Below are 56,416 nucleotides of genomic sequence, written 5' to 3'. Positions count from 1 at the left end.
CGCCGTTTTCGAGATTTCTTTTTATCCTTCCGTTCCTGCAGCATATCTCCCGTCCAGCCTTTCTTCTTCAAATATAGGTAGATTAGGACTGTAGAAGTGATAATCAATAAGAGAGAAAAGACATAACCGTATTTCCAATTCAGCTCAGGCATCACGGAAAAGTTCATCCCCCAGAGGGCACCGAGTGCTGTAACCGGCGTAAACAGCGTCGTGAAAATGGTCAGCGCTTTGAATATTTCATTTCCCCTGTGAGAGGTAATGACTTCCTCTGAATGCAACAGACTATTAAGCTCCCCTTCAAATTCGCTGATGTATGTAAACCCCCTGTCAATTTTGAGTTGTATCCGCTGATAAACCTTTTTACTATCATTTTGGAGCAAAAAGGTTTCTTTCAATGCCATTTCAATTTTTTTAGTGCTTAGGATTAAGTTTTTCCAGACCATCAGCTCATGGTGCAGGAGATGAACACGGTTTAAAATGCTTTTGCTATTGTCGTCTTTGATTTGCCATCTGAGCTTTCTCAGCTTTACTTCAAATTCATCTACACCGATTAGATACGCATTCATTAACTCGCCGAGAAGGATCAAAAATCCCTCCATGGTACTATCCGCTCTCTCCATTTGCTGGACAACTTGTTTTCCCTTAATCCCCTCCAAAATCGAAAAATCAAAGTTAATTGTGAAAAAATATTGCCTAGTAATATAGAAATGAAAAACGGTATGGTCTTTTTCCTCGCCAAGCCCCTGATCATATACGATCGAGCCAAATACCGCTTCATTCTCAGCTTCTGTTGTATCCACGCGCAAAAAGTTAATATGATGATTATTTTCAAACCACTTTTCACATTGCGGCCAATGAGAAAAATGGATCAGATCTCTTGCCTTATCTCTTTCCTGAGGCCCCATTTGGTACCAAAACCAATCCCCACCTGTATGTACCTTCATGTTACGATCCTCCAGACTTTTATTCTTTTGTTCTTTAATTGCCCAAGGAGAAGCATTCCTAAACCATTTAGGCACTTCATCACATGTTTTGTGAGCTTTTGCCGGTGGTATGGAATGTAGAAAGACATCGGAAAGGGAGGTGCATGCCTTCCTTGGAGAAGGCAGTTTATTTTGGAATTTATCAATTTATTAGCAGTCGCGTTTTTAATTTTGTTAACGGGATTTTTTGTCGCCGTAGAATTTTCGATCGTAAAAGTCAGGCGATCCAGAATTGATCAGCTTGTCGCAAAGGGCAAAAAAGGCGCTAAAGCGGCAAAACATGTGGTCACACATCTTGACGAATATTTATCAGCCTGCCAGCTGGGCATCACGGTCGCAGCTTTAGGACTCGGCTGGCTGGGTGAACCGACTGTACAGACTCTGCTTCGTCCGCTCTTTCATAAGGCAGGTTTAAACGAGTCGCTTACCCATCTTCTTTCCCTTATTATCGCCTTTTTAGTGGTAACGTATTTAAATGTCGTCATCGGGGAACTGGCACCGAAGAGCTTCGCGATTCAAAAAGCAGAAAGCATTACGCTGATGCTCGCGAAACCATTAATCTGGTTTTATAAAATCATGTTTCCGTTCATTTGGCTCCTTAACCAGTCTGCCAGAATGATCACAGGACTTTTTGGGCTGAAGCCGGCATCAGAGCATGAACTGGCTTATACGGAGGAAGAGCTTAGAGTACTGTTGACCGAAAGCTATAAAAGCGGAGAAATCAGAAAAAGCGAATTAAAATATATGAATAATATCTTTACATTTGATAAACGAATGGCAAAGGAGATCATGGTCCCGCGAAACGAAATGGTCAGTTTGTCTATTGAGGATGACTCGATTCCAAGCATGCGGGAAACGGTTAAGCAGACCAAATATACCCGTTACCCGGTTGTAAAAGAAGATAAAGATAACGTCATCGGCGTGATCAATATGAAAGAAGTGCTGTTTTCATTGCTGACGAAAGATTTTTCTTTTCAGAAGCACAAAATTGAACCCTTCATACAGCCCGTCATTCATGTCATTGAGACCATTCCGATTTACAAATTACTCATCAAAATGCAAAAGGAACGCACTCATATGGCGATTCTTATTGATGAGTATGGCGGAACTTCAGGATTGATCACCGTCGAGGATATTATTGAAGAAATTGTAGGAGAAATACGTGATGAATTCGATGCAGATGAAGTGCCTCATGTTCGTGAGCTGGGAAAAGATCATTATTTATTAAATGCGAAGTTATTAATCAGTGACGTGAATAACCTGCTAGGAACTGATTTATCAGATGCTGAAGTCGATACGCTCGGAGGCTGGTTTCTCACACAAAACATAGACGCCGAGCCTGAAAGTGTCATTGAATATGACGGCTACTCATTCAAGGTAAAAGACATCGACAGTCACCATATTTTGTTTATCGAAGTAAAAAAAGCTGAATAGCCCTAGCACAGGCTGTTCAGCTGTTGCTTCTCTTCATTGTTGAACGTGCTTCAAAAAAATACATCCCTTAAGGGACATCTTAAGATTCTTCTATCTTAAATCCTTTGTTGGCTAAAGCTTTAGCAAGACTTTGCTCTGTTTTCACATTCGAAAAATCTAATCCGAGCTTCACAACAGTCTGGGCGATTTCAGGCCTGATTCCTGAAATAATCGTCTCAATGCCCAGCAGTTTGGTGCTGTCAATCACTTTAAAGATTTGATAGGCAACCATCGTATCGACGATGGGAACACCGGATATATCTAAAAATAAATATGAAAGCTTTAACGCCGAGCATTGGGCCAAAACGGATTCCAAAATGGTTCTCGCTCTGTACGTGTCAATTTCACCAACAAGGGGAAGAATCCCAATCTCTTTAGAAATCGGCATAATCGGTGCGCTCAATTCATTGATCATTTCTTTTTGCGCATTTAATTGGATCACCGTGACCTGATGATATTCTTCTGTAAATACCTCGATAATCTCATCAATCGTTTGATTCAAAATCTTGCTCCACTCAAATATCTCCTGGATGCCGATTTCTTGGGAAGAAGCGGCTTCGCTGAAGTCTTGAATCCATTGCCACATGATGTGCCTGAAAGCGTTAAACTGACTGACACTTTCCGTCACGGTCACTTCATGAACAGCACGGTCTCTGGCACATTGAAGTGACCATTGGTTAAGCTGATCCTTCACCTCTTCTTTTCTAATGGATTTTGCTACAATGGCTACCAATGATTCATGCTGCTCTTTTAATTTCCGTTCTAATTTTTGCTGATCTTTTGCAGAATACAGCAAACTTCCTTTTAACGTGCATGTTTCCAGCCATTGGAGTGTAATGTCTTCTTTGTGCTCTGTTAAATACTGATCTAGAGCTTTCATTTCAATCGGTTACCTCCTGTGATGTTTATCTTTCAAAAAGTGTATGATTGATATGTATAACTTGTCTCACGTTACACATACTATTTTTATATTCAATGGGCTATAGCCAAGCGGTAAGGCAATGGACTTTGACTCCGTGATCGTTGGTTCGAATCCAGCTAGCCCAGTTTCTGAACCGTGAAAAACCGAAGATAAGCTGATTCAAGCAAATCAGCGGATCTTCGGTTTTTCATCATGCAGATTGATGAACCGTTTTCTTCTTCGATAACTTTAACAGTTCTCCCGGATTGTATCCGATAACAAGCTTCCTGTTGTCCACGAGAATCGGACGGCGCAAAAGCTTCGGTTTCTCAATTAAAAGTTCCAGCACTTCGTTTACAGTCATATCTTCAATGTTTAAATTTAAATTTTTGAAGGTTTGGCTTCTTGTTGCTAAAATTTCGTCAATTCCTTCTGTCGTTAAAGATAAAATATACTTTAATTCATCCATCGTTGGAGTTTCTCTGAATAAGTGCCGTTCGTTAAATTCAATCTGGTGCGCTTTGAGCCAATGTTTTGTTTTTCGGCATGACGTGCAGCTTGGGTATGAGTAAAAAGTTAATTGTTCCATTATGTTTTTTCCTCCTCCAGTTAACCATCTCTTTGTAGAATAACTACCCGTATCAATTTTTCTTTAAACCATTTATTGAACTTTTTTTCGGGTTATTTCTAAAAAACCGTACATATAATAGAAAGCGCAATCAAAGGGTTAAATACCATTTTTCATATTAATAATGAAAATGTTTACATTTTTGTCCGTGATCTATTATAATAACAGTCAGAGGGACTCTCGGGAGGGGATAAAAAATGAATCGCATGTTCCGGGTGTTAGGATTTTGGACAGGAATATTTGCAGTCATGTTTTATTTAGGTGATATGAAAGATGCTTCCCTTTTATTTTTTGGACAGACGATCTTATTTGTGTTTCTATCGTATTTGAATTTAACAGAACGGATGTACATTTATATCTTTGGCGCTTATTTAACCATCTTCTTCGCCGGCTTCACATACTATTCCATTTTTATTATGGTACCAGGCGGCGGACATTAAAGGCAAAAAGAGACAAACCTCATCGGTTTGTCTCTTTTTCTATAATGAAAAACCATTTAAAAACGGATTTTGATCCTGCTCAGTCTGCACGTCAGTTTCTGGGCCATGTCCGCTTAACACCAATGTGTGCTCCGGCAGCGTAAGCAATTTTTCATGGATAGACGTCAGCAGCGTTTCTTGGTCGCCTCCATGTAAATCTGTACGGCCTATCCCGCCTTGAAACAGGACATCACCGGAAATCACCAGGTCGGCATCCTTCACGTAATATGAAACGCTTCCTGGGGAATGTCCCGGTGTAAATAGCGTCTCCAGATGGAAAGGCCCAATATTCAGCTCACCGTCCCCTTCAATCAAATGATCTGCCGGCTTAGCTGTCACTTCTATCCCTCTCAGCATTCCTGAGCCGTTTAATGAGGCATCTGTAAGCCAATTCTTTTCATTTTGATGCAGATAGACAGGAATATCCCATCTGTCTCTCACGTCATCCAGCGCCCCAATATGGTCAAAATGGGCGTGTGTCAGTAAAATGGCTAAAGGCGTTAATCCTTTTTCTTTTATGTATTGATTGATTTTATCTCCTTCGCCGCCCGGATCAAAAATCAGGCATTGATCATCACTGATTAAAAAATATGCATTCGCTTGAATCGGTCCTACAGGCATTCTTCTCCATTTCACTTTTCTCACCTCTTTCCTTTTTATGCTCCTATTATGAGGGTTTTTGAAAAAAGATTCAAACAATCGCTATGAAAACGCTATCGACAAACACACAGAAAACGGGTAGAATAAAAATGGAAAGAATTGCAGGTTTTTCAATGTAAAGGGGGCTGCGTAATGTTACTTGTCGTGATTTTCGGCCTTGTCGCTCTTTTCGCTTTATGGGGAGTCTTGCGTTCTGTGAAAAACAAAAATATACTTGGATTTTTATTAGCCGGAGCCACCTTGTGTGTGTTTGGCTGGTTTACAGTGATGACGGTGATAAACAGCGGTTATCCTACTGCACATTAAAACCTGTATCCAATGGGATACAGGTTTATTTTTTATTGCTGTAAATGTTTATTCACGCTTTCTATTTTACTTTCAAGCGTCGTTTTTTTGTCCCGTCTGTCATCGATGCGAATGTTGGTCGCCACTCTGTGAAGCCCTTTTTGGAACGGCGCTTCGTGAATCGCCTGAATCACAGTAAAAAGGTCGCTGAGTTCGCCTTCAATCAGTGTGTTCATTGGTGTCAGCTGATATTTGATTTTCCCTTCTGCCTTGTAGCCCTCTAAAATTTTCTGCACATCCGCCACGTAGGCGCTCACACTAGGTGTTTCTGTTCCGATTGGGATAATGGTTACATCTGCGATAGCCATTAATTATTCCATCTCCTTTTTATCAATGATGATTGGCTTCATTTCATGTGATATTAATGAAATTATGCGCTCAAAATGAAAACCGTACAACGCATATTTTCCATTCGGGGATATTTGAATCGGCTCCATTTCAGGCAAAGTAAGAATATCCTGCGCCTTTCCCGATTTCATATCGATCGCTGACAGCTTATATGCGTCCCCGCTTTCTTTAAACGTGTAAAACAGACCGCCAGCCTCATCAAAATCATACTCCATCGGAGCCAGACTTGTATATTTGGTTTGGAGCGGCCATTCTGCTGTAACTGCTTCACCATTCAATTGCGGTGATATAAATTTATACAAGCCGTTCTCTCCGGAATCTGCTTTGACGGTAAAGTTCATATTATGAAAAGAATCAAAGTAAAGGACATCCTCCTCCAGCTTTTTCTCCTTTTCAGAAGCAATATCATACGTATACAAAGGGCCTTCTTTATCGTTTCTTCCCTCTTTTAGATAGTCAAATGTGTCTTTTGAGGTCCAATGGACAAACGGTACCTGTATTCGACTTAACGCAGACTTGTCTTTTTTGGCATCCACATGATATGTATTGAAGTCCCAGTTTTCAGTGAATACCGTGACCATCATTTGATACGGATCATACTGATTCCATGCTGCCTCCAGCTCATACGTTTCGTATTCTTTCTGGTACAGCGTCTCCCCTTTTTGATTCAGCAAAACTACTGCTGTCTGTTGGCTATGCGTGATCTGCAGCAGAATCATCTGTTTCTTGGGATTGATTTGAACATCAACGATTTGACCATCCGTCTGATAGAGCTTTTTCGTTTTGCCATTAAAGATTTGATATGCAAGAAGCTCTGTTTTTGTCGGATCTGAGGCTGTATACAGAATGGTGTTGTTATTGAGCCAGCCTTCCGCTCCATCCGCTTTTCCTGCTGGCAGCGGTACAATCTCTTTTTCCTCACTTTTTGTCGTCGCTGCCTGTTTTTGCTGCTGATGAGATGGTTCGCATGCCGATAAACAAACTAGCAATGCTGACAGCAGAATCAAACAAACTGATCTCATCAGCCTCCCCCTCCGATCATATTTATTGTCCCATATTTGATACGGCACGAAAAAGAAAAAGTTTCAGTTATTCAGGAAAAAATAACGACCTCCATAAGATCCCGCTTGTCGCCTTGTAAATATGTGAAAACTGCTCAAACGGCAAGGGATTTCGGCCTTTTCCAAGTTCCACCGTATAACCTTCCTTAAAATAGTGATGAATAAACCAGTCGCGGAATCCCGCATAGCTGTCAATATCCTTGACTCCTTTATAAATGTTTCCGCTTATCGTCTCAAAATCCTTTATTACCGCAGCCGATTCTTCGGGCTCAAGGCCTTTATATCCCCAATAGATTTCTTCTCCTTGAGTGTGAAGGGCCACCAGCCTGTCAGGCGGATCCGCTGTTATCAGTTGCTGCATCGCAATGGATTCCGGCTCCGTGAGCGGAGAAGTTCCGGGAAAATCTCGGTAGCTGGGCGTTTTTGGTTTGCGGTATTTTTCAATTTCCCATAAAGACGGAAATTGTTTATTTAAATCAACTCCGTTAATATTTGCTTTCCATTCATTAAAATTCGGACGATGGCAGTTTAGTCTTTCAAGTTCATCTCTCCTGTCTCCCATGCCCGCTGATCCGTGTAAGACAAGATCAACGCCATCCGGATTCACAAGAGGAACAAGAGACAGAGAGGTTCGGCTGAACAGCTCCAAAGGAGTAAAACCAAAGAAATTCGTATTATGACATAAAGAAAGGCAATATTCCTTCAGCCACTTCAGCAATACAGACGTGGTAATCCACTCATTTGCATGAAACGATGCATTCATGTGAACTTTTTTGGAGGTATGCTCTCCCCCAACCACCAGCTCCCAGATCGGCCTGCCCAAAACGGAACGTCCGATTTCCCGGCATGAAACAAACGGAAACACATTGATTATTTTTTTTATTTCCTCCTCGACAGCAAGAAAGTCATAGATTTTTTCTTGCTGCAGCCAGTCATCAGCAGGCTGCAGCTGCAGCGGGTGTAAAAAGCGCTTTACTTCCTGAATGGATTGAAGCTCCTTATCGGTGCTTTCTTCAATCTTATAACCCGGACAGTACAATTGATGTTTCTGTGCTGTTTGATTGGCACTTCTAAGCAATGTCTCATCTATCTTCAGTTCTCTTGCCAATAAAGCCAAATTGTATTTGATCTCAGGTTTTATCGTAATAAACGCCATCATCATCCCCCTTTTTGTTACTATATGACGGCGTTTTTTAAAAAAGAAAGCCTCCCGCATTTTTTGATACGGGAGACTTTGTGATCATGAGGCCTGATCAAGAATTTGTTTTTCTTTTCTTTTTGACGAATTGTTCAGTCTTTCCTGATCATAAAATCGTAATAAATCTCCGTAAATGATTTCATCAGAAAGTGAAAGCTCCTGCTTCGCTTTATCTGCAAATGTTTCACATTGCTTTGCCTCTTTCAAAGGCTTTCCGGTCGCTTTGTCATAACATAGACCGTCAGTATACACGATCTGGTCTGTGATAAAGCTTCCGTCCCGCAGCACTGTAAAGTCCAGTTTATCGTCAGAAAGCAGATCGTTGCCGAATTGAATGAAGTTCTTTGTATCAATACCTAACAGATTCATCAGCGTCGGCCGGATATCGATTTGTCCTCCTACCTTATCAATCGTTTTCGGCTTCTTGTCTGTAATTCCAGGAATATGAACGACAAACGGCACTTTTTGGAGCTGCACTTCTTCAAATGGTGTAATTTCTTTCCCTAAAAACTGCCCCATCGCTTCATTATGGTTTTCCGATATCCCGTAATGGTCACCGTATAAAACAATAATGGAGTTATCATATAACCCGTCTTCCTTCAGCTTTTCGATAAATCGTTTCAGCGCCTCATCCTGATAGCGAACAGTTGGGAAATACTTGTTTAACGTTTGGCTGCTTGAATCATATTCCTCAATCAATTTGTCCTCTTCATCAAGGTCAAACGGAAAGTGGTTCGTGAGTGTGATCAGCCTGGAGTAAAACGGCTGAGGCAGGTTTTTCATCAGCTCTGAAGACTGTTCAAAAAATTCTTTATCCTTCAGCCCCCAGCCGACTGAATTATCGTCATTGACATCATACGATTCAATATCAAAAAATGAATCATACCCAAATGAATCGTACATTAAGTCGCGATTCCAAAAGCTTTTATTATTGGCATGGAGCACCGCTGAATAATATCCGTTATTTTTGAGAATCTCAGGGGCGGCCATGTATTGATTGCCCGCATTTGTAAAGAACACAGCGCCCCGTCCAAGCGGATAAAGTGAATTGTCAACGATAAATTCAGAATCAGAGGTTTTCCCCTGCCCGGTTTGGTGGTAAACATTACTAAAGTTATAGCTTTCTTTTATAAAATCATTCAAAAACGGGGTGATTTCTTTTCCGTTGACCTTTTCATTGATCACAAAGCTTTGTGTCGACTCTAGAGATACGAGTATGACGTTTCTGCCTTTTGCGGCGCCAAATAAGTTCTTATTGGCATCTTTCGCATTGGCTGTGACATAGTTTTCAATTTCTGTAAGACTGTTGCTGTCAGCCAGCGCTCTTTGTGCGGATTGCTTTGACTGAAGTACTCCGTCATAAATATGAAAATTAAACAGGCTGATATTTTTAACGAGCATTTCTCTGTCAAATGAGCGTGTCAATAGCTGCGGCCGTTCTGCCTCAGACAGACCTAAGTTGAAGAAATAAACGGAAGCCACAAACAAAAAATATGCCGCCCGTTCATTTTTCGTGGAGGGGATGTCTGATTGAAAGGCTTTTTGACGCATATGAAGCCATATTAAAATCACGATATCTACAGCCAATAGGAGGTCTGTCGGCTCAAGAAGCGTTCCGATGCTGCTTCCCAGATCACCCATATTGCTTGTTTGAAAAAGAACCGGAATCGTTAGGAAATCATTGTAAAAACGATAAAAAACCATATTCGCCAGCAAAACAAATGTGACAATACAACTCATGGCAATAATGTAACGATTTCTGTTTCTTCCCTTTAAAAACAGGCTGAAGCCAAAAATAAGCAGCAAAAAGCTCAATGGGTTGATAAACAGAATAAATTCCTGCGTAAGATTGTCAATTTTAATATGAAAACTGGTTTTGTAAACAACATACGTTTTCAGCCACATCATTAAAATGGCAATCAGCATAAATGAAATCATCGAAAAAAACGTTTTTCGCATTTCAACCTCCTATGCAAGCACGCTCAAAAAATCAGTCTATTCACAACATTCTCATTAACACATCAAATTAAATCTTAACCTGAACATAACAAAAAATCAATTTCATTTTCACAAATTTAACAATTTTGGTGTTTCAGCCATTCATTCTTAGCAATCCAAGCCCCTCCGATAACGCCCGCATCATTTCCAAGCGCCGCAATAGATATATCAGCCGCTTCCGCAGCGCGCGGAAAGGCACATACACGGAATGTTTTCTCGACTTTGGATCTCAGCAATTCTCCGGCTCTTGAAACGCCGCCGCCGAGAACAATTTTTGACGGATTAAGCGAGCTGGCCAGATTGCCAAGCACCAGGCCGAGATGCTTAGCTACATAATCGACAACTTCAAGAGCTAATTCATCATTTTCATTTGCTGCTTCAAATACATCTCGTGCCGTTAAATGATCAGATGCTTTTAATTGAGTCGGCTTTTTAGCTTTTGCAATTTTCTCTTTTGCAATTCTAACAATGCCAGTTGCTGACGCGATGGTTTCAATACAGCCTGTTTTACCGCAGTTGCACGGCGCCCCGCCTTCAGGGATGCTGCAAATATGGCCGATTTCTCCGCCAGCGCCATTTATTCCGTGCACAATCTCCCCATTCACAATAATACCGCCGCCAACTCCTGTGCCTAGCGTAACGAGAATGACGTCTTTTGCGCCATCACCCGCACCCTTCCACATTTCTCCGAGCGCGGCAATATTCGCATCATTTTCTATAACCGCAGGGATGCCTGTTTCCGTTTCCAGATGATTTTTTAAAGCATAGTTTTTCCAGCCCAGATTTACCGTTTCATAAACGACCCCAGTTGCCATATCTACTGGCCCCGGTGCGCCCATTCCTATATATTTGACGATGTGCTTCTGTTTATGAAGCTCATCCAGCTTGCTGTCAATCGCTTTTGCTATTGTCACGGTAATGGTGTCACCGGACTTATCGGTCGGCACTTCCCATTTATGCTGAATCTCTCCATATTGATTAATAAATGCGAGTTTTATCGTCGTTCCTCCAAGATCGATTCCCGCAAACCATATCTCGTCCATTTTTATCACCTTAACCTTTACGTAAATCTCTTCCGTTTTTTTGTCTGTTCCAGCTCTTTATGAAGGACAGCTGCCGCTTTAGCCCACTGCTCCTTCTCAATCATATGATTTATATATAGTTCCTTTAATTCATCAAGCATAAACTCAATTTCAAGCTCTCTGTCACCAAAGTAAACAATGTGTCCAAATGTTTTTAACAGCTGCTGTACATCATAAAATGTATTCATATTCCTCACCATTCTTGATCTTAACTATAAATAGCGTAGTCATAAAGAACCGGCCAGTCAAGAAGAAAACGCTGACAAAAATACCCGGGATTCATTCCTTGGCAAATTCAACGTTTTCTCATCCAGTCATTTATTCTTTATAATTTTCAATTTGCTGCTGCAGTTCTATGTAACGCTTCTCCTTCGGCTTCAGCTTTACAGCGGTCCTGATTGCCTCGTCAGCTTGACCAAGTTTATTTTTTTCCGCATACAGCAATGCCAAATTGTAATAGGACGCATGGTCTTTAGGCTCTTTTTGCACTGCTCTTTCCAAAAGAGAAATCGCCTGATCATATTCGCCGATTTGAATATCAGAAACGGCCAGGACTTTCAGAAGATCAGCTGAAGCGTCTTTCTGCTCTGCTTCACCGTTCAGCAATTCGGTTACTTCTTTATATTTTCCTTCCTGGTAAAGCTCATTTGCCTGCCGGATCAGCGCTGTCTCCTGATGGGACGGTGAATGCAATCCGTAATAGAGAAACCCGCCGGCCAAGGCAGCCAACAGAATCGCTGACACCATTTTTTTGCCCCAGTCTTTTGCTTTTGGCAAACCAAGTGCTGCCGCAGCAAGAAAACCGCCGGCCAAGCCGCCAATATGCCCGGAATTATCAATATTTGAGACCGCAAAGCCAAAACCCAGGTTTATCAGGATAATAACAATAATATTTGTGCCTATCGTTTTTAGAAACATTTTTCGGTTTGACACAGCTACATACAGCAATGCGCCTAAGCATCCGAATATGGCGCCTGAAGCACCGGCTGAAGGATACGGACTGAACACGAAGCTGGCGATCGATCCCGTGATACCCGCCGCCAAATAAATCTGCAAAAATCTGCCTGATCCATACATGCGCTCAACAGCGGTTCCAACCGACCATAAAGCCAGCGTGTTAAAGGCTAAATGCGCAAGGCCGATATGAAGCACAATCGGCGTCAGCAGGCGCCACCATTCTCCGGCTGCAATCAGGCCGTTTTCCTTAGCGCCGAAAGCAACAAGCGTCTCCGTATTGGTGCTGCCTCCGTTTATTTCGAGCAGGAAAAACATCACGAGCTGCAGCGCGATGAACAAATATGTAAAGATCGGTTTTCCATTCTGGAAAAACGCCGCTTCTTTTTTTCGCTGTTCTTCTTGTTTCTGCACTAGTGAAAAAAAGTGTTCTTTCGCCATTTGGACGTGTTCCAATGAGTCTCGGTCTTCCGTCCATTCAACAGCATCAAGTGAGGGAAAAACTGCCTGCAGATCTTCATGAAGCGAAGTGCCAGTCACAAGTGCCGTTTCAACGGATACCTGTCCCTTTTCAAAAGGCTTTTCAGCGATTTCCTCCCAGTCATCGACAGGGGCTTCCGCTGAAATCAGCACATTCAGCAGCATCAAATGCCGCTTGCCGATAGACTTCCTGACATGCTCTACTCGCTCCGCCTGCACTTCTATGTCCCTTGCAATTTCTTGGCGAAAATCAATATTCTGTTTAAAGAGGCGAATCAGATCATGAGAGGATTTATCCGGTGCTTCCAGCCATATTTCATCAGATTCACCGGATTGTATGACGCCATATCCTCTTCTTACTAAATGCGCCGCGACCTTCCAATATGTATACTCCAACAAATACATGTTTACCGCTCCAATGGTTTTTTTTCATTATAACAGCTGGTGCTCTTGACGCCTACTAAAAGCAAAAAATCCCATGAAAACGGGATTTTTAAAAAGCTTGCTGTATAAACTTATTGCGGATAAACGGGATTCTTAAAAAAAGATGAATAAAGGACCGCCTGATCCCGGGCTGGCTGAGCACGGTATTCATGAGACGGTAACGGTTTTGGTAAAACATCACGGCAGAAACAGCACAAATGGCATAGATCATAAATTTCTTCATTATATCCCTCCTGCCATTAGGATTTGTTATTCTTTCTTATTTATTCTTGACGGAGGGACGAGAAAGCTATGAAAAGCAAGAAATGATTCGATCCTCAGTAACCAGCATTTGAACCGGGATATCATGTGACAGATGCGGCACGTGATCATACAGCTGGCATTCTAAAAGCAAAGAAACTGTGTTCCCTTTATAATCACTTAAATAACGATCATAATAACCGCCGCCAAAGCCAATCCTATAGCCGTTGGCATCGAAACATACGCCAGGCACGATCATCAAATCAATCTGTGATTGGATCACTTCATTCGTTTTCTCAATCATCGGCTCCTGAAGTCCGGCGTAAACCGTTTCAAGCTGATCATCCGCTTGGAATGTGCGGAACTGCATTCTTTTCGTGTCGGGATCACACTTTGGAATACAAACTTCTTTCCCTTCGCCCCAGGCTTTTTCGATGATCGGCCGTGTCGGTACCTCCAGCCCTCTTGAAATGGTGACGGCTATGGTGCAGGCATTTTGCCACTCTTGGAGTGAAAATAAATGCTTGTTGATACGCGCAGTTTTCTTAGACAGTTCTTCACTCGATATCGCTGATAACGTTTCTATTGTTTCTTTTCTTAATTGTGATTTCATTTCCATCCCCCTCGGAATAGAAAAAAGCCAGAACCTTTTTCAAAGCTCTGGCTTTTTTCTTACACCTCAAACAGCTACGCTGTTATTTTGTTTCACGGTGTAACGTAGATTTTTTATCACGTGGGCAATATTTTTTAAATTCAACGCGGTCTGGATTGTTGCGTTTGTTCTTTTTAGAAATATAGTTACGCTCACCACATTCTGTGCAAGCCAAAGTAATATTAACGCGCATTGTTTTCCCTCCAAACTAAATATCATTTACTTATTCAGACTTATATATAATACCACTATAATGCACGGAATGCTAGGATGTTTTTCAATGAAATGATGATTTATTGGATAGACGCTGATAAAGCTGCAAATATGATGCTGTGATGATCCGTGGATGATGCAGTTTCATCACTTGTTCTCTGCCCGCTTCTTTTATCCGGCGGGCCTTTTCTTCATCTATTAATATGTTGTGAAGCCTATCGGCTGCCTCCCGTTCTTGCGAAAAATCAGCAGCAATTGCAGTTTTGTCATGAACGGCAAAGTCACAAAAACCGCCTGACTGTGAAACAGCTGTCAGCACGCCTTGTTCCATGCTTTCTTGTGCAGCGAGCCCAAAGGGTTCATAAAAGCTTGGGAAAACAGCCATTTCACATTGAGACAGTAACGTCACGATCTCTCTTCTATTTAAAAAAGGATAAAACATTACACTTTCCTTTATGCTCAATTGCTCAGCCAGTTTCTTATAGGCAGCCAGAAACGGCCCTTGTCCAGCTAGCACCAACTGAAGGTCAGGCCGGCATTTGTTCAGAATAGAAAATACCTTCAACAGCTGTGAAAACCCTTTTTCCGGTACAAACCTTCCAAACGAAAACAAGTATCTTTTATGAATGATCCTTTCAGCTAGGCCGCTTTTTGCCTGCAGAGACAGAGGGCTTGGGATGACGGTTATTTTTTCACGAAACGGATACGCCTTATTCATCGATCTCTTCATAAAACTGCTTAACACAATCAGTTCGTCGGAAATGTCGAGGAGGAGCCTCTCCGTCAGCAGCCTGTACGGATGAGGTGTTTCTTTGCATGCACGCTTCCTTCTGCTTTCAAGCCCGTGGATCGTTGCAGCAAGCGGAATGCCAAGCTGCTTTTTCAAATAATGAGCGGCAGGGGCCGTCATATCATCATGGGCATGAATCAGATCAAAGCGTTCATTGCATGACAACACTTGTTGAACCATTCTAACATTGACATCAGCTATAAAGTCTTCAACATTCGCATAGGAACATAGCTTACCGCTTGGAACGCATATCGTTATTTTGATATGCGGATTTAAATAGGAAATAAGACGACTCAAATGAACGCCAAGCCCGCTTTTCGGTTTATTAGGATGCTCGAATGAAAGCATAAGGATGTTCATTTCCCTCTTCCCTCACTGCAATAGCAGGTATAAGCAGAAAATTGCTCCTCCCACCTGGTATGTATTTCTGCATTGCAGAAACTGTTTATGTCGCTGACACCGTTTTCTGCAAGAAAGATGTCCTCTGTTTCAGCTAGTTTGAGAGAAACATTTATCGAATTCAGTATTCTGCATTCAGCGCGATATAAAGCATTACCAGGCACCTGAACAATGCTCCATTTCCCTTTATCCCGTTTTATGCGTTTCGTCCTGACAGCTTCTATACCGTTTCTTTTCACGAAAATACGGATTTCTTTTATCATGTCCGGCGTTTTTTCGAAAAGCACGGTTTCCGCCAGTTTCATCGTCTCAACTGAAAGATTCCATCGGACTGTCAATGTGTGAGAGTTTTGGATGTTCATGTCGAATATGTCCCTAAAAAAAGGAATCCCGCTTCGAATGTTATGGGGAAATGAGTGTTTGTCCATAGGCTTCTCACATTCTCCTTTCCTTCCATTGGCTCGGTGATCCTATTAAACCATTACCCATAAAGGAAGAAAAGAAAGATTTCTCGACAAAAACTCGTTTTTTTCGCGAATTCCTTTAGAATCCACTTGTTTTATGGTATAAAAAAGAAGGATAAAAAAAGAATAGAAGGTGATGAAACGTGGAAATTGCTATTATTGCGTTGTTTATCGTCAGTATAGCGCTAATTGCATTCTCATATTCTCAACGAGATCCGATGAAAGATGTCGAGCAGGAGCTTGAAACATTGCAGCTTTCTGCTATGCAGGAAATTTATAAGCTCAAAAAGAAAATGACAGTGCTTGAGGAAGAATTACTTGAAACAAACCTTGTGATCCGCAAAGCAAAGAACAGCGGCATCAATCAAAAGATCGCCAAACAAATACTTTCTAAATATAATAACGGCATGTCAGCTGAAGCAATTGCTAAAGCTGAGCATGTATCAGTAGAAGACGTGAATACGATTATAAAAGATAATGAGAAGGTGCTCGTATGACAAAACGAGGCATTCAGGCATTTGCCGGCGGTATCATATTAGCGACAGCCGTTCTCGCAAGTGTTTTTTATCTGACAGATGAAGATCAAGCCGCTGCTGTAAAAGAACAAAAAACAGTAACCGAGCAGGACGTGAACAATTATCTCGATTCTAAAAAAATGGTTTCTGTTAACCGTGATGAATATCAAAAGCTTCTCGACTCAAAAGAGAAATCTCTGAGCGATGACAGCAGCTCAGACTCGAAAAACAAAGTAAAAACGTACAAGCTCATCATTAAAGACGGCATGAGCACCGCAGATGTATCAGCTATTCTTGAAAAAGAAGGCATTATTTCTTCAGCTAAGGACTTTAATGACTACGTGATCGACGCTGGGTATCACAAGGAGATCCGTGCCGGAGAATTTAAAGTAAAATCAGATATGAGCTTCAAAAAGATCGTTAAAACATTAACACGATAAAAAAACAGGCTATGTAACAGCCTGTTTTTTTTATCCGAATTTCCCTGTAATATAATCGAGTGTTCTTTGATCTCTCGGCTGAGAGAACATTTTATTTGTATTATCGCATTCAACAAGCTCACCCATGTAGAAAAATGCAGTTTGATCAGAAACCCTCGCTGCCTGCTGCATGTTGTGCGTCACGATAACGATGGTGTATTTATTTTTCAGCTGAAGAATGAGCTCTTCAATTTTTCTCGTCGAAATTGGATCTAGCGCAGATGTCGGCTCATCCATCAGCAAAATATCAGGATTTGTCGCAAGAGCTCTGGCGATACAGAGACGCTGCTGCTGGCCGCCTGATAATGAGAGTGCAGATGAATGCAAACGATCCTTCACCTCATCCCACAGCGCCACGTCTTTTAATGACTTTTCTACAATGTCTTGCAGCTTCTTTTTATTTTTGATGCCGTGAACTCTCGGTCCGTAAGCGACATTATCAAAAATTGATTGCGGAAACGGGTTTCCTTTCTGAAATACCATGCCGATATTTTTGCGTAAATCTACGATATCCACTTTATCCTTTAAAATGTTGCTGCCATTATAGTTCAGCTCACCCGCAAGCTTTACATTCGGCGTCATCTGAATCATTAAATTCAATGTTTTAATAAATGTCGATTTGCCGCATCCTGACGGCCCGATAATCGCCGTGACTTCGTTTTGATTAATATTCAAATTGATATTTTTCAAGGCATGGTTTTCCCCATACCATAAATTCATTCCGTTGACTTGATATACTTCCTGTTTCTTTACAGCTTCGGTAGCAATACTCATTGCCAGCCTCCTATCCGAATTTCCCGTTAATGTAATCCTCTGTTTTTTGCTGCTTCGGACTTGTGAAAATTTGTTCGGTCTGTCCGTATTCAACGATCTCGCCGTTTAAAAAGAAAGCCGTCCGGTCAGACACCCGCAGAGCCTGCTGCATATTGTGAGTGACAATAATAATTGAGTATTCGCTTTTCAATTCCGTAATCAATTCTTCTATTTTCGCATTCGAAATCGGATCTAGCGCTGAAGCAGGTTCATCAAGAAGAAGAACGGCCGGCTTCATCGCGAGTGTTCTGGCAATACATAAACGCTGCTGCTGACCGCCTGATAACGAGAGTGCAGATGAATGCAAACGGTCCTTTACTTCATCCCAGAGCGCCGCTTTTGTTAAGCTTTCTTCCACGATGTCGTCGAGCACTGATTTGTTCCGCTCTCCGGCATATTTTAATGCATGCGTGATATTATGGTAGATCGATTTTGGAAATGGATTCGGCTTTTGGAAGACCATGCCGATTTCTCTTCTTAAGCTGACAACGTTAATATTGCTTCCCAGTATATTTAATCCTTCATACAAAATTTCACCTTCGCTTCTTGCAGAAGGAATTAAGTCATTCATGCGGTTAATATTTCTAAGAAAAGTAGATTTGCCGCATCCTGACGGCCCGATCAAAGCGGTCACCGCATTTTTTTCAATCTCCATATTCACGTGACGAACGGCCTGTTTGTTTCCGTAGAAAATAGATAGATCCTTCATTTCGAGCACATGGTGCTGCTGAGGAATTATAACCGCACTCTCAGGCTTTTCTTTTACCATTTGTTCAGACATTGTTTTCGCCTCTTTCCGGTCTAATTTGCCGTAAGCTTTTTATAGATTATTGTTCCAAGCCATCTCGCCGCGAGATTGAAGACAAGGACTGAAATCACCAGCACTGCAGAACCTCCGTTGGCAATCGCTTCAGCATCCGGAATCATCCCTTGCGTATTTACGTTCCAAATGTGGACCGCAAGTGTTTCAGCGGGTCTGAAAATATTAAGCGGCGATGTTTCAGAAAACGGATTCCACTCTGCAAAATTGAGGCGCGGCGTTGTAAGCCCTGCTGTAAATAATAAAGCCGCCGCTTCCCCGAACACCCTTCCTGACGCTAAAATGGCACCTGTGATGATGGAAGGGATCGCACTTGGTATTAAAACGGTTTTTACGGTATGCCAGCGAGAAACACCTAAAGCGAGCGATGCTTCCTTCAAATCTTTAGGGACTGAACGGACCGCGTCTTCTGTCACACGCACCATAACAGGAAGATTAAAGACCGTTAATGCCAGTGCCCCGCCTATGATCGTATATCCCCAGCCTGTCAGGTTAACAAACATCAGTAAGCCGAACATCCCAATGACAATTGATGGAAGAGATGAAAGGACCTCAATACACGTTCTGATAAAATCTGTCACTTTGTTGTTAGGCGCGTATTCCGCCATGAACACTCCGCCACCCACTCCGAGCGGGATGGTAATCAGCATCGTGATAAACAGAATATAAAAGGAGTTAAACAGCTGGTCTCGTATCCCGCCTCCTGCGGCAATGGCGCTTGATTTTGTCGTAATAAAATCAAAGCTGAGCTGAGAAACACCGTTAATAATAATATAGGAAAACAGACCGACTAGAATCGCGGCGATAATGGCTGCGCATAAACCGAACATTCCAGTCGCCAGTTTATCTGTTAATTTGCGGTTCATTACACTTTCCTCCTAGATGACAAGTAGCGAATAAGCAGGATGAATAAGAATGACATCACCAGCAGAACAAGTCCCATTGACCACAGCGTATTATTTTCAACGCTTCCGTATGTGGTATGGCCCATATTCAGCGTAATAATGGTTGTCAATGTTCCTGCGGTGTCAAACAGACTTTCAGGCAATACTCTTGTATTTCCAATGACCATTTGGACAGCCAGAGCCTCACCAAACGCACGCGCCATACCTAGGACAACGGCAGTCATTAATGTCGGAAAAGCTGCAGGAATGAGCACTTTTCTAATGGTCTGCCATCTTGTCGCACCGAGAGCGTAAGAACCTTCTCTTAAGCTTTTCGGAAGTGATGCCATCGCATCAGCTGAGATAGATGTAATCGTCGGCAGAATCATAATAGAAAGCACAATCGTTCCCGCCAATAAACTGTGTCCTGTTCCGCTCGTTTTGAACTGAGCAATAAAAGGCACCAATACTGTAAGACCTATGAATCCATAAACAACAGATGGGATGCCGACCAATAATTCGATCACCGGCTGCAGCACTTTCTTCCCCCAATTCGGCGCAATTTCTGTCATAAAGATCGCACCTGCTATGCCGAGCGGCGCAGCAATGAGAGCGGAGAGAATCGTTACTGCAAATGAGCCAAAGATAAAAGGCAGCACTCCGTATTTCGGATCAGAATCTGTTGGGTTCCAATTCAGACTCGTTAAGAATTCAATTGGGCTTACACCATTTACAAGAAAAGACTGCAGCCCCTTAATGCCGAGGAAAATGGTGATCGCCACAGATGCCGCTATCATTATAAGGGCGCAGGCTGTCACGATCATTCTTCCCCGAACTTCATCCAATTGCCTATTTTGCCTTGAGCTGATTAAACGTTCGCTCACAGACATATTTTCTCTATTGTTTATCATTGTTTTACACTCCTATGAATGTGTTAAGAGGAGAAACGGAAGTCTCCGCACTCCTCTTTTTATTTAGATCAGCTTTGCTTCCCTTTGGCATCACGAGTCACTTTCATATCAGTCACCGGAATGTACCCTTGGTCAGTTACAATGCTTTTTTGAATGTCTTCACTCTTTAGATAATCAAGAAATTCTTTCGCTAGATCTTTCGCTTCGCCTTTTGTATAAGAATGCTGATAAGCCCAGATTGGATATTCTCCAGTTGTAACGTTTTTCGCTTCAGGCTTCACACCGTCAATAGATAAAGCTGTTACTTTGTCATCTGTTAAATATGAGAATGCAAGATATCCAATCGCTCCCGGAGTATCAGCAATGATTTTTTTCACAGTGTTGGAAGAATCCTCAGTAATGCCTTCTGCCGGTTCTTCTCCGTCAAGCGCATATTTTACAAATGTAGCACGTGTACCTGAAGAATCAGGACGGTTTACAAGCGTAATTTTTTGATCCTTTCCGCCAAGCTCTTTCCAGTTTTTGATTTTGCCAGTGAAGATTTTTTTCAATTCATCTTTTGAGATATCTTTTACACCTGTATCAGGGTTTACAGCCGCTGCCATACCGACTACTGCAACTTGATGGTCTACAAGCGCTTTTGCGTCGATACCTTCTTTTTCTTCAGCGAAAACATCTGAATTTCCGATTTGAACAGCCCCTTCAGAGACTTGAGAAAGCCCTGTTCCAGACCCCCCTGCTTGTACCTGTATATCAGCATCAGGGTTTTCTTCCATAAATTTTTCTGCAGCTGCAAGTACTAATGGCTGCATGGCCGATGAACCAGAAATGGTTAAAGAACCTGATGCCTTTTCTTCTCCTTTTGCAGAGCCGCTATTTGTTTTTTCACTTTCTCCTGCGTTTCCGCATGCAGCTGCAATCATCATAAAAGCAGCCATCAGAAGCATAAGCACCAATTTGTTTTTTTTCATTTCCTGAATTCCCCCTGCGTATAATGTGTAATTTGTCCTACACGTATAGAGTAAAGGTTCTATGTAAAATAGGTTTAAATCGAATGTTAAGGTTTTGTAAATCCGTGCATTTTTTTGTATAAAAAAAAACGCCCACATGATGTGGGCGTTTCTGTTTAGTTATCAGAAGACGTTGTGTTTTCTGCTTTTTCTTCAATTTTGTCTTTATTTTTTTGCTGAGTATCTTCTTTGTCCTGCTTCGATTTCAGCTCAAAATATTTATCCAATACTTCTCTGCCGATTTCGTTCGTAATTGAGTATCTGTCATTATAATCAATGTAGGTCCAAGGAACCACCACAGAAATGGCGATCTCAGGATTATCAGCAGGTGCATAAGCGACAAGTGTCGTATTGTAAGTTGCTGTTCCTGTTTTTGATTTATCTGGTCCATCATAGAAAGACTGCGCTGTTCCTGTTTTAGCAGCCGGTTTATATGATGCTGAAGCAAGTTGACCTGCGGCTGTCCCTTTAGTAGCAACCCGTCTAAAGCCAGCCTGAACCTCTTTAATATAGCTACTCTTCATATCGACTTTATTCAATACTTCAGGCTGAACAGATTCAACGACAGCTCCGATCCCTTTTTTCGCATCTGATTTTCTGACTTCTTTAACAAGCTGAGGCTTCAAGCGATAGCCACCATTTGCTATGGTAGATACATATTGAGCCAATTCAAGCGGTGTATAAGTATCATACTGCCCAATCGCGTAGTCAAGTAAGAAACCTGACAATCTGTTTGTACCTTTATATCCCGTCATTTCATTTGGTAGATCAATTCCTGTTTTTACCCCTAAACCAAATTGACTGAAATAATTTCTGAACGTATCAAACGCAGAAGTATCCAGAGGCAAGGCTTGGTGAGGTTTATATTCACCTTTACCAACTGCTATCGCTGTCTTAAACATAAACACGTTAGAAGACTTCTCCAAAGCAGTTTGAATACCAACCGGACCTAAGTTTTGCCAAGATTTTTTACCTCTTTTATCTTGACCGATATATAATGGTTCGTCCTTAAATATCGTATTCAAATTAATGGCTCCAGTTTGAAGACCGGTCAAAACAGTTGCACCTTTAACAGCTGATCCCATAGCGTAGGATGAAGTCATATTTCCTAATGCATAATCGTCAAACTTATAGGCACCGTTTTCCCGTTTAATCTGCTTCCCTGCCATTGTCAGTACTTCACCATTTCTAGGATCCATCATGACAACGAAGGCACGGTCTAACAATTCAGTACTTGGTCTTGCTTTAGCAGCTTTAAGTTTCTTTTCAATAATTTTTTCCACTGATTTTTGCAAATCAATGTCAATTGTAAGCACAAGATCTTTACCAGGTTTGCCTTCAGAAACGGTTTTCGTTCCCGTGACATTGCCCTTTGAATCTGTGATGTTTTCGACCTTCGCTTTTTGCCCCTGCAAAAGACTTTCATATTGATATTCTAAGTAGCTTTTTCCGACCCTGTCATTTCGGCTGTAGCCAAGCGACAGATAATGGTCGAGCAAGTTGGATGGCAATCCTTCATCAGAGCTTGATACACTTCCGAGCACTGAGCGGAGAAGATTTTTATACGGATATTCACGTTCCCAGTCTGACGTGACATCAACACCCGGGAGTTCATCTAAATGTTCACTTACAACTGCCATTTCTTTCGCTGATACATCTTCATTTTTGATGTATTGCGGTGTTAACGCATATCCGGAGTCCATCTGTCTTTTAATGGCGAGAATCTGCATGTCTTTATCAGTCAATTCATTCAGCTGCTTATCGGTAATCCGTTTTAGCTGGAGGTGGTATAAATCATCATCTGATAATTTTTTATTTTCAAATTGCTGTCTTTCCTTAGAAGTAATCAGCTTTTTCGCTTCTTTTGGTCTAGTCAAAACCCAATAATCTTTTTTATCCCGTTCTGTTACTTTTTTTGTGTCGACTTTAATCATATCTGCCAGCTTTTTTGCGATTTTCAAACGCTGTTCTTGCGTTGTAGATTTAGATCTGGTGTATGTAATCGCATTTAAAGCCTTATTTGTTACAATGGCATTAAAATTCCGATCATAAATTTTCCCGCGCGGCACCGCCGAGCTGACTTCACTTTGTTCCTGCTGATTGGCTTGATTTTTGTAATCATCGCCTTGAACGATCTGCTTAATGCCAAGCTCCACAATAATCCAGGTGAATATAACAAAAGCGGCCAAAAATAAAATATTCAGCCGGATCGGAAGCGACTTCTTTTTCTCTTTATGATTTTGCTTTTTTTGTTTATTTCTCCTCATAACATCACCTTTTTCTATTTACAGAAAGAAAAGACACTCACGTAAGAGTGCCATTTTTCATTTTAAAGGTTTTTTCGACTTTTTTCTACAGATAACCCCTTATTGCCAAAAAATTATCTTTCGCCTTTTAAAAGGTTCGGTTCAGTCACCCGTTTGTGGCCGTCTTCTTCCATAGTTTCATTTTCCTCTTCTTTCTCTTTAAAACGAATATCCTTGACAAAGTAATAAATGAGCGGATGTCCGATGCCCAAGATGGCAAGCGACAACGGTATACCCATATCTTCTTTAAAAAGGGCCACGATAAGGAGAAAGCATAAAATCGAAACAATTCTGCCGGCGTTTAAAAACATTTCTCTCAGCACGATATATTCAATTCTCGCTTTTCTGGCATGTCTGGCCCGTCCTATGACATCATATGTAAGCGATACATAAGGCACGAGCAAAAGAGGATAGCCGATCGCAATAAACACGCCGTACGTCAATAATGTCGTAAAGCTCATATGAAAGAGTATCAAAAACAGCGCACCGTACAAAATAAGGCCGCCCAGCAAAATTGATTTTTTACGGGCCTTTTTTTTGATCAGCCTTGAAGCAAAATAATAGGCAAAAAAGGAAACAGCGGAGTTGACGAGACCAAAGGTTCCGAGGGCCAGTTCGCTGTTTGTTTCAATAAACACAAAAACACTGATTAAAAAGACGAAAATCCCTTCTCTCAAGCCCTGAAAAAAATGCGCATTTGTAATTCGCCGCCAGTTCATATTAGTGTGGCGTTCTCCAAATACCTTACTCAGCATAAATTGGCCCTTTGATTCTCTCCGTTTTAGGAAGAAGCTCATCACGACAGCCAGTGCAAATAAACTGAGGGAGAGACTGAAGATGACAGTGTAACCCGTATTATTTTCAAGCCTTGAGATGACAAATCCTGCAACAATCGGACCAATCATTCCTGCGGATGAGGACAGGATGCCCATAAAGCCGTTGAAAAAATCCCGCGTATCAGGCTCTGTTATTTCAAAGGTGAGCACATTAAACGCGAGCCAGTAAAATCCATAGCCTACTCCGAGCACCGCTCCGATGAGAACAAGACGTGATGCAGCAGTTTCTCCAGCCAGCAGCACACTTAAATAAAATGCTGCTAAAAAAATCACTCCAAATCTAAGAATGAAAACCCGGTCTATTTTTTTAGCTAAACGGCCAGCTAAATAAAATGTTATCGGCTGCATCGTCACAATCGATAAGTTGTATATCGCCAAATCAATAAATTTTCCTGACTGCTTCCAGAGATACACATTCACAAATGTATTGGAAAGCGCAATTCCTAACGAGTAAAGACCGCCAACGGTCAGCAGAAGAAGTAATCCTTTATTTACATTTACATCTCCAATTACCTTTTTTAGTTTGCTCATTACTGACTCCCCTTTACTACCCCTTAGTCTGTCTCACTGAAACCGATATATGTAAAGAGAAGACATAAAAAAACAAGGCCCTTTTATGAGGGCCTTGTTTTGCGTTATTATTTTGCTGCGCTGTAAAGACGAGCAACTTCGTCCCAGTTTACCACATTCCAGAAAGCTGAAATGTAATCAGGACGGCGGTTTTGATAGTTAAGGTAGTAAGCATGCTCCCAAACATCAAGACCTAGGATAGGCGTTTTGCCTTCAGAAAGCGGAGAATCTTGGTTTGGCGTGCTTGTGATTTCAAGTTTGCCGTTGTTTACAACAAGCCATGCCCAACCTGAACCGAAACGTCCAGCTGCTGCAGCAGCGAATTGTTCTTTGAATTTGTCAAAGCTTCCAAATACACTGTTGATCTCTTCAGCAAGCTCGCCAGTTGGCTCGCCACCGCCGTTTGGAGATAAAAGTGTCCAGAATAATTTGTGGTTCGCGTGTCCGCCGCCATTGTTGCGGACTGCTGTGCGGATGTTTTCAGGAACAGAATCTAGATCTGCAACAAGCTCTTCAACTGATTTGTTTGCAAGAGCAGTGTTTCCTTCAACCGCTTTGTTTAAATTTGTAACGTATGTGTTATGGTGCTTCGTATGGTGAATATTCATAGTTTCCTTGTCGATATGCGGTTCTAAAGCATCGTACGCATAAGGTAATTCTGGAAGTTCGTAAGCCATGATAATTCCTCCTTAATATATATGTACTGAAATGCCGCTTCACAGCGAGCCTTTCTTCATTCAATGTAACAAAAGAACGCCGTGTAATCAATGAAAAAGCTCACAATTTGGCTATTTCAGCAGACATATTTCACTTTAACCGTTACTTCGCCCCCTTAAACCTCCTGACAGCAATTCTTACAGGACCGTCCATAAAAAATATCCGATCATTAAAAGCTGAATAATTCCCTTTGCAACGACCCCCGTTAAAAAGCCGATCAATGAGCCTAGCCCAATTTTAAACGCTGATTTTACATCTTTTTGATGTACAATAAGCTCTGCGCAAACAGCTCCGATAAACGGCCCTAAAATAATCCCCGCAACCGGAATCACAAAGGGACCGATCAATAACCCGATCGTACTCCCCCAAATAGCAGCTTTGCTTCCGCCGAACCTCTTTACACCAAGCAGATTGGAAACGTAATCTGCGGCGAATAATACTGCGGCGAATACAGCTTCAACCAGCCAGAACATATAGGAATACGGACTGAAAGAAAACAAAAATCCGTATAATACAAAACCGGCAACGATAAATACAACACTTGGAATAACAGGATACACAAGCCCGATAAAAGCGATGATAAATAGAGCCGCGATCAACAGCCAATACAAAATATCCATAGAATCCATCCTCCTCATTATGCTTACATCTCTGATCTTACACTTCTGCCAATGCAGGTCTTCCTTGTATTCATACGCAGGCAACGATACAATAAGCAACATATATTGTATAGCTAGGAAGTGACGACAGTGAATGTATTTCAGCTTTTCATCAAAAGTACATACTCTCCACGGGATATTGCAAAAACAAGATTTCAAGGAATCGGAAAAGCGATTCTTTATGTATTTTTGCTTTCTGTCCTTTTTGCGATCCCCACTGCTTATTATGTAAGCTCAGGGACCGTCCAATCTATGAACGGCTTTAAATCCGTTTTAAACAAAGATTTCCCTGATTTCACAATTTCAAACGGCAAACTTCAGACGGATGAAAAAAAAGCCACAGAATCAAAGGCAAACGGCTTTGTCATTGTGTTTGATCCGACGGATGCATATGGCACGGAACAAGTCGAAGCGAAGCAAAACGCAATAGGTATACTTCAGGATAAGTTTGTTTTGGCCATTGACGGACAGGCCCAAGAAATGGCTTACTCAATGATGCCGTCAGATTTAACCAAAAAAGATGTCACTGCAGGGTTAAACCAAAATAAAACAATGATCGTGACTGTTCTCTCAGTTCTCATTTTTCTCGTAACAGCGGCGGGAAAATTTATTGAGGTATCATTCTTGGCGCTTATCGGGCTAATCATAAAGAACGCTCAGCAAAAGCAGCTGTCCTACCACCAGCTATGGAAGCTTTCTGCTTACTCCATTACCCTTTCAACAATATTTTTTACAATTATGCGTGCGTTAGAAACAACGGTGCCAAGTGAATTTTTAGTCAACTGGTTTGTTAACTTTGTCATCCTGTTTCTCGTTTTAAAAGAGCTCCCGGCTAAAAAAAGAAATCTTTAAAAAATAGCGGTTAATTTTCAGGAATTTTTTCAAAAAAAAAGAATGGTACATGTGTAACTTTCTCTTTAAGCAAACAGTGTAAAAAGGCCAATCTTACAACTTGGATGCTACCCTTTCTTTTCTTGGGAAGGAATTTCATTCTAAACAAATAGCTTTTTTGTACGAGAACTGGGTCCGGAAATTTTCAGTTGTGAAATAATTTGATGTTTTAATCTCAGCCAATTAAAACAATGTCTAAAAAAACAGTAATGATTACCGTTGAATTTCAAGAATCTATCCTTCAGAACAAATCCTTTGTAAAATATTGAAGCATAGCAGGGTAAAGATATATAAAACTTTTTTCTTTTTTAGTCACCAACAGAATATAAATTTATATCCACATTTTTTAAAAAAGTGCTATGAAATAATTTTCTAAAAATATATATTAAAAAGCTAGGTGCCGACAGGCACCTAGCTTTTTATTCGAATTCAAATTTAGTACCAAAAAAACTAGAATTATCTCTTCCAATCCTCTTGATCTTCAGCAATATTATATTATTATCTTTTCTGAGGATTTATATAAACAAATGCTGCTCCCTTAGCTTTCCCCTTGTACACAGATAAACCTACTGCCCAAGGTACACCTGTTGGTTTTGGTAATTTACTGAAATAAAACTTTTTAGTTGGTGTTCTACTCGAAAAATACCCTGAGTATTGAGGACCAATGTCCCCACCTTCGACAATAGAAACACCAAAACTCTTATAATTTAATTTACCACATTTTCCATTTGTCTCAGCATAAGCATCAATAGAGGTAGCACTTTTAGTATATGTATACGCGTCAGTAATCACTCTTATCTTACAACCAGATATACCACTTACTGATTGCCAACCACTGCTTGCTGCCTCTGCTTTTTCTTTAGGTAGTGCTACGAGCATTGCCATTAGCAGCAAAATTAAAAACACTGAAAATTTTCTTTGCTTCATTACTAGGTTCCTCCTTTAAAACTATTACTATGTAATCCTAACAAATCCTTCAGCTTTTGTAAATAATGGTATATGCGTTTTATATTATAACAAATCATCACTTTATTATAGCTCACTCACCTTTTTGACTGCATTATATTTTAGTCAAAGAGATTCCTTCAAAAATCGATCACATAAAAAAGAGACAAAGTCCATTCGTTGGATATAACGACAATCTTTTTTGTTCAATATGTAAAGCGAAAAAACAGCGTGAACAAATCGTTGTGCAGTGAGTAAACTTGTTTAGCTGATCATTTGGACTGGTGTGAAAATCATAAGAAACATTGTACTTTTTTTAATTTATGGTGAATCTACTTCTTAATTTTCCATTATGGACTGCCTAGTGTTGATTCGGCGGTATTCAACAAATATCGTATACCGGAAGCTATGAATCTCAATCTTGTCTATCCTCCATCGACAGGACGCACTCAAAGCCATTATGAAGAAAATATGCGGAAAGAGAACCACGCCTATTCAAAATCAAGTTGACCCAAGAAATTAAAAATAATCGCGAAGTAAACAAAAAACCGTTAGAGCCTAGTCCTACTCAGAGGATCGAGAAATTTAAATTCAGCACAATCGATTGTGAGAGTGGTACTTTCTGAAAAATAAAATTTGGAACGTTTATTTGCATATGACTTTCAACGGAAACGGACTTGTCTTGGAGGGACAGTGGTTGAATCTGTCAATGGTTCGTGACAGTCAAGTATTTACATTTTTTTCAGTAAAGTAAAAAGGAACGCGTAGCTATGCCTCATACAATCGCAGTCGATGCAGAATAAAAAACACTTACGAAACTTCTCAGCGCTCTTTTTCTTTCACATAAGGGGTGGGGGATATTCTGAAATATCTTTTTTGATTTTCCTATAAATTACTTGCCTTCTGTCCTTCGGAGCAATTACGAGGTAGTACTTACAATTCCAAGTAGTATGCGCTGAACTATTACTGTCTTTTGACATCATAACTCCTCCGTATGCTCATTTTTGGTTGGCGAACCAAACATATATAGCACTCTGGAGAGTATTTTTCATGTCATACTGGAATTTTCTTGGAACCCTAGGTCTAGCCTAGGGTTTTCTTTTGTCATGAATCAACACGGACAAGCATACAATGTTATAAAAATTTTGTATGCGGGAGGCAAAATCAATGAAACGTCTCACTTTTGTATTCAGCATTCTCTTTATCCTTTTTATTATTTTTTATGACCTTAAAATTGGAACGATCCCCATTCAGAACCTCCCCGTATATAAAGCATCGGCAAAAACAGCTGTACAGGAAACAGCGTATAAAACGGTGACGGTAAAACCGGGTGACACGGTCATGTCAATTGTCGGGTCTGCAAGTTCCCCTGACAATATTGTAAAGGATTTTGAAACACTTAATCCAAATGTAAAAGCCAATACAATTCAAGCAGGAACAGCATACAAATTCCCGGTCTACCCATAATTAACGTTAATTTCTTGTCAGTTCGGCGAATACACTGTTACAATATAATTTGTAAAATACATTGACATACACCATACTAGGTTTATTCTATCTAGAAGCGGCAACTACAATTAAGGAGCGATTGACAAGTGAGTGAAATCACCCATCGTACAAAAACGCGTCCCGTTAAAGTGGGACCTTTAACAATAGGCGGTAACAATGAAGTCGTTATCCAAAGCATGACAACAACCAAAACACATGATGTAGAAGCAACGGTTGCGGAAATTAACCGGCTGGCTGAAGCCGGATGCCAAATCGTGCGGGTGGCTTGTCCGGATGAACGGGCGGCAAACGCCATTGCGGATATTAAAAAACGCATCTCCATTCCGCTCGTCGTTGACATTCATTTTGATTATAAGCTTGCGTTAAAAGCCATTGAAGGCGGCGCAGATAAAATACGAATCAACCCAGGCAACATCGGCCGCCGTGAAAAAGTCGAAGCGGTCGTTAAAGCGGCGAAAGAAAAAGGGATTCCCATCCGAATTGGTGTAAACGCAGGTTCATTGGAAAAACGGATTTTAGAAAAATACGGATATCCGACAGCAGATGGCATGGTAGAAAGCGCTCTTCATCACATTAAGATTCTTGAAGATCTAGATTTTCACGATATTATCGTCAGCATGAAGGCTTCTGACGTAAACCTTGCCATCGAGGCTTACGAAAAAGCGTCAAAAGCATTTGATTACCCGCTTCACCTCGGAATCACCGAGTCAGGAACGCTGTTTGCCGGTACGGTAAAAAGCGCAGCAGGACTTGGCGCGATTTTAAGCAAGGGCATCGGTAACACCCTGCGTATCTCATTAAGCGCAGACCCGGTTGAAGAGGTTAAAGTAGCGAGAGAGCTATTGAAATCCTTTGGTTTGGCCTCTAACGCTGCAACCCTCATCTCATGCCCGACTTGCGGCCGTATCGAGATTGATTTGATCAGTATCGCCAACGAAGTGGAAGAATACATTTCTAAAGTGAAAGCGCCGATTAAAGTCGCCGTTCTCGGATGTGCGGTAAACGGCCCGGGTGAAGCGAGAGAAGCTGATATCGGCATCGCTGGAGCACGCGGCGAAGGCCTTCTGTTCCGAAAAGGTAAAATTGTCCGAAAGGTGCCAGAAGAAACAATGGTTGAAGAACTGAAAAAAGAAATCGACATACTTGCTGAAGAGCACTACGCAAAACTTGAGGCTGAAAAAGCGAAATTAGCTGAAGAAACACAAAAAGCTTGACGGAAACCCGTCAAGCTTTTTTGTATTAGAAAAATGGAATAATAAATATTCCAAGCACTAATGAGACAACACCAATCCCCATAGCCCATGCACCCAGGCTTTGGACTCCTCTTCTTCTTGCGATATAGCCGACAATAATACCGGCAGCTCCCAACAAAACGGGAAGAACAAACAATGAAATAATGGACAAGGCTAAAGCGATATACCCTATCCCCCGTCCTTCATTGACATTTCCGCCGCTGCGGTCATTCTCTTGGTCACCGCTTCGGTCAGAAGCACGGAAAGGCTCTGCAATTTCAGCAGCCGTTTCCTCAAAAAAACCATCATTGTCGCGGGTAATATTTGTTCCTTCAGAACCATGATCTACATAGTAACTGTTGTTATCACGTTTTTCGTAATCGTTTGCCACCTTCAATTCCCCCTTCTGTTTTATTAAAGGAGCTTTTATAGTTTGATCCATTTTTGCTGATTCATGTTTGCTAAACTTTTCTGGTAATGTTAATTGTTTATGTTACACTTGAAAGGATGAAACTGAAGGAGTGTGGGCATGTTACGCTTAGGAATAGATATTGACGGCACAATCACGGCTCAGGATACATTCGTCCCTTATTTAAACCGCTCGTTTAATCTTTCCATTTCATTAAACGATATGACGGATTATGATTTAACAAAACTGTTGCATATTACACAGGAAGAATTTTGGGATTGGATGAATCAAAATGAAGCAATCATATATAAAGAAGCACTTCTTGCACGCCATGCAAAACAGTCCCTTGACCTCCTCAAAGAGGAGCACCGGCTGATTTATATTACGGCGAGAAGGACTCATTTAAGCGATGTTACGTTCGAATGGTTTGACAGACAAAACATCCATTATGACCACATAGAGCTCGTGGGCGGGCATCATAAAGTCGAAGCGGTCAAAAAACATGACATCGACTTGTTTTTTGAGGATCATCACGGAAACGCAATGATGATTGCAAAAGAAGCCGGTATACCGGTGATTTTATTCAATTCGCCTTATAACCAGCTTCCGATCGATTCAAATATCATTAGAGTTAACAACTGGCTCGAAGCGGTTCAATGGATAAATGAAAATAAACATTATTTCATACGTGTGAAAAATTAAAAAAGGAGCCTGATCAGGCTCCTTTTTCTCTATCCTTAACTCTTACGCAGAAGGTTGATCTTGCTTTTCCTGTTCACAGCTTGGGCATGTCCCGTAAATCTCAAATTTATGCCCGCTGATCTGATAGCCATCTAGGTCATCATAGAGCTTATCCATCGGACAAGACTCAATTTCCTTTGTTTTGCCGCAAGCCAGGCAAATAAAGTGATGGTGATGATGAGTAAATGAGCATTTAAATCGGAACAGCTTTTCACCGGAGAGCTCAGTCGTTTCCAAAATACCTAGCTCTTCATATAAAGAAAGGTTTCTGTAAATCGTATCAAAGCTTAAACCGGGATAATCATCATTTAGTGCAGACAGTACATTTTTAGCGGTCAGATACCTGTCCGAATCAGCAAAAAGCTGAAGCATATCTTCCCGTTTGCTTGTATATTTATATCCGTTTTCTTTCAGTAAGTTCAGCGCTTCTTGTACGTTCATGAAGGGCCCCCCTTTTCGCTTTGCTTAAGAACGAACGTATCTTATATATCAAAAAGAAAATGGCAGCTGTCTGACCAGCAAGCCATTTTCTTTACTACTGATAAAATTATACCCATAAAATGAATAAAAGTAAATGAAAGCCTAGTGGATTGCGGTTTTGAATTTACCGCCTCTTGTTTCATGAGTATTCATAATTGTAATAAATGCATTATCATCGACTTCAAACACAATGGATTTGAGCTTGGTCACTTCCAGCCTTGTGACAACTGCATAAATCACATCTTTTTCCTCGTCTGTATAGCCGCCTTTTCCCTTCAGCTTCGTTGTTCCGCGTCCGAGACGGTGTAATATAGCGTCGGAAATCTCATCATACTGGTCCGAGACAATAATCACAGCTTTTGTTTCATCCAGCCCTTGGATGACCGCATCAATGGTTTTCATGGCAATGTAGTAAGTCATGAAAGAATACATAGCTTGCTCAGGACCGAACACAAAACCGGCCCAAATAAAGATAAATACATTGATGAGCATCACAAACTCACCAACTGAAAAAGGCAGTTTTTTCGTTAGAAGGATACCGAGAATTTCTGTGCCGTCCATTGAACCACCGTTCCGAATCACCAGCCCGACACCAAAGCCGAGTAAAAGACCTCCGAATACTGTAGCCAGAATAGGCTGTGTCGTAATGGCTTCTACGTGGTGAAGCGAGGATTCGATTAAGGCAAGGCCGACAATCCCGATAACAGTAGAAACGAGGAAGGTCTTACCGATATATTTATATCCGAAGATCATAAAAGGAATGTTTAAGATGACAACGAATACAGCGAAATTCAGAAAGGGGTTTGACATAAAGAGGTGGTCTAAAATAAGTGATACACCGATAATGCCTCCATCAATAAAATCATTGGGGACTAAAAATAATTCAATACTTACCGCCGCAGACGCAGCTCCAATCAGAATCATGATGACCCTGAATATAAAGTGGGTAAATGATTCTCTTTTGTGTTGTTTTGTTGGGGTCATAAAATCTCCTTTCCTGCAATAACTATTTTAAATAGACTATGACTCTATTTTACCATGAAATGCTGACACATTTTACTGATTTGCCCATACATTATGTCTGAGAGGTGGAATGTTCGATGATATTATTTCAAAGAATTATTTTGCAGAGGCTCAATCAAGCCAGTGCTGAAGATTTATTGAAGTACTCCAAGCAATACGGAATCAGTCTGACAAAACCGCAGGCAGTTGAAGTAGCAAACCTGTTATACGGGAAAAATGTGAATATTTTTAATGAGCAGGAACGTACGCGGCTGCTGAAACAAGTAGAATCCATTACTTCAAAAGAAACAGCCCAAACCGTTCATGAACTTTTCAAACAGTTCACAAGCTAAAAAAAGGGGGGGATCTAAGGGACTGACCCCATAAGATGAGACAAATAAAAAACACCTTCAAGTTTGAAAACGGATGATTGTTAGCCGAAATTAGACTTGGAGGTGTTTTTTCTATGGGGACAAGAGTGAGTTATCCGGTTGAAGTTAAGCAGAAGGCTGTAGAAATGAGATTGGCAGGCGTGCCTATGAAAGAGATCATGGAGAAATTAAAAATTAAGAATAAGACACAGATTCAGACATGGGTTAGATGGCATAAGGCTGGGGATACACATCGATTTGAACAGCCTGTTGGTAAGCAATACACTTACGGAAAAGGTCCGGAGTATTCTTCCGAATTAGAGAAACTGCAGGCAGAGAACCGTTATCTGAGACAACAAAATGAAGTTTTAAAGAAGTACAACGAATTGGAAAGGAAGTTGATAGCCAAACGTCAGTTGAACTTGTAGAAGTATTGCACGGCACAATGACTGTACAGAATATCTGTGTTCATTTAGGTATCTCACGAGCGTCTTATTATCGTTGGAAGAAGAACCTGATGAAAGATCATCCCAAGTGCCATTTGGAAAAACAAATCGGCACGTTGTGCCGAGAGCACAAGTATCGATATGGATATCGAAAAATTACAGCTATATTAAAAAAGGAAATGCGTATTAACCATAAAACGGTTCAGCGTATCATGCAGAAAAATCAGTGGCAGTGCCGGGTTAAGGTGAAAAAGCGCAAGAAGAATGGGCAGCCATATGCCGTGGTTGATAATATATTAGATCGGAACTTTCAGTCCGATCATCCTCTTGAAAAACTAGTAACGGACATCACATATTTGCCTTATGGACAGAAACAATTGTACCTTTCCAGTATATTGGATGTATACAATGGAGAAGTAATTGCTTTCACGATTGGAGATAAGCAGGACACAGACTTTGTCTTAAACACACTTGATCAACTGCCAACACTGCCTCAGAACTGCGTGTTGCATAGTGACCAAGGATCTGTGTATACATCTTATGAGTATCAGAAAGCTGTTAAAACAAAAGGCATTACCATGAGCATGTCCCGCAAAGGGACGCCCGCTGATAATGCCTCCATCGAATCGTTTCATTCCTCACTAAAGTCTGAAACGTTCTATCTTAACAGTATTGATCGAACCACGACCGCCATCGTAGAACGCACTGTCAAAGAATACATTTATTATTATAACAACATTCGTATTCAAACGAAACTAAACAGCCAATCACCGATAAGCTATCGGCAATTGGCTGTATAAAAGGTGTTTTGATCCCTGTCTCAAAAACGGGGGTCAGTCCCCTAATCCCCCGCTTTTTTATTGCTGTAAAATCTTTTCGAGTAATGTGTTGTCAAATTGCATTTCTTTCAGCATTTGAATCTCAAAACGGTACGGCGGTTTTTTGTTCTTTTTATCTTCACCGACATACGGCGTTTCAAGAATTTTCGGGATGTCTTTTAATTGCTCATGATGAACGACATATTGCAATGCGTCAAACCCGATTTCCCCGAAGCCAATATTTTCATGACGGTCTTTTCTCGCGCCTTTGATATTTTTGCTGTCATTGATATGGAGCACTTTGATTCTGTCAATACCGACAATTTTATCGAACTCATTCAGCACTCCGTCAAAATCTTCGACAATATTGTAGCCGGCATCATGTGTATGGCATGTGTCAAAGCATACAGATAAATGCTCATTGTGTGTCACGCCATCAATAATTTGCGCAAGCTCTTCAAAGCTTCTGCCGCATTCAGATCCTTTGCCTGCCATTGTTTCTAATGCAATCTGCACATTTTGATTCGGATCAATGACTTCATTTAAGCCTTCAATGATTTTTTTAATGCCTTCTTCGGCTCCCGCCCCAACATGAGCACCCGGGTGAAGGACGATTTGCTTCGCGCCGATAGCAGCTGTCCGCTCAATTTCTGAGCGGAGAAAATCAACACCAAGCTCAAACGTAGCCGGATTGACCGTATTGCCAATATTAATAATATAAGGCGCGTGTACGATAATCTCGTCGATCCCGTTTTCCTGCATGTGAGCGCGGCCGACTTCTATATTTAAGTCTTCAATTTTTTTTCGGCGCGTATTTTGCGGCGCACCTGTATAAATCATAAACGTGTTCGCCCCGTAAGAGACTGCTTCCTGACTCGCAGCCAGAAGCATATGTTTTCCGCTCATAGAGACGTGTGAACCTATTCTCAACAACCGGTTCCCCTACTTTCTTTTTTTAGATTGATTTCTTCGCTGTTTTTTCTTAATTTTCTCCATCTCGTAGCTCATTTTCTTTTTATATCCCGGCTTAACCTTCTTCGGCTTTTTCACGAGACGATGGGCGATTTCATCTGCTTCGTTCGGCGCCTTTTTACGCTTTTGGCGGCGCTGGCGGTCATCGCCTTTTTTCCATTCGCCTTTTTCAATCTCCAGGTAATCAAACTCAATGCCCATTTTCTCAAGCTTCACCAATGCATCCTCATCAGAAAGCTCATAAATTGTCATGGCCTGTCCTGAAGAACCCGCGCGCGCTGTTCTGCCCACACGGTGAACATAGAAATCAAGATCATCCGGCAGCTCATAGTTGATGACATGGCTGACACCTTTAATATCAATACCTCTTGCGGCGAGGTCAGTTGCAATTACATAAGTGAATTCCAAATCATTAATCTGCTTCATGACTTTTTTCCGCTCACGAGGCGTTAAGCCGCCGTGCAGAAGTCCGATTTTCATACCTTTGCCCATCAAATATTTGGCAATATGGTCGGCAGTGTTTTTCGTATTGGCAAACACAATGCCTAAGTATGGGTTCAGATTAGACATGATATCGAAAAGGAGCTTGTCCTTATCACGGTGCTTTGAAGGAATAAGAATATGCTCAATTTTTGCAGCAGTGACCTGTTTCGGCTCCACGTGGGCATATTTCGGGTTTTCCATATATTTTTTCAAAAACGGTTTCAGCTTTTCCGGAATTGTTGCAGAGAACACAAGCATCTGCAGATCCTCTGGCATACGTGAACCAATGTAATCAACGTCTGCAAGGAATCCCATATCCAGCATTAAATCCGCTTCATCAATAACAAGAGATTCAGCTTTATGAACACTTAATGCCTGTTCTTTGATTAAATCCGCAATCCGTCCCGGCGTTCCGACGACTAGATGCGGCTGCGTTTTCAGTTTATCAATGGCTTTCTGCTTATCTGTTCCTCCGATAAAACATTTCGAACGGATCGAATCGCCTTCTGCACCCTGCGTGATTTTCAGCGCTTCCTGATAAATCTGGTTGGCAAGCTCGCGCGTCGGAGCCGTGATGACCACCTGAACGACATCCTTAGCAGGATCAATTTTATTTAACAAAGGAAGCAAGTAAGCGTGAGTCTTTCCGGTTCCCGTCTGAGACTGTCCAATGACGCTTTCTTTTTTTAATACAGCAGGAATCAGCCTTTTTTGAATATCGGTCGGTTCATAAAAACCAAGGCGATGTACTGCATCTATAATAAACGGTTTCAATTCATACACATCAAATTTAGTTTCTTTCATTTTTCCCAGCTCCTTAAAGCGGCACATTATGTGTCCATCATCACATTATACCCGATTTACCTTAAAAACACCACGTTTGGAAGGCGTTTGTTTATTCAGATAAGGAAAGCAAATACCGAAACCCATGCATATTGTAATAGCAGAGAGAACTGAAAGGAGGTACAAGTATGTTTTCACAGCAGCAGCCAATGAGAAACTATCCGCAGCCCGGTCCGCCCCGCCCTATGCAAAACCAGCGCATGATGGGAAGAACAGCGCCTGAAATGCGAAGACCTTCATTTGGTCCGCCGCAGCAAGGTTTCCAGCAATCAGGGCAGCAATTTCTTCCTCAGCCAAACGTCGGAGCTAGAAATGGGGCGGGCACAGGCTTAAAAGGGATGCTGTCTAAATTTTTGCCCGGCGCAGGAGGCACAGGGGCCCCCGGAGCAGCCGCAGGCGGAGGAGCAGGTCTGCAGGGCATTCAAAATCTCGCCAATCCGGCATCGTTATCCAGTATGCTCAACAATGTGCAAAAAGTGCTCGGCATGGCGCAGCAAGTCACCCCTATGATCCAGCAGTACGGACCCTTAGTCCGCAATCTGCCGGCAATGATAAAGCTTTACAGTCAATTAAGCAAAAACGATGATACAGAGGGCACTGAAGAAGAAACGAAGACAGAATCAGAAGAAAGTGCAGAAACAGAAAAGAAAACTGCGTCCAGCGACTCTGCCGAAAAGAAAAAATCAAAAGCAAGCAGTTCATCACCTGCAAAAAAAACAGAAGCACCGGACTTGAAGGAACAAGAATCAAAAACATCTGTCTCAAAGAAAAAGGAAACGCCCTCTCCTTCCTCGAAAAAAACATCAGGCAGTTCAAAGCCGAGATTATATATTTAACATTCTTTGATATCTGGAGTGAGTTTGGCTATAATGGAGATCAGAAGAATGCAAGATTAGAGCCGTTTGATTACGGCTTTTTATATTGCCTTTACTCACTTCTGTATTGGAGGACAACCGAAAATGGACGTAATTAAAATTTCGCCGCGCGGCTATTGCTATGGTGTTGTTGACGCTATGGTAATCGCTAAAAACGCGGCACTGGATAAAAGCTTGCCAAGACCCATTTATATACTCGGGATGATTGTTCATAATAAACACGTCACTGATGCGTTTGAGGAAGATGGCATTTATACATTGGACGGCGCTAATCGACTGGACATCCTGAAGCAGGTTGACAAAGGAACTGTCATTTTTACAGCGCACGGCGTTTCTCCCGAGGTTAGACGAATCGCCGAAGAAAAAGGATTAGTCGCAATAGATGCTACATGTCCGGATGTAACGAAAACACACAATTTAATCTTAGAAATGAAAGAAAAAGGATACCACGTAATCTATATCGGCAAAAAAGGCCATCCGGAGCCGGAAGGAGCGGTTGGCGTTGCGCCTGATATCGTTCACTTGGTTGAAACGCCGGAAGATGTCAAAAATCTCGATATCCAAGCTGAAAAATTGATCGTAACAAACCAAACGACAATGTCTCAATGGGATGTTCACGATATTATGGAGCTTGTGAAGGAAAAATATCCTCACGTTGAATATCACCAAGAGATTTGCCTGGCTACCCAGGTACGGCAGGAAGCTGTATCGGAACAGGCGAAAAAAGCGGACTTAACGATCGTTGTCGGCGACCCGAAAAGCAACAATTCAAACCGGCTCGCGCAAGTGTCAGAGGAAATAGCCGGGACAAAAGCGTACCGAATCGGCGATCTAAGCGAATTAAAATTGGAATGGCTTAAAGGCGTAAATACAGTTGCCGTTACTGCCGGAGCTTCAACACCGACACCGATCACCAAAGAAGTGATTCGCTTTTTAGAACAGTTCGATCATGAAGACCCATCAACTTGGACAATCGAACACAATGTTCCGCTCAAAAAAATCCTTCCGAAAGTGAAAGCAAAAAACTGAGGCCCTCACAGCCTCAGTTTTTTTTATAGAAAAGTAAATGGATTTGTATCCGTTTCAGAAATAAAGATATTGACGTCTACTTTTTTATCCTTACACATTGACGTCAGTTTTTTTGTGACGCCTTCTTTCATGATTTTTTCAGCGTAATGGCCTGGATCAATGACATTCAGACCAAGCATCATCGCATCATGGGCAACATGGAAATATAGATCACCTGTAACGTAAACATCTGCGCCTTTTCGTTTTGCCTGGTGGATATACTTGTTCCCGTCTCCTCCGAGAACAGCTACTTTCTTCACCATGCTGTCAGCCTGTCCCACCATTCTGACGCCGTTCACTTGAAGCTTGTCTTTCACAAACAAAGCGAATTCCTGAAGCGTCATTTCATTTTTAAGTGTTCCGACACGGCCTAGCCCTTTTTCAGCTGGTGACTGTTCGACAGGATAAACATCATAAGCCACTTCTTCATATGGATGGCTTTTTATCATTGCGTTTATAACGGCTTTTTCTATGCTTTTAGGAAACACAGTCTCCAGTCTGACTTCATGAACGAGCTCAAGCTCTCCTACCTCTCCGATAAAAGGCTGTGCGCCGTCCAATGGCTTAAAACTGCCAATGCCCTCAGATGAAAACGCACAATGGCTGTATTCACCGATATGGCCTGCCCCTGCATTTCCCAGCGCTCCTCTGACCTGCTCCTCATATTCTTTCGGCACGTATACGACCAGCTTTTTAAGAGGATCGGTATAAGTAGGAGCCAATACTTCAGTTTCACTCAGCTCCAAGGCCTCAGCAAGCAAATCATTTACGCCGCCGTCAGCAACATCTAAGTTAGTATGAGCCGCATAGACAGCAATATCATGCTTCAAACACTTTTCAATCAGCCTTCCGCCGGGCTGATCAGTTGAAATATGCTTTAGCGGCCGGAAAATAGGAGGATGGTGCGCAATGATTAGATCAACATCTTTTTCAATCGCTTCATCGACGACGCTTTCCAATACATCCAGCGTAACCATCACATTTTTAACCGGTTTATGTAAACTGCCGATTTGCAGACCGATTTTATCACCCTCAACTGCATAGGTTTTCGGAGAAAATTGTTCAAACAGCTGGATGACTTGCTGTCCGTTTACCATTTTAGCCATGATCGATAACCTCCTTTAATAGCTTCATTCGATCGGTTAGTTCCTTCAATTTCTGTTTGTTATCTTCAGATGTTGCAGCACGGCTGATCTGTTCATATATATTTTGAGTATGCTGAAGCTCTTGTGTCCATTTTTTCAAAAATACAGCATTCTTTTCTTTTGCCAAAAATGGGCCTACGAGCATTCCGGCGGGCAAAGAAATTCCGACATAAGCTGCATCTCTGTCTCCGGCTTCGGCCACTAGCACCTCATAGCACTTTCCGTCTTCCTCAAGAATCACTTCATCAATCAGTGCGTATCCTTCTTTATACAGCCACTCTCTAATATGAACGGCATGAATATTCGGCTGTAAAATAAGCCGTTCTTCACCTGTCAGTTTTTCTTTGCCTGCTTCTAAAATATGAGCGATCAGTGACCCGCCCATACCGGCAATTGTTATGGCGTCAGCCTCACCTTTCTGAAGCACTTCCAGGCCATCTCCTTGCCTTACCGTTATGTGTGCGCTTAAGCCCGATTTTTCGACCTGCCGTTTGGCAGACAAGAATGGACCGTCTGTTATTTCTCCAGCAATAGCTTTGCTGTTTTTATGATTCAGCACCGCATAACAGGGAAGGTAAGCATGGTCAGAACCAATATCCGCTACTACTGCTCCATCCGGTATGTACTCCGCTACTGTTTGTAATCGTTTTGATAATTTTAATTCGTTCACTAGTCATCACAACTTTTCTCAATCATTTTTTCCTTTTCTATCATATAAAAAATCAGCCCGGAATCCAAGCTGAGCGAATGAATTTCAGTTTATTTCTTTGCAGGAACAACATCAAGTATGGGATGACGGACAAAAATAAAAGGCTGTCGAGAACATCTCGGCGGCCTGAGAACGTATAAGGAGAAAGATACATCCTTTATTTAATTTTAGACACCCATTCTGCCATATCATCAAGCTTATCAGCCGGAACAAGACCGGAAGGCATTCCATTACCGCCTTTTTCAATCTTTGTTTTGATTTCAGCGACATCCTTCTTATCCCCTACACCTTTTAAACTCGGACCCGAAACTCCTTCATAATTTTCCCCGTGACACGCGATACAATTTGCCTTGTAAATGTCTTCCGGTGAAGCGTTTGCATCATCTTTTTCAGCAGACTTGCTTTCTCCACCGCTCGCAATCTCGCGAGAGTCATCAAGCCCCTTTACTGATAAAAAGAAAGTCAGACCAATTCCTAAAACAGCGATCAGTAAAAATGGAATAAGCGGATTCCATTTCATTTCCCTTCCCCCTTTATGATCCTTCCCCCTATGTAAACACTTCTAATTCTAACTTATTTTTACAAAAAGTAAATGGATTGGCATACAAAAGTTTTTTATTCACACTTTATACAAAATTGAATCAAAACATGCCTATTTCTCTAACATTCCTTTTATTCTATTGTATAATGTATTGTATACGCTTACAATAGAAAATATGGATTGGTATATTGAAATTTTTCATCACAATGTTCATTTGCAAATGACATCATTTTTCAGTAAAATAAAGGCATATTATCCATATATCTTTTTAAAAAAAGAAGAACGGATCTGCAAGACCCGTTCCATCTTATTCTAGAAAATCTTTCAAACGTTTACTTCTGCTAGGATGTCTTAGTTTCCGCAGCGCTTTCGCTTCGATTTGTCGAATACGCTCTCTCGTAACTCCAAATACCTTGCCGACCTCTTCCAATGTTCTTGTACGTCCGTCATCAAGACCGAATCGAAGCCGCAATACATTTTCTTCACGATCTGTTAACGTATCAAGCACGTCTTCAAGCTGCTCTTTCAATAGCTCGTATGCCGCGTGATCTGAAGGTGAAGTAGCCTCTTGATCTTCGATAAAATCACCAAGATGGGAATCATCCTCTTCACCAATGGGTGTTTCAAGGGACACTGGCTCTTGTGCTATTTTTAAGATTTCACGTACTTTTTCAGGTGTTAAATCCATGTCTTCCGCAATTTCTTCAGGTGTTGGCTCTCTGCCTAAGTCTTGCAATAGCTGACGCTGTACGCGGATTAATTTATTAATGGTTTCAACCATATGAACGGGGATCCGGATCGTTCTCGCCTGATCGGCAATGGCGCGTGTAATCGCCTGTCTGATCCACCACGTAGCATACGTACTGAATTTATAACCCTTACGGTAATCAAATTTCTCAACGGCTTTCATCAGACCCATGTTACCTTCTTGGATCAGGTCAAGGAACAGCATTCCGCGTCCGACGTACCGTTTGGCGATGCTGACAACAAGCCGCAGGTTCGCTTCAGCCAATCTGCGTTTGGATTCTTCATCACCTTCTTCAATTTTTTGCGCATAGGCGATTTCTTCCTTTGCAGAAAGAAGGTTAACCCGGCCGATTTCCTTTAAATACATACGAACTGGGTCATTGATTTTGACACCAGGCGGTACACTTAGGTCATTAAGGTCAAATTCTTCTTCGGCTTTGGCAAGCTGCTGAATATTAGGATCTTCTGTTTCTTCATTCTCACTAATTAATTCAACACCTTGTTCACCTAAAAATTCATAATACTCATCCATTTGGTCTGATTCAATCTCAAAGCTGGACATACGCTCAGCAATTTCTTCATATGTCAAAACGCCACGTTTTTTACCAGACTCGGTTAATTGTTCTTTCACTTGGTCGAATGTTAATTCAGTTTCGTGGGTTTGTTTATCAGCCATTATGGATCCCTCCTTCCAAAGCTTGCAACGAATTCTAAAAGCGGTATGATTCTTATTCGGTCCATTCAGGCGTTTTCTATGTGAACTGCCTTTAACAATGTGCGAATAATGAAATGACAATTCATGATGAGGTCAAGCGATCTATTTGCTCCTCCGCAAGGAATCATTGCCAATGAAAGCTCCTCATCAGTTGTCCCGGTTATTTTAAAGATCGGTTCAAAGTAACGATTTCTTGAGCCAGAGATGCCGCTCTCAAAAAATCTTTTTGCCTTTCGGCTTCGGCTCTTTCCGCCTCTTTTTCTTTTATCATTGACCATTTTCTGTGATTCAACACTTTTTTCACATAATCTGATAACTCGGCCTCGCTGAGTTCTTGATTAATCTGAAGCATTAAAATATCAGACAGTACCTGGCTTATATGATCATCCGTCACCCTGGCCATAAGGTGCTGAGGCGTCAGCTCGGCACCCTCTTCATAAAAAGCGTACAGATAGGCGGCCAAAGCGCGGTGTTCATCAATATTAAATTCAAACCCGACCCGGTCAATGACTTTTTTTATGACGCCCCTGTCACGAAGCATATGCGCCAGTAAAAGCCTTTCTGCATTTTCATACGCCGGGCGCAGCCGTTTTTGCCTTGCCTTAGTTGTCAGATGCGCTCTTCTTGTTTTCGTTTCACCGCTGCTGTCAGCAGGTTTGTTTTGCCTGCCGAATACAGTCAGCTGCTCAGTTAATGACTCCTGGGAAATCGAAAATTCGGAAGCAAGCTGTTTCACATAGACTTCCTGTTCAAGTGATCCTGACAGCGCGCTGATTTCTTTAAGCACTTCTTTAATGTAGGCTAATCGATCGCCTTCATCGGCCAGGTTCTTTCCTTTGCGGAAATATTGCATTTTAAACGCCATTACCGTAACGCTTGCATCGACAATGTCGTTTTTGAATTTTTCTCCGCCGTACTGTTTAATGTAATCGTCAGGGTCCAATCCGTCAGGGATCATAGCGACTCTGACTTTACAATCTTTTTTCTGAAGAAGCTCTGCAGCTTTCAAGGTGGCTTCATATCCGGCTTTATCAGAGTCATAGCAAAGAATGATTTCCTCCACGTTTCTTCTCAGAATCTTTATATGATCATCTGTCAGAGACGTGCCCATCGTCGCTATACTCTCTTTTACGCCTGAGTTTACCGCTGATATGACATCAGCGAATCCCTCAAATAAGACAGCTCTTTCCTGCTTTCTGATATGAAGTCGGGCCTTGTGAAAATGATAAAGCAGCTTGCTTTTATGAAAAAGCGGCGTTTCCGGACTGTTCATATATTTTGGCTGCTGGCTGCCAAGCGCTCGGCCTGAGAAAGCCACAACAGCTCCATGATGGTCATGGATCGGAAACATGATCCGGTTTCTGAAACGGTCAAAATATCCGCTTCCGTCTTCGCGTCTGATTAGCAGACCCGCTTTTTCCATTTGTGTTTCACTGAAGCCCCGCTTGACGAGAAATTTTGTTATGAAATCCCAAGAATCAAGAGCATAGCCGATCTGAAATTCATCAATCAGCTCTTTTGTAAACCCTCTTGCAAGCAAATAATCCAGCGCTTCTTGACCTTCTTTTGTATTTATTAACAAATGATGGTAAAATTTCTTCAGAAGCTCATGAGCCTCCGCCATTTTTTGTTCTCCGGAGGATTCTGGCCGGACTGCGGTGTGAACCGTTATATCATCTGGAAAATCAATGTGGTATTTGTCCGCAAGGTGGGAAACCGCCTCCGCAAACGAATAGCCCTCCATCTGCCTCAAAAAAGAGAAAACATTGCCGCCCGCTCCGCAGCCGAAGCAATGAAAAATCTGTTTGTCTGGCGATACGGAAAACGAAGGTGTGCTTTCTCCGTGAAAAGGACAGAGTCCAAAGTAGTTTCGGCCTTGCTTCTTTAATTGAACATAATCACCTATGACTTCAACGATATCTGCCGACTTTTGCACCTTGTCTACAATTTCATCTGGTATCCGATTTCCCATCTTATAACACTCCGTCGTACATTATTCGATGTTTTAGTGCAAAATCCCTTCATCGTTCGACAGGATTTTTTGCAGCAGTGTAACAAATCGTTCTCGATCTTCATGATTCAATTTTTTAGGCCCTTTGGCATATATGCCTTTTCTCCTTTGTTTGCCGGAAACATGACGGCCTTCAAGGGCAAAATCAATCGTATCTTCCTTGTAAAGACGCCCTCTCTCCGACATGATGGTGACATTCCTGTTCACAAGCAGGGATGCTAAACCAATATCCTGCGTCACCACGACATCTCCCGGTTTTACATGATTTGCGATATATAAATCAGCAGCTTCTTTATGAGGATCAACATACTTCCATTTTTCTTCCTTACTTCTGGAAAGCTGGTAATGTTCAAATGAAGCGACAAAAAGAACTTGAACTTCATAATCGGATGCTGTTTGTAAAATTTCGTCTTTTACGGGACAAGCATCAGCATCGACAAAAATCGTCTTTTCTTTTTCATTAAGAAGAGTAATTCTCCATCCCTCCATTAAACTCCTGCATAAAAGCAAGCAAAATCGCACACCCTGCAAAAATGCGGGTGTATATGAATTTGTCGAAAAATTTCCGGGAGAAATTCTTGACATCTTACCCATAATAGTTTATTCGTATCACACTAACCTTAAACCTAAAATTAATCATTTTATCACAATTTTTTATTATAATACAAACTTCACAAAGATGCTATTGTTTTTCATTATTCCCTTTTGGCAAAGTCAAAAACCCAGGATAGAGCGTCCTGAGTTACATGTTTTTCGTTTTGAGATGATGGATGATATTTGCTGTTTCTTCTACTGCTTTATTTGAAACATCTACAACCTGGCAGCCGATTCGATCCACGATCTTTTCGAAATATTCCAGTTCCTCTTTAATTCTGTTGATATTTGCATAGATGGCCTTGTCATTGAGGCCAAGCGATTTTAACCGTTCTTTTCTGATATGATTCAGTTTATCCGGACTAATCTTCAGGCCGATGCATTTTCTCGGGTCAACATTAAAGAGCTCTTCCGGCGGGTCAACCTCCGGAACAATCGGAACATTGGCAACCTTCAGCCGCTTGTGGGCAAGATATTGAGATAACGGTGTTTTAGAGGTTCTCGATACACCGATCAAAACGATATCAGCTTTTAAAATGCCTCGTGGGTCACGCCCATCATCGTATTTAACAGCAAATTCAATCGCTTCGACCTTTTTGAAATAATCTTCATCAAGCTGGCGGACCCGTCCCGGTTCATATTTCGCCGTTAAACCGTAGGCTGTTTCCATTTTATCAATTAACGGGCCGATAATATCATAATATAAAACATTTGCTTTTTCCGCTTCGGCAATCAAATATTCTCTTATTTCCGGCACCACAAGTGTAAAACAGATAATGCCTCCATCTGCTTTTGCAAGTGAAATCACTTCATTGATAGTGCCAATGTCTTCAACATAAGGAATTCTTCTTACATGTGTATCATCCGCTGAGCCGTTAAATTGGCTTAATGCAGCTTTGACTACCAATTCGGCCGTTTCACCGACGGAATCCGATACAACATAGATGATGCGGTTATTCATATTATCCCCCCGTTAGTCTGCGCTCTTATAGGATTTCATTTTCTGATAAACTGACAAGTATTTTGGTCATATTCGTTTTCGTCACTCTGCCAATCACTTCATATCCTTTATCGGTATCTTTGATGACAGGCAGCGCATCGATTTGTTTTTCAATTAAGTGCTTTGCAATGTCCATCACATAATCCTCGCGTCTGCACACTGTAATATTGGGCATTCTAGTCATAATAATGTGCACAGGGACAGAAGTAAGCTCCTGCTGGCCGATGCTGGCTCGTAGTAAATCCTTTCGTGAAAGCACTCCGACTAAAACAGCATCACGGTCCACTACAAACAGAGTACCTACATCTTCTAAAAACATGGTGCAAATCGCATCATATACAGAAACGTTCTCGTGAATAACGACGGGGATAGATTGAAAGTCTTTCACCTGAAGCTTTTTCAGTTTATCTGCCAAAAGCTGCGTGCCGGTTTTTCCAGTATAGAAATAACCGACTCTCGGGCGCGCCTCAAGGAAACCTGACATGGTGAGTATGGCTAAATCCGGACGCAGTGTTGCTCTCGTTAAATTCAGCTGTTCGGCAATATGCTCCCCTGTAATCGGTCCGTTTTCTTTTACAATCTGCAAAATATGTTCTTGCCGTTTATTTAGTTCGATCGTACTCACCACCTTTTCACTTCGTATCTATGTAAAGAAATAATAAACCATATTATAACGTAAATGCTTTGTAATCAAACAAAAAAACGTTCAAATGGGGAAAAGACGATTACCGATCACACAGCAACCGCCTTTTCTTCTTTATTTTACAATAAGGGCATTCATATTAGCAAAGGACTTGATCTGATCCGCCAAGCTTACCATTTGCGCTAATCGGTTTGCCTTTAATGTCTCGTTATCAGCAATAACCATCGTATGGTCGAAATAAGCATCAATCGGTTCCTTCAAGGCCGCAAGGGAAGAAAGTGCAGCCTCATAATCCTTTTTGCTGAAGCTTTCCTGCAGATTTTGTTTAGCAGCTTGATAAGCTTCGTACAGCTTCGCTTCGTATTCATTTTCAAACAAATCAGGCTGAATTTCCGCGCGAACTCCTTTTTTGCTGATAGAGATCACTCGGCCTAAAGCTTCTGCTGTTTCCTTAAAGCCTGGCGCACCCAATTTTTGTTCCAGCACTTGCGCTTTGTGGAGCGCCGAATATGGCTCAAGCTCAGAGCTTTCCAGCACGGCATCTATTACATCATGTCTGATCTGCTCCGCATTTAAGACGTATTTTAGACGCTGAGTGAAGAAATCTAACAGTTCGGTTTCTTTTTCGGTTTGTACGAAAGTCAGCAGCTCTTCAAACGAAATGCCCCAGTTCCGGTCAAGCAGAATAGCGACAATACCGCTCGCTTGGCGGCGCAAGCCGTAAGGATCCTGTGAACCAGTCGGAATGACGCCAATAGAGAAGAAGGATGCGATTGTATCCAGCTTATCCGCCATGGCAACTACCGCCCCAGTGAAAGTGGAAGGCGTTTCTCCGCCTGCAGATCTAGGCATATAGTGTTCGTTGACAGCTGCGGCTACAGCATCATGTTCGCCAAGCATTTTCGCATACTTTTCACCCATAATTCCTTGAAGCTCAGGGAACTCATATATCATGTGTGTCACAAGGTCGAATTTAGAAATTTCAGCAGCACGTTTCACATGTTTTAATGTATCTTCATCAGCTTGAAGACGGACAGCAAGCTTCTCTGCGATCGCTGTTACTCTTCTTACCTTATCAGCGAGAGAGCCAAGCTCTTCATGGAACACAATGTTTTCAAGCTTCTTCACATTTTCATCAATGTTCAGTTTCTGGTCTTCCTTGTAGAAGAAGGAAGCATCTGACAAACGAGCACGCAGCACTTTTTCATTGCCTCGCGCGACATTTTCGATCGCGTGGCTGTTTCCGTTACGGACTGTAATAAAGTAAGGCAGCAAATCTCCGTTTTTGTCTTTAACAGGGAAATAGCGCTGATGCTCTTTCATTGTCGTTACAAGCACTTCCTCAGGAATGGACAGAAACTCAGATTCAAATGCCCCGTAAAGAGCCGTCGGATATTCTACTAAATGATTGACCTCATCAAGGAGGTCCTCGTCAACCGGAATACTCCAATTGTTTTCTTCGGCCATTGCTTCCAGCTGCGATTGAATCATGTGTTTGCGAACATTTGGATCAGCAATAACATGCTGCTGTTTCAGCTGTTCTTCATAACTTGAAGGTGATTCAATAGACACTTCATGCCCCAGGAACCGGTGCCCCTGTGTCGTCCGGCCTGACTCAACATTTGTAATTGCAAACGGAATGACATCCTGGCCAAATAAAGCGACAATCCATTTAATCGGACGGATATAACGCAGATCTTCATTTCCCCATCTCATGTTTTTCGGGAAATGGAGGGTTGTAATTAAGCTGTTCAGTTCAGGCAGAAGCGTTTTGGTTTCTTGTCCTGCTTGGAATTTTTGCACAAAAACATATTCCGTGCCTTTTATTTCTTTCATGTACAAGTCTTCCACACTGGCACCTTGACCTTTTGAAAACCCAATCGCCGCTTTTGTCCAGTTGCCGTCAGCATCAAGGGCGATTTTTTTTGCAGGCCCTTTTGCTTCTTCTTTTATATCATCCTGCTTTTCTGCTACACCCTTTACTAAAACAGCAAGGCGTCTCGGTGTATTAAAAAGCTTCACTTCACCGTGTGCAATATTTTTTTCTGCAAGCCAGCCTGTCAGCTTTTCGCCAAGCTGAACCATGCTTTCATTCAAAAAGCGCGCCGGCATTTCCTCTAATCCGATCTCTAAAAGTAAATCCTGTTTACTCATGAGAAGAACCCTCCCCTTTAAGCATTGGGAACCCTAGTTTTTCTCGTTCCTCATAATAGGTTTTTGCGACTTTTCTTGCTAAATTACGCACTCTTCCGATATAGCCTGTCCGCTCTGTAACAGAGATTGCCCCTTTGGCGTCAAGAAGGTTGAATGTGTGCGAGCATTTAAGCACGTAGTCATATGCGGGATGCACAAGACCGTTATCCATTTGCTTGATCGCTTCTTTTTCATACGTGCTGAATAATTGGAACAGCATATCAACATCAGATGTTTCAAATGTATAAACGGAATGCTCGTACTCAGCCATCATGAATAAATCTTTCACAGTAAACCCTGACGTCCACTCAAGATCAAATACATTTTCTTTATCCTGAATATAAGAGGCCAGACGCTCAATTCCGTATGTAATTTCCACGGAAACAGGCTTACACTCAAGTCCCCCAACCTGCTGGAAATACGTGAATTGTGTAATTTCCATTCCGTCAAGCCATACTTCCCAGCCAAGACCCGCACAGCCTAAAGACGGATTCTCCCAGTTGTCCTCAACAAAACGGATGTCATGCTCAAGCGGATCAATTCCGAGAGCGCGCAAAGAGTCTAAATACAGCTCTTGAATGTTATCAGGTGATGGTTTAATGATGACCTGAAATTGATGATGCTGATAGAGTCTGTTCGGGTTTTCTCCGTATCGGCCGTCAGCTGGGCGTCTTGACGGCTCAACGTAAGCCACTTTCCACGGCTCAGGACCGATACTGCGCAAAAATGTATACGGGCTCATCGTGCCGGCCCCTTTTTCTACATCGTATGCCTGCATGAGCACACAGCCTTCATTAGACCAATGCTTCTGCAGGGTTAGAATCATGTCTTGAATATTCATTTCAAGCACCTCCACTTTTCTTTCATAAAATTGCTGCGGCAGCAACCAAAAAACTCCCGTCTCTATGCTTGCCAGCCGCAAACATAGGGACGAGAGTTCTCCCGCGGTTCCACCCTAGTTGCTGAGAACAAAATCCCAGCCTCTTTTTTAAAATTGCTCAAGAATGCCTTTCGTTGCGCGCTCATCCTTAGCTTACACCGTCCTAAGGTCGCTTTTATGAGGTAAACGCAAGTACTTCTTTCTCTCACTGCAACATATTTTATAATAAATGATCATATAAAAAGATGGGCCATATGTCAACTTTTGTTTTCACCCATAAGATGTTTCATGCTCTCCATTTGATCTAAAAAACGCTTCGATTTCAGATAAACCCCTGAATATTCTTCGTAGTACAGGTCAATAACTCGCTTTAATTCATTTTTCGTTTCCTGCTTTAAAGACACATTGCCAATCCTTGAAAGATCGAAGTAATAAAACAGTCTCAAAAGCCTTGCCGTTTGCGGTTTAATCGGCACCTTGTAAGGGTCTTTGTCAAAGCAGCGGTGGCAAATAAAACCGTTATCGCGAACAGAAAAATGGAATGTCCCATCCTGGCTTTTACAATGCACACAGTGATTAAGCTCAGGATACAGTCCCATCACAGCAAGCATCTTCATTTGAACAATGAAGGTAATAACATCCGGGTCTGTTCCTTCGTCAAGCTGTTTAAGGGATTCTAAAATAAATTCAAACAAATAGGGATTTGGTTTTTTTTCTTCTGTGCCTTTGTCAACGAGCTCAGCAATAAAAGCTGCATATGCAGTTAAAAACAAATCCTCTCTGATGCCTCTCATGCTGAGAATCATTTCACCCTGCTGAAGGGTTCCGAGGCCTGTTGTTTTCTGCATTAGGAATGAACCATACAAAAAGGGCTGGCTGACTGCTGATAAACGGCTGTTCGGTTTTTTGGCTCCTCTGGCCATAACACCTATTTTTCCGTGTTCTCTTGTCAGTAAAGTAACAATTTTATTCGTCTCTCCGTAATCATTGGTACGAAGAACGATTCCTTCACATTTTGTCAGCATTTCCGCACCTTCCTAAAACAGGAGCGGTCAAGAGGTCTATAAAATTGGAAAATCAAATCGGGCTAGCTCATCTTCTAGTTCTTCGGGTCTTTCCATGTTCTCTTTTTCCAGTTCTTTAAAAAGAAGATACGTATCAACATTTCCTGTTTGAGAAAATACGTTCCAGGTAAAATTCAACACAAGAAACCCACCTTTCTGTAGTTAAACTAGCTTACCTAAACTCCAAATTCTTACCTTTATCTTGACCAGATGTCCTCCATTTCATGTTAAACAAAATTTGCTAATGTATCCCTGTTCATGTGAGATAATGACACAGCAAGTGATTAATATTCATCCTCTTTAAAGCCGAAGTCGCGAAGCTGGGACATTTTGTTACGCCAGTCTTTCTGCACTTTTACCCACAATTCTAGATAGACGCGAGAACCTAAGAGGGCCTCGATATCCGCTCTCGCTCTTTTTCCGACTTCTTTCAGCAGGCTGCCTTTTTTTCCGATGACAATGCCTTTTTGAGAATCCCGTTCGACCACAATTGTTGCCGCCACGTGCACGGATCCGTTGTCCTGCCCTTTAATCGATTCGATGCTTACCGCAATGCTGTGCGGGATCTCTTCCCTTGTCAGATGCAGCACCTTTTCCCTGATCAACTCAGAAATGATAAAGCGCTCCGGATGATCGGTCACCTGGTCACTCGGATAAAACTGCGGACCTTCAGGCAAATATGCTTCAATCTGCGCCAGCAATGTTTCAATGTTATTTCCCTCTAATGCAGAGATCGGAACAATTTCCTTAAAAGGATATCGCCTGCGGTATTCGTCAATTAGCAGAAGCAATTGATCAGGATGAATCTTGTCAATTTTGTTTACGATTAAGAAAACAGGTGTCGAGGTATTCTGCAGTTTCTCAATAATGAACTCGTCGCCCTTGCCATAGCCTTCCTCAGCATTGATCATAAATAAAATCAAATCGACTTCTTTTAATGTATTTTGCGCCACTTTCATCATAAAGTCCCCAAGCTTATGCTTAGGCTTATGAATTCCTGGTGTGTCAATAAAAATCGTTTGTGATGTGCCTGTCGTTAATACCCCTTGCACCTTATTTCTTGTTGTTTGGGGCTTATCACTCATGATCGCGATTTTTTGGCCGATCACTCTGTTCAAAAAAGTAGACTTCCCTACGTTTGGTCTTCCGATAATGGATACAAATCCTGATTTAAAGCTTTCGTTCGTCATGTAAATCCTCCGATGAAAATGCGCCTGGCAATAATTCTTCTGCAGTCATTTCTTGTATTTGTCCTTGTAAATTGGTCAGCACGATAATAACGTCCTTTGTGCAGAGCTCAGAAATCACCTGCCGGCAGGCTCCGCACGGTGATACTGGTCCCGGGGTGTCAGCAGCTACTGCCAGCATCTGAAACTCAGTATCGCCTTCAGAAACAGCTTTAAACAAAGCGGTACGCTCAGCGCAGTTGCACATGCTGTATGCCGCATTCTCTATATTGCAGCCTCTGTACACTTTTCCATCTTTGGTAAGAAGAGCGGCTCCTACTTTAAACTTGGAATACGGTGCATATGCCATGTCACGCGCTTTTAAAGCTTCTGTTATCAATTTCTGTCTGTTCATGTGTACATGTTCCTCTCTTACCTATAATGGTACCGCTATCACTTTATATTTTACATAATGGCGCTCCTTTTTTCACGCCCATTTCTAAAAATGTAAAATAAATGTAAGAATTTTCAGCCATACAGCTTTGGCAAAAAAATAAGTAAACCAATAATACACGAAATCACGGCAAAAACGCAAACAGCCCCGGCAGCAGCGTCCTTAGCCGCCTTTGCAAGCGGGTGATGTTTATCTGTTACTAAATCAACCGTGTGTTCAATAGCTGTATTTAAAAGCTCCAGTGAAAGCATTCCGCCAATCAAAAGAAAAATAATAGCCCACTCCGTCAGGCTGAGATTAACGAGAAAACCGCAAATGATAACGGCGCAGGCAGCCGCGGCATGAAATTGAAAATTCCGCTCCGTCCGCGCCGTTCTCCATATGCCCCGCCCTGCGTGCACGAAGCTCATTAGGAATCGCTTCAGCTCATTTCTATGATCTCTTGAGTCCATAGGCGTCCAGCAATTCCTTTTGCTTAGTAAACATCTCCTCTTCTTCCTCTTTCGTCATATGGTCATATCCTAAAAGATGCAGGAATCCATGTACCGCTAGAAAGCCAAGCTCTCTCTTGAAAGAATGGTTATATTCTTCAGCCTGCTCTCTTGTACGATCTGCACTGATGATAATGTCACCTAAAACCGGCGGCATTTCAGCACCGACAATTTCAACTTCGTCTTCTCCCTCTTCTTCAAGAGCAAAAGAGATGACGTCTGTCGGCGTATCCTTTCCCCGATACTCTTTATTGATCTGCTGAATGTCTTCATTGGTAACGATCGTGACAGAAACCTCAGCCTGGTCCTGAACTCCTTCGCGCTCAGCGGCAAATTGAAGCAGATTTTCTACTTCTTTAAGCATCTCTTCAGAGACACTTCCGGTTTCATCTACGATATCAATCAATAAACTCATCTATTTCACCTTCTTAGTAGCCTCCGGATATTCAATCCGGGAGTGGAAAATTCCTTTTAATGTTGCACAAAGCGTTTTTGCAATTGTATCAAGCTCTTTAAATGTCAAATCGCATTCACTAAACTGTCCGTCCTGAAGCTTATCGGATATAATACCCCGGACAAGCTTTTCAATTCGTTCAGGATTTGGATTATGCATCGATCTGACAGCCGCTTCGACACTGTCTGCCACTGATATAATCGCGGCTTCTTTTGACTGCGGCTTCGGTCCCGGGTAACGAAATTCTTCCTCTGTAATCTGATCGCCTTTTTCCTTTGCTTTATAATAAAAGAATTTCAAAAGAGAGGTCCCGTGGTGCTGCTCAGCAATATCCACAAGCTCCTTTGGAAATTTATAGCTTCTCAGCATATTCGCCCCGTCAGTGGTATGCGAAATAATGATATTTTTACTGAGCTGCGGAGAAAGCTTATCATGCGGATTGTCAATATTCATTTGATTTTCAATAAAATACTGCGGCCGCTTTGTTTTTCCGAGGTCGTGATAATACGCACCCACTCTTGCAAGCAAACCATTTGCCCCTACCGCCTCGCAGGCGGCCTCTGACAAATTAGCGACCATGACGCTGTGGTGATATGTACCTGGTGTTTCTGTCAGTATTTTTCGAAGCAGCGGATGGTTAGGGTTAGACAGCTCGATCAGCCTCATTGTGGACAAAATGCCGAAACCTGTCTCAAAAAACGGCATAAGCCCGATAATTAATACGGAGGAAGCAAAACCCGACACAACCCCCATCAGCATTAGCGTCCCGATTTCCAAGCCTGACAGCGCGGTGTTTTGAATCAATAATAGAGATAGAACCACAATCATATTGATAAACGCCACAAAAAGCCCGGTCTGCAAAATTTTTGATCTGCCATTGTGTTTTCCTAAAAACAAAACACCGGAAATACCGCTGATCAAATAATAAATACCAATGACATAATTAAATGTTCCTGTCACACCTTGATTAAACATCATACTTCCGCAAATCGCAAGAATGATACTTCCTAAAATAGCGATCCGTTCATTCATCAGCAGCTTGATTAAGATTGCACCGGCCGCAATGGGGACAAGATAGCCAATATTGTTATATTCCATCTTTTGAAATAAACTGACAACCTCCATAATAACAAGCAAAAGCGTTGTAATAATGGAGAATAATAGGATCGACTTGTTTTTGAATTTCAGATTTTGATTCTGTTTTTCGAAATAGTAAACGAGTGTAGCAATGAAAAGCCCGATCATAATCAAAAGGCCGCTAATCGGCTTGAACAAATTGGAGTTATTTAACAATCCGGTCAACTCAAGTTTTCTGTACACTTCCCGATCAATGAGGTCATTTTCTTCCACGAGCACCTGCCCCTGTTTGATCTGAACCTGCTGAACATTGTCTGACGCTTCCTGGCGTTTTGCCTCTGTTGCTTTTGGATCGAAGACGTAATTCGGAATAATGGCGTAACGCCCGATTTCCGTGGCGGCTCCCAAATATTTAGACGGGATAGAATTACTCTTCAGTTCTTTTTGCACTTTATCTTTTGCTTCAGATAATTTATCCGACGGGATTTCACTGCTCATCACTGAGTTTACTGCTGTTATGACAGTATCTCTGACAAATGAAAAATCTTCATGGTCCGCCTTCAGCAAAGTCTTGATGGCATCCTCTGATATAGAATCATTCACATCTGACGTCAGCTTATTTTTCACCGACTTAATCATTGTTTTTTCTGATGGTGAACTGCTGTCTTCTTCTGCTGATTTTTTCACTTCACTGATACTGTCGAATATCGATGACACAAGATCAATTCGATTGTCTGTATAATCTTTCTTTAAGGTATATTGATCTTCGACCGCATCCTCAGCAGCTTGTTTTTTTTCCTCTGTCGCTTTTTGATCTTCCACAGTTGCCGGAGCATAAATGGTCTTGTCGCTGACTGAAAACAGGTCTAAATCAAGCGTTTCCGGCTTCACATGTACAAAAAGCAATGCGAACATAATCGCAGCCAGCAGAAGATACAGCAGTACATGCATGGAGCGGGCATTTTTAAAGCCGCGCCACTTTTTTGAGCCGCTTTTGGTCTTCCCCTTCTTTTTCAACACAAGAACCTCCTCAGAAAATCAAGCTCATAAGCAAAAATGACCCGATAACGCGCGATCGGGTCATTCAGGATTAATTTTGCTTATCGTACGCTTCAATAATTTTCGCAACAAGCGG

The 56,416-nt window shown here is 41.7% G+C and carries 60 protein-coding genes, 1 tRNA gene and 3 pseudogenes (2 of these 64 only partly in view); 14 read left to right on the top strand and 50 right to left on the bottom strand.

The window, feature by feature from the left end; translation table 11 throughout:
* Nucleotides 1-944, bottom strand: the 5' portion of a protein-coding gene (locus tag UJ203_RS03100) for a magnesium transporter CorA family protein (protein WP_105991987.1). Its footprint begins 10 nt before the window's first position; 944 of the gene's 954 nt are visible here — the first part of the coding sequence; it begins with the start codon at nucleotides 942-944; its stop codon lies off the left edge, out of view.
* Nucleotides 945-1,087: 143 nt separating this feature from the next.
* Here UJ203_RS03100 and UJ203_RS03095 point away from each other — a divergent pair.
* Nucleotides 1,088-2,417: pseudogene (locus UJ203_RS03095) on the top strand (hemolysin family protein).
* A gap of 79 nt (nucleotides 2,418-2,496) precedes the next feature.
* On the opposite strand, the gene UJ203_RS03090 reads toward UJ203_RS03095, so the two are convergent.
* Nucleotides 2,497-3,336 carry an STAS domain-containing protein gene (locus UJ203_RS03090; RefSeq protein WP_044154573.1) on the bottom strand — a complete coding sequence of 280 codons (840 nt, stop codon included), beginning with the start codon at nucleotides 3,334-3,336 and terminating at the stop codon, nucleotides 2,497-2,499.
* A gap of 96 nt (nucleotides 3,337-3,432) precedes the next feature.
* Here UJ203_RS03090 and UJ203_RS03085 point away from each other — a divergent pair.
* A tRNA-Gln gene (locus tag UJ203_RS03085) sits at nucleotides 3,433-3,503 on the top strand.
* A gap of 65 nt (nucleotides 3,504-3,568) precedes the next feature.
* Here UJ203_RS03085 and mgsR read toward each other — a convergent pair.
* Nucleotides 3,569-3,949, bottom strand: a complete 381-nt coding sequence (gene mgsR, locus UJ203_RS03080; RefSeq protein ID WP_026014741.1) for a transcriptional regulator MgsR — start codon at nucleotides 3,947-3,949, stop codon at nucleotides 3,569-3,571.
* A 233-nt stretch (nucleotides 3,950-4,182) separates the two neighbouring features.
* Between mgsR and UJ203_RS03075 the strand changes: the two genes are divergently transcribed.
* Nucleotides 4,183-4,425 carry a DUF2626 domain-containing protein gene (locus tag UJ203_RS03075; protein WP_322008579.1) on the top strand — a complete coding sequence of 81 codons (243 nt, stop codon included), beginning with the start codon at nucleotides 4,183-4,185 and terminating at the stop codon, nucleotides 4,423-4,425.
* A 39-nt stretch (nucleotides 4,426-4,464) separates the two neighbouring features.
* Here the strand turns inward: UJ203_RS03075 and UJ203_RS03070 are convergent, their stop codons facing one another.
* Nucleotides 4,465-5,100, bottom strand: coding sequence for an MBL fold metallo-hydrolase (locus UJ203_RS03070; protein WP_024122052.1), 636 nt, complete (start codon nucleotides 5,098-5,100; stop codon nucleotides 4,465-4,467).
* A 156-nt stretch (nucleotides 5,101-5,256) separates the two neighbouring features.
* Here UJ203_RS03070 and UJ203_RS03065 point away from each other — a divergent pair, with 156 nt between their 5' ends.
* Nucleotides 5,257-5,430 carry a DUF2759 domain-containing protein gene (locus UJ203_RS03065; protein ID WP_010334935.1) on the top strand — a complete coding sequence of 58 codons (174 nt, stop codon included), beginning with the start codon at nucleotides 5,257-5,259 and terminating at the stop codon, nucleotides 5,428-5,430.
* A 32-nt stretch (nucleotides 5,431-5,462) separates the two neighbouring features.
* Here UJ203_RS03065 and UJ203_RS03060 read toward each other — a convergent pair whose 3' ends face one another.
* From UJ203_RS03060 to UJ203_RS03005, 12 genes and pseudogenes are all read right to left on the bottom strand, one after another.
* Nucleotides 5,463-5,777: an MTH1187 family thiamine-binding protein gene (locus UJ203_RS03060; protein WP_010334936.1), complete on the bottom strand. Its 315-nt coding sequence runs from the start codon at nucleotides 5,775-5,777 to the stop codon at nucleotides 5,463-5,465.
* 3 nt (nucleotides 5,778-5,780) lie between these two features.
* Nucleotides 5,781-6,839, bottom strand: coding sequence for a hypothetical protein (locus tag UJ203_RS03055; protein WP_322008578.1), 1,059 nt, complete (start codon nucleotides 6,837-6,839; stop codon nucleotides 5,781-5,783).
* A 67-nt stretch (nucleotides 6,840-6,906) separates the two neighbouring features.
* Entirely contained in the window at nucleotides 6,907-8,037 is a 1,131-nt protein-coding gene (locus tag UJ203_RS03050) for a M14 family metallocarboxypeptidase (protein WP_322009451.1), read from the bottom strand.
* Nucleotides 8,038-8,118: 81 nt separating this feature from the next.
* Nucleotides 8,119-10,035: an LTA synthase family protein gene (locus UJ203_RS03045; protein WP_322008577.1), complete on the bottom strand. Its 1,917-nt coding sequence runs from the start codon at nucleotides 10,033-10,035 to the stop codon at nucleotides 8,119-8,121.
* Nucleotides 10,036-10,151: 116 nt separating this feature from the next.
* The gene (gene glcK, locus UJ203_RS03040; protein WP_322008576.1) at nucleotides 10,152-11,117 is read right to left on the bottom strand and encodes a glucose kinase GlcK; all 966 of its coding nucleotides are present in this window, start codon (nucleotides 11,115-11,117) and stop codon (nucleotides 10,152-10,154) included.
* Between the two features lie 10 nt (nucleotides 11,118-11,127).
* Nucleotides 11,128-11,344 (bottom strand): annotated as a pseudogene (locus UJ203_RS03035) (YqgQ family protein).
* A gap of 130 nt (nucleotides 11,345-11,474) precedes the next feature.
* The gene (yqgP, locus tag UJ203_RS03030; protein WP_322008575.1) at nucleotides 11,475-12,995 is read right to left on the bottom strand and encodes a rhomboid protease YqgP; all 1,521 of its coding nucleotides are present in this window, start codon (nucleotides 12,993-12,995) and stop codon (nucleotides 11,475-11,477) included.
* A gap of 88 nt (nucleotides 12,996-13,083) precedes the next feature.
* Entirely contained in the window at nucleotides 13,084-13,257 is a 174-nt protein-coding gene (locus UJ203_RS03025) for a hypothetical protein (protein WP_024122059.1), read from the bottom strand.
* 66 nt (nucleotides 13,258-13,323) lie between these two features.
* A complete protein-coding gene (locus tag UJ203_RS03020; RefSeq protein WP_248338887.1) occupies nucleotides 13,324-13,887 on the bottom strand; it encodes a 5-formyltetrahydrofolate cyclo-ligase in 564 nt (187 codons plus the stop codon).
* An 82-nt stretch (nucleotides 13,888-13,969) separates the two neighbouring features.
* Entirely contained in the window at nucleotides 13,970-14,119 is a 150-nt protein-coding gene (gene rpmG / locus UJ203_RS03015) for a 50S ribosomal protein L33 (protein ID WP_003153056.1), read from the bottom strand.
* 84 nt (nucleotides 14,120-14,203) lie between these two features.
* A complete protein-coding gene (locus tag UJ203_RS03010; protein ID WP_322008574.1) occupies nucleotides 14,204-15,289 on the bottom strand; it encodes a glycosyltransferase family 4 protein in 1,086 nt (361 codons plus the stop codon).
* Nucleotides 15,286-15,756, bottom strand: coding sequence for a hypothetical protein (locus UJ203_RS03005; RefSeq protein ID WP_322008573.1), 471 nt, complete (start codon nucleotides 15,754-15,756; stop codon nucleotides 15,286-15,288). The genes UJ203_RS03010 and UJ203_RS03005 overlap by 4 nt, the downstream gene beginning before the upstream one ends.
* Before the next feature lie 179 nt (nucleotides 15,757-15,935).
* Here UJ203_RS03005 and UJ203_RS03000 point away from each other — a divergent pair, with 179 nt between their 5' ends.
* Together UJ203_RS03000 and UJ203_RS02995 are read left to right on the top strand one after the other, a co-directional pair.
* A complete protein-coding gene (locus UJ203_RS03000) occupies nucleotides 15,936-16,289 on the top strand; it encodes a hypothetical protein (protein WP_010334943.1) in 354 nt (117 codons plus the stop codon).
* Nucleotides 16,286-16,747, top strand: a complete 462-nt coding sequence (locus UJ203_RS02995) for an endolytic transglycosylase MltG (RefSeq protein ID WP_024122063.1) — start codon at nucleotides 16,286-16,288, stop codon at nucleotides 16,745-16,747. The genes UJ203_RS03000 and UJ203_RS02995 overlap by 4 nt, the downstream gene beginning before the upstream one ends.
* Before the next feature lie 30 nt (nucleotides 16,748-16,777).
* Here the strand turns inward: UJ203_RS02995 and pstB (UJ203_RS02990) are convergent, their stop codons facing one another.
* The 9 genes from pstB (UJ203_RS02990) to UJ203_RS02950 all read right to left on the bottom strand — a co-directional run bounded on the left by pstB (UJ203_RS02990) (nucleotide 16,778) and on the right by UJ203_RS02950 (nucleotide 26,273).
* On the bottom strand, nucleotides 16,778-17,560 hold the full coding sequence (gene pstB / locus UJ203_RS02990; RefSeq protein WP_198098341.1) for a phosphate ABC transporter ATP-binding protein PstB: 783 nt from the start codon (nucleotides 17,558-17,560) through the stop codon (nucleotides 16,778-16,780).
* Between the two features lie 10 nt (nucleotides 17,561-17,570).
* Nucleotides 17,571-18,380 carry a phosphate ABC transporter ATP-binding protein PstB gene (pstB, locus tag UJ203_RS02985; RefSeq protein WP_322008572.1) on the bottom strand — a complete coding sequence of 270 codons (810 nt, stop codon included), beginning with the start codon at nucleotides 18,378-18,380 and terminating at the stop codon, nucleotides 17,571-17,573.
* A 20-nt stretch (nucleotides 18,381-18,400) separates the two neighbouring features.
* Nucleotides 18,401-19,285, bottom strand: a complete 885-nt coding sequence (gene pstA, locus UJ203_RS02980; protein ID WP_024122066.1) for a phosphate ABC transporter permease PstA — start codon at nucleotides 19,283-19,285, stop codon at nucleotides 18,401-18,403.
* On the bottom strand, nucleotides 19,285-20,214 hold the full coding sequence (gene pstC, locus UJ203_RS02975; RefSeq protein WP_024122067.1) for a phosphate ABC transporter permease subunit PstC: 930 nt from the start codon (nucleotides 20,212-20,214) through the stop codon (nucleotides 19,285-19,287). The genes pstA and pstC overlap by 1 nt, the downstream gene beginning before the upstream one ends.
* A 68-nt stretch (nucleotides 20,215-20,282) precedes the next feature.
* Nucleotides 20,283-21,185 carry a phosphate ABC transporter substrate-binding protein gene (locus tag UJ203_RS02970; RefSeq protein WP_024122068.1) on the bottom strand — a complete coding sequence of 301 codons (903 nt, stop codon included), beginning with the start codon at nucleotides 21,183-21,185 and terminating at the stop codon, nucleotides 20,283-20,285.
* Between the two features lie 155 nt (nucleotides 21,186-21,340).
* Nucleotides 21,341-23,491: a penicillin-binding protein 2A gene (pbpA, locus tag UJ203_RS02965; protein WP_322008571.1), complete on the bottom strand. Its 2,151-nt coding sequence runs from the start codon at nucleotides 23,489-23,491 to the stop codon at nucleotides 21,341-21,343.
* Nucleotides 23,492-23,604: 113 nt separating this feature from the next.
* Nucleotides 23,605-24,897: an MFS transporter gene (locus UJ203_RS02960; RefSeq protein ID WP_024122070.1), complete on the bottom strand. Its 1,293-nt coding sequence runs from the start codon at nucleotides 24,895-24,897 to the stop codon at nucleotides 23,605-23,607.
* Between the two features lie 107 nt (nucleotides 24,898-25,004).
* Nucleotides 25,005-25,613, bottom strand: coding sequence for a superoxide dismutase SodA (gene sodA, locus UJ203_RS02955; RefSeq protein WP_044154540.1), 609 nt, complete (start codon nucleotides 25,611-25,613; stop codon nucleotides 25,005-25,007).
* Between the two features lie 177 nt (nucleotides 25,614-25,790).
* Entirely contained in the window at nucleotides 25,791-26,273 is a 483-nt protein-coding gene (locus UJ203_RS02950; RefSeq protein WP_322008570.1) for a DUF456 domain-containing protein, read from the bottom strand.
* A gap of 129 nt (nucleotides 26,274-26,402) precedes the next feature.
* Here UJ203_RS02950 and UJ203_RS02945 point away from each other — a divergent pair, with 129 nt between their 5' ends.
* Nucleotides 26,403-27,164 (top strand): DUF1189 domain-containing protein, encoded by a 762-nt coding sequence (locus UJ203_RS02945; protein ID WP_322008569.1) that lies wholly within the window; start codon nucleotides 26,403-26,405, stop codon nucleotides 27,162-27,164.
* A 537-nt stretch (nucleotides 27,165-27,701) separates the two neighbouring features.
* Here UJ203_RS02945 and yqgA read toward each other — a convergent pair.
* The gene (gene yqgA, locus UJ203_RS02940) at nucleotides 27,702-28,130 is read right to left on the bottom strand and encodes a cell wall-binding protein YqgA (RefSeq protein ID WP_044154538.1); all 429 of its coding nucleotides are present in this window, start codon (nucleotides 28,128-28,130) and stop codon (nucleotides 27,702-27,704) included.
* 850 nt (nucleotides 28,131-28,980) lie between these two features.
* Nucleotides 28,981-29,128 (bottom strand): annotated as a pseudogene (locus tag UJ203_RS02935) (transposase); the annotation flags it as partial.
* Nucleotides 29,129-29,315: 187 nt separating this feature from the next.
* Here UJ203_RS02935 and UJ203_RS02930 point away from each other — a divergent pair.
* Nucleotides 29,316-29,615: a LysM domain-containing protein gene (locus tag UJ203_RS02930; protein WP_322008568.1), complete on the top strand. Its 300-nt coding sequence runs from the start codon at nucleotides 29,316-29,318 to the stop codon at nucleotides 29,613-29,615.
* 137 nt (nucleotides 29,616-29,752) lie between these two features.
* Complete coding sequence (gene ispG, locus UJ203_RS02925; protein ID WP_174754447.1) at nucleotides 29,753-30,871, top strand: flavodoxin-dependent (E)-4-hydroxy-3-methylbut-2-enyl-diphosphate synthase; 1,119 nt, start codon at nucleotides 29,753-29,755, stop codon at nucleotides 30,869-30,871.
* A 25-nt stretch (nucleotides 30,872-30,896) separates the two neighbouring features.
* Here the strand turns inward: ispG and UJ203_RS02920 are convergent, their stop codons facing one another.
* Nucleotides 30,897-31,286, bottom strand: coding sequence for a DUF308 domain-containing protein (locus UJ203_RS02920; protein ID WP_322008567.1), 390 nt, complete (start codon nucleotides 31,284-31,286; stop codon nucleotides 30,897-30,899).
* Nucleotides 31,287-31,418: 132 nt separating this feature from the next.
* On the opposite strand from UJ203_RS02920, the gene UJ203_RS02915 reads away from it, so the two are divergent.
* Nucleotides 31,419-32,000, top strand: a complete 582-nt coding sequence (locus UJ203_RS02915; RefSeq protein ID WP_322008566.1) for a hypothetical protein — start codon at nucleotides 31,419-31,421, stop codon at nucleotides 31,998-32,000.
* A 42-nt stretch (nucleotides 32,001-32,042) separates the two neighbouring features.
* Here the strand turns inward: UJ203_RS02915 and UJ203_RS02910 are convergent, their stop codons facing one another.
* Together UJ203_RS02910 and UJ203_RS02905 are read right to left on the bottom strand one after the other, a co-directional pair.
* A complete protein-coding gene (locus tag UJ203_RS02910) occupies nucleotides 32,043-32,480 on the bottom strand; it encodes a Fur family transcriptional regulator (RefSeq protein ID WP_010334964.1) in 438 nt (145 codons plus the stop codon).
* 141 nt (nucleotides 32,481-32,621) lie between these two features.
* Nucleotides 32,622-33,503 (bottom strand): YitT family protein, encoded by an 882-nt coding sequence (locus UJ203_RS02905; RefSeq protein ID WP_010334965.1) that lies wholly within the window; start codon nucleotides 33,501-33,503, stop codon nucleotides 32,622-32,624.
* Between the two features lie 116 nt (nucleotides 33,504-33,619).
* On the opposite strand from UJ203_RS02905, the gene UJ203_RS02900 reads away from it, so the two are divergent.
* Nucleotides 33,620-33,874, top strand: a complete 255-nt coding sequence (locus tag UJ203_RS02900; RefSeq protein ID WP_322008565.1) for a DUF2624 domain-containing protein — start codon at nucleotides 33,620-33,622, stop codon at nucleotides 33,872-33,874.
* 113 nt (nucleotides 33,875-33,987) lie between these two features.
* Nucleotides 33,988-35,138 (top strand): IS3 family transposase gene (locus tag UJ203_RS02895; RefSeq protein WP_322008564.1). Its coding sequence is split into 2 segments (ribosomal slippage): nucleotides 33,988-34,270 and nucleotides 34,270-35,138, totalling 1,152 coding nucleotides; the frame shifts between segments, so codons are not numbered across the junction.
* Between the two features lie 57 nt (nucleotides 35,139-35,195).
* Here the strand turns inward: UJ203_RS02895 and UJ203_RS02890 are convergent.
* Together UJ203_RS02890 and cshB are read right to left on the bottom strand one after the other, a co-directional pair.
* A complete protein-coding gene (locus UJ203_RS02890; RefSeq protein ID WP_322008563.1) occupies nucleotides 35,196-36,089 on the bottom strand; it encodes a deoxyribonuclease IV in 894 nt (297 codons plus the stop codon).
* A 9-nt stretch (nucleotides 36,090-36,098) separates the two neighbouring features.
* The gene (gene cshB, locus UJ203_RS02885; RefSeq protein ID WP_322008562.1) at nucleotides 36,099-37,415 is read right to left on the bottom strand and encodes a DEAD-box ATP-dependent RNA helicase CshB; all 1,317 of its coding nucleotides are present in this window, start codon (nucleotides 37,413-37,415) and stop codon (nucleotides 36,099-36,101) included.
* Nucleotides 37,416-37,582: 167 nt separating this feature from the next.
* Between cshB and vrrA the strand changes: the two genes are divergently transcribed.
* Together vrrA and UJ203_RS02875 are read left to right on the top strand one after the other, a co-directional pair.
* Nucleotides 37,583-38,290, top strand: coding sequence for a VrrA/YqfQ family protein (gene vrrA, locus UJ203_RS02880; protein WP_322008561.1), 708 nt, complete (start codon nucleotides 37,583-37,585; stop codon nucleotides 38,288-38,290).
* A 123-nt stretch (nucleotides 38,291-38,413) separates the two neighbouring features.
* A complete protein-coding gene (locus UJ203_RS02875; RefSeq protein WP_101864539.1) occupies nucleotides 38,414-39,358 on the top strand; it encodes a 4-hydroxy-3-methylbut-2-enyl diphosphate reductase in 945 nt (314 codons plus the stop codon).
* 23 nt (nucleotides 39,359-39,381) lie between these two features.
* Here UJ203_RS02875 and UJ203_RS02870 read toward each other — a convergent pair whose 3' ends face one another.
* The 18 genes from UJ203_RS02870 to UJ203_RS02785 form a co-directional block, all read right to left on the bottom strand.
* Entirely contained in the window at nucleotides 39,382-40,503 is a 1,122-nt protein-coding gene (locus UJ203_RS02870; RefSeq protein ID WP_322008560.1) for a Nif3-like dinuclear metal center hexameric protein, read from the bottom strand.
* Nucleotides 40,496-41,164 (bottom strand): tRNA (adenine(22)-N(1))-methyltransferase TrmK, encoded by a 669-nt coding sequence (gene trmK, locus UJ203_RS02865; RefSeq protein WP_322009447.1) that lies wholly within the window; start codon nucleotides 41,162-41,164, stop codon nucleotides 40,496-40,498. Before trmK ends, UJ203_RS02870 begins: the two co-directional genes overlap by 8 nt.
* Before the next feature lie 244 nt (nucleotides 41,165-41,408).
* Complete coding sequence (cccA, locus tag UJ203_RS02860) at nucleotides 41,409-41,771, bottom strand: cytochrome c550 (protein WP_003237051.1); 363 nt, start codon at nucleotides 41,769-41,771, stop codon at nucleotides 41,409-41,411.
* A 328-nt stretch (nucleotides 41,772-42,099) separates the two neighbouring features.
* Nucleotides 42,100-43,215, bottom strand: coding sequence for an RNA polymerase sigma factor RpoD (gene rpoD / locus UJ203_RS02855; protein ID WP_003226225.1), 1,116 nt, complete (start codon nucleotides 43,213-43,215; stop codon nucleotides 42,100-42,102).
* A 199-nt stretch (nucleotides 43,216-43,414) separates the two neighbouring features.
* The gene (dnaG, locus tag UJ203_RS02850) at nucleotides 43,415-45,226 is read right to left on the bottom strand and encodes a DNA primase (RefSeq protein WP_322008559.1); all 1,812 of its coding nucleotides are present in this window, start codon (nucleotides 45,224-45,226) and stop codon (nucleotides 43,415-43,417) included.
* Nucleotides 45,227-45,259: 33 nt separating this feature from the next.
* Nucleotides 45,260-45,754: a YaiI/YqxD family protein gene (locus UJ203_RS02845; protein ID WP_322008558.1), complete on the bottom strand. Its 495-nt coding sequence runs from the start codon at nucleotides 45,752-45,754 to the stop codon at nucleotides 45,260-45,262.
* A 253-nt stretch (nucleotides 45,755-46,007) separates the two neighbouring features.
* On the bottom strand, nucleotides 46,008-46,820 hold the full coding sequence (locus tag UJ203_RS02840) for a pyruvate, water dikinase regulatory protein (RefSeq protein WP_322008557.1): 813 nt from the start codon (nucleotides 46,818-46,820) through the stop codon (nucleotides 46,008-46,010).
* A 25-nt stretch (nucleotides 46,821-46,845) separates the two neighbouring features.
* Nucleotides 46,846-47,484, bottom strand: a complete 639-nt coding sequence (ccpN, locus tag UJ203_RS02835; RefSeq protein ID WP_024122084.1) for a transcriptional regulator CcpN — start codon at nucleotides 47,482-47,484, stop codon at nucleotides 46,846-46,848.
* 132 nt (nucleotides 47,485-47,616) lie between these two features.
* Entirely contained in the window at nucleotides 47,617-49,656 is a 2,040-nt protein-coding gene (glyS, locus tag UJ203_RS02830; protein WP_322008556.1) for a glycine--tRNA ligase subunit beta, read from the bottom strand.
* A complete protein-coding gene (gene glyQ, locus UJ203_RS02825; protein WP_010334976.1) occupies nucleotides 49,649-50,536 on the bottom strand; it encodes a glycine--tRNA ligase subunit alpha in 888 nt (295 codons plus the stop codon). The genes glyS and glyQ overlap by 8 nt, the downstream gene beginning before the upstream one ends.
* A 296-nt stretch (nucleotides 50,537-50,832) precedes the next feature.
* Nucleotides 50,833-51,600 carry a DNA repair protein RecO gene (recO, locus tag UJ203_RS02820; RefSeq protein WP_322008555.1) on the bottom strand — a complete coding sequence of 256 codons (768 nt, stop codon included), beginning with the start codon at nucleotides 51,598-51,600 and terminating at the stop codon, nucleotides 50,833-50,835.
* Nucleotides 51,601-51,636: 36 nt separating this feature from the next.
* Nucleotides 51,637-51,780, bottom strand: coding sequence for a YqzL family protein (locus UJ203_RS02815; protein ID WP_024122087.1), 144 nt, complete (start codon nucleotides 51,778-51,780; stop codon nucleotides 51,637-51,639).
* 143 nt (nucleotides 51,781-51,923) lie between these two features.
* Nucleotides 51,924-52,829 carry a GTPase Era gene (era, locus tag UJ203_RS02810; protein WP_101864543.1) on the bottom strand — a complete coding sequence of 302 codons (906 nt, stop codon included), beginning with the start codon at nucleotides 52,827-52,829 and terminating at the stop codon, nucleotides 51,924-51,926.
* Entirely contained in the window at nucleotides 52,810-53,220 is a 411-nt protein-coding gene (gene cdd, locus UJ203_RS02805; protein WP_024122088.1) for a cytidine deaminase, read from the bottom strand. Before cdd ends, era begins: the two co-directional genes overlap by 20 nt.
* A gap of 113 nt (nucleotides 53,221-53,333) precedes the next feature.
* Complete coding sequence (locus UJ203_RS02800; RefSeq protein WP_101864544.1) at nucleotides 53,334-53,711, bottom strand: diacylglycerol kinase family protein; 378 nt, start codon at nucleotides 53,709-53,711, stop codon at nucleotides 53,334-53,336.
* A complete protein-coding gene (ybeY, locus tag UJ203_RS02795; protein WP_322008554.1) occupies nucleotides 53,692-54,165 on the bottom strand; it encodes an rRNA maturation RNase YbeY in 474 nt (157 codons plus the stop codon). The genes UJ203_RS02800 and ybeY overlap by 20 nt, the downstream gene beginning before the upstream one ends.
* Nucleotides 54,166-56,301, bottom strand: coding sequence for a cyclic-di-AMP phosphodiesterase PgpH (pgpH, locus tag UJ203_RS02790; protein ID WP_081638339.1), 2,136 nt, complete (start codon nucleotides 56,299-56,301; stop codon nucleotides 54,166-54,168).
* A 70-nt stretch (nucleotides 56,302-56,371) separates the two neighbouring features.
* Nucleotides 56,372-56,416: the end of a PhoH family protein gene (locus UJ203_RS02785; RefSeq protein WP_105953588.1), read on the bottom strand. Its footprint extends 915 nt past the window's final position; only the last 45 of its 960 coding nucleotides appear in the window; the start codon falls outside the window, past its right edge — the gene reads right to left on this strand; its stop codon occupies nucleotides 56,372-56,374.

Source organism: Bacillus sp. V26, assembly GCF_034296245.1.
Taxonomy (GTDB): Bacteria; Bacillota; Bacilli; order Bacillales; family Bacillaceae; genus Bacillus; species Bacillus halotolerans.
The sequence above is the reverse complement of the archived record's forward strand: the minus strand, read 5'-3'. Positions and strand labels throughout refer to the sequence as shown.

What these genes read in the sequence shown, in the direction of transcription:
- pbpA (WP_322008571.1), bottom strand. Translation starts at nt 23,491, where the DNA reads ATGAGGAGAAATAAACAAAAAAAGCAAAATCATAAAGAGAAAAAGAAG.
- cshB (WP_322008562.1), bottom strand. Translation starts at nt 37,415, where the DNA reads ATGAAAGAAACTAAATTTGATGTGTATGAATTGAAACCGTTTATTATA.
- pstC (WP_024122067.1), bottom strand. Translation starts at nt 20,214, where the DNA reads ATGATAAACAATAGAGAAAATATGTCTGTGAGCGAACGTTTAATCAGC.
- recO (WP_322008555.1), bottom strand. Translation starts at nt 51,600, where the DNA reads ATGCTGACAAAATGTGAAGGAATCGTTCTTCGTACCAATGATTACGGA.
- ybeY (WP_322008554.1), bottom strand. Translation starts at nt 54,165, where the DNA reads ATGAGTTTATTGATTGATATCGTAGATGAAACCGGAAGTGTCTCTGAA.
- UJ203_RS03020 (WP_248338887.1), bottom strand. Translation starts at nt 13,887, where the DNA reads ATGAAATCACAATTAAGAAAAGAAACAATAGAAACGTTATCAGCGATA.
- cccA (WP_003237051.1), bottom strand. Translation starts at nt 41,771, where the DNA reads ATGAAATGGAATCCGCTTATTCCATTTTTACTGATCGCTGTTTTAGGA.
- yqgP (WP_322008575.1), bottom strand. Translation starts at nt 12,995, where the DNA reads ATGTATTTGTTGGAGTATACATATTGGAAGGTCGCGGCGCATTTAGTA.
- UJ203_RS02910 (WP_010334964.1), bottom strand. Translation starts at nt 32,480, where the DNA reads ATGAACGTACAAGAAGCGCTGAACTTACTGAAAGAAAACGGATATAAA.
- sodA (WP_044154540.1), bottom strand. Translation starts at nt 25,613, where the DNA reads ATGGCTTACGAACTTCCAGAATTACCTTATGCGTACGATGCTTTAGAA.
- UJ203_RS02800 (WP_101864544.1), bottom strand. Translation starts at nt 53,711, where the DNA reads ATGGACTCAAGAGATCATAGAAATGAGCTGAAGCGATTCCTAATGAGC.
- UJ203_RS03065 (WP_010334935.1), top strand. Translation starts at nt 5,257, where the DNA reads ATGTTACTTGTCGTGATTTTCGGCCTTGTCGCTCTTTTCGCTTTATGG.
- UJ203_RS02875 (WP_101864539.1), top strand. Translation starts at nt 38,414, where the DNA reads ATGGACGTAATTAAAATTTCGCCGCGCGGCTATTGCTATGGTGTTGTT.
- glcK (WP_322008576.1), bottom strand. Translation starts at nt 11,117, where the DNA reads ATGGACGAGATATGGTTTGCGGGAATCGATCTTGGAGGAACGACGATA.
- UJ203_RS02970 (WP_024122068.1), bottom strand. Translation starts at nt 21,185, where the DNA reads ATGAAAAAAAACAAATTGGTGCTTATGCTTCTGATGGCTGCTTTTATG.
- UJ203_RS02845 (WP_322008558.1), bottom strand. Translation starts at nt 45,754, where the DNA reads ATGGAGGGATGGAGAATTACTCTTCTTAATGAAAAAGAAAAGACGATT.
- UJ203_RS03090 (WP_044154573.1), bottom strand. Translation starts at nt 3,336, where the DNA reads ATGAAAGCTCTAGATCAGTATTTAACAGAGCACAAAGAAGACATTACA.
- UJ203_RS02840 (WP_322008557.1), bottom strand. Translation starts at nt 46,820, where the DNA reads ATGAATAACCGCATCATCTATGTTGTATCGGATTCCGTCGGTGAAACG.
- rpoD (WP_003226225.1), bottom strand. Translation starts at nt 43,215, where the DNA reads ATGGCTGATAAACAAACCCACGAAACTGAATTAACATTCGACCAAGTG.
- UJ203_RS02995 (WP_024122063.1), top strand. Translation starts at nt 16,286, where the DNA reads ATGACAAAACGAGGCATTCAGGCATTTGCCGGCGGTATCATATTAGCG.
- UJ203_RS03025 (WP_024122059.1), bottom strand. Translation starts at nt 13,257, where the DNA reads ATGAAGAAATTTATGATCTATGCCATTTGTGCTGTTTCTGCCGTGATG.
- pstA (WP_024122066.1), bottom strand. Translation starts at nt 19,285, where the DNA reads ATGAACCGCAAATTAACAGATAAACTGGCGACTGGAATGTTCGGTTTA.
- rpmG (WP_003153056.1), bottom strand. Translation starts at nt 14,119, where the DNA reads ATGCGCGTTAATATTACTTTGGCTTGCACAGAATGTGGTGAGCGTAAC.
- UJ203_RS02900 (WP_322008565.1), top strand. Translation starts at nt 33,620, where the DNA reads ATGATATTATTTCAAAGAATTATTTTGCAGAGGCTCAATCAAGCCAGT.
- yqgA (WP_044154538.1), bottom strand. Translation starts at nt 28,130, where the DNA reads ATGAAGCAAAGAAAATTTTCAGTGTTTTTAATTTTGCTGCTAATGGCA.
- UJ203_RS02930 (WP_322008568.1), top strand. Translation starts at nt 29,316, where the DNA reads ATGAAACGTCTCACTTTTGTATTCAGCATTCTCTTTATCCTTTTTATT.
- glyS (WP_322008556.1), bottom strand. Translation starts at nt 49,656, where the DNA reads ATGAGTAAACAGGATTTACTTTTAGAGATCGGATTAGAGGAAATGCCG.
- UJ203_RS02950 (WP_322008570.1), bottom strand. Translation starts at nt 26,273, where the DNA reads ATGGATATTTTGTATTGGCTGTTGATCGCGGCTCTATTTATCATCGCT.
- vrrA (WP_322008561.1), top strand. Translation starts at nt 37,583, where the DNA reads ATGTTTTCACAGCAGCAGCCAATGAGAAACTATCCGCAGCCCGGTCCG.
- UJ203_RS02960 (WP_024122070.1), bottom strand. Translation starts at nt 24,897, where the DNA reads ATGAGCAAACTAAAAAAGGTAATTGGAGATGTAAATGTAAATAAAGGA.
- dnaG (WP_322008559.1), bottom strand. Translation starts at nt 45,226, where the DNA reads ATGGGAAATCGGATACCAGATGAAATTGTAGACAAGGTGCAAAAGTCG.
- UJ203_RS02905 (WP_010334965.1), bottom strand. Translation starts at nt 33,503, where the DNA reads ATGACCCCAACAAAACAACACAAAAGAGAATCATTTACCCACTTTATA.
- pstB (WP_198098341.1), bottom strand. Translation starts at nt 17,560, where the DNA reads ATGAGTATTGCTACCGAAGCTGTAAAGAAACAGGAAGTATATCAAGTC.
- era (WP_101864543.1), bottom strand. Translation starts at nt 52,829, where the DNA reads ATGACGAACGAAAGCTTTAAATCAGGATTTGTATCCATTATCGGAAGA.
- glyQ (WP_010334976.1), bottom strand. Translation starts at nt 50,536, where the DNA reads ATGAATATTCAAGACATGATTCTAACCCTGCAGAAGCATTGGTCTAAT.
- cdd (WP_024122088.1), bottom strand. Translation starts at nt 53,220, where the DNA reads ATGAACAGACAGAAATTGATAACAGAAGCTTTAAAAGCGCGTGACATG.
- pstB (WP_322008572.1), bottom strand. Translation starts at nt 18,380, where the DNA reads ATGTCTGAACAAATGGTAAAAGAAAAGCCTGAGAGTGCGGTTATAATT.
- UJ203_RS03060 (WP_010334936.1), bottom strand. Translation starts at nt 5,777, where the DNA reads ATGGCTATCGCAGATGTAACCATTATCCCAATCGGAACAGAAACACCT.
- UJ203_RS03005 (WP_322008573.1), bottom strand. Translation starts at nt 15,756, where the DNA reads ATGGACAAACACTCATTTCCCCATAACATTCGAAGCGGGATTCCTTTT.
- UJ203_RS02915 (WP_322008566.1), top strand. Translation starts at nt 31,419, where the DNA reads ATGTTACGCTTAGGAATAGATATTGACGGCACAATCACGGCTCAGGAT.
- UJ203_RS03055 (WP_322008578.1), bottom strand. Translation starts at nt 6,839, where the DNA reads ATGAGATCAGTTTGTTTGATTCTGCTGTCAGCATTGCTAGTTTGTTTA.
- UJ203_RS03050 (WP_322009451.1), bottom strand. Translation starts at nt 8,037, where the DNA reads ATGATGGCGTTTATTACGATAAAACCTGAGATCAAATACAATTTGGCT.
- UJ203_RS03010 (WP_322008574.1), bottom strand. Translation starts at nt 15,289, where the DNA reads ATGAACATCCTTATGCTTTCATTCGAGCATCCTAATAAACCGAAAAGC.
- UJ203_RS03075 (WP_322008579.1), top strand. Translation starts at nt 4,183, where the DNA reads ATGAATCGCATGTTCCGGGTGTTAGGATTTTGGACAGGAATATTTGCA.
- UJ203_RS03045 (WP_322008577.1), bottom strand. Translation starts at nt 10,035, where the DNA reads ATGCGAAAAACGTTTTTTTCGATGATTTCATTTATGCTGATTGCCATT.
- UJ203_RS02870 (WP_322008560.1), bottom strand. Translation starts at nt 40,503, where the DNA reads ATGGCTAAAATGGTAAACGGACAGCAAGTCATCCAGCTGTTTGAACAA.